This window comes from Fuscovulum sp., from assembly GCA_035192965.1.
GTDB lineage: Bacteria > Pseudomonadota > Alphaproteobacteria > Rhodobacterales > Rhodobacteraceae > Paragemmobacter.
Genome location: CP136571.1, coordinates 3,271,476 through 3,328,076, shown reverse-complemented (window position 1 = coordinate 3,328,076; position 56,601 = coordinate 3,271,476). Strand labels below are relative to the sequence as shown.

52 protein-coding genes and 2 tRNA genes (2 of these 54 running past the window's edge) are annotated in these 56,601 nt (G+C 63.9%); 27 read left to right on the top strand and 27 right to left on the bottom strand.

Annotated elements, in window-relative coordinates:
* The 6 genes from glyS to glmM all read left to right on the top strand — a co-directional run.
* A protein-coding gene (glyS, locus tag RSE12_16205) for a glycine--tRNA ligase subunit beta (protein ID WRH61895.1) crosses the window boundary here: on the top strand, positions 1–1,832 show its 3' portion. 385 nt of this gene lie to the left of the window's left edge; 1,832 of the gene's 2,217 nt are visible here — the last part of the coding sequence; its start codon lies beyond the left edge, outside the window; it ends in the stop codon at positions 1,830–1,832.
* Between the two features lie 168 nt (positions 1,833–2,000).
* Complete coding sequence (locus tag RSE12_16200; protein ID WRH61894.1) at positions 2,001–4,553, top strand: putative PEP-binding protein; 2,553 nt, start codon at positions 2,001–2,003, stop codon at positions 4,551–4,553.
* 209 nt (positions 4,554–4,762) lie between these two features.
* Positions 4,763–5,455 carry a cell wall hydrolase gene (locus RSE12_16195; GenBank protein WRH61893.1) on the top strand — a complete coding sequence of 231 codons (693 nt, stop codon included), beginning with the start codon at positions 4,763–4,765 and terminating at the stop codon, positions 5,453–5,455.
* Positions 5,456–5,580: 125 nt separating this feature from the next.
* Positions 5,581–6,489 carry a dihydroneopterin aldolase gene (locus RSE12_16190; GenBank protein ID WRH61892.1) on the top strand — a complete coding sequence of 303 codons (909 nt, stop codon included), beginning with the start codon at positions 5,581–5,583 and terminating at the stop codon, positions 6,487–6,489.
* A gap of 47 nt (positions 6,490–6,536) precedes the next feature.
* Positions 6,537–7,544, top strand: coding sequence for a dihydropteroate synthase (folP, locus tag RSE12_16185; GenBank protein ID WRH61891.1), 1,008 nt, complete (start codon positions 6,537–6,539; stop codon positions 7,542–7,544).
* Positions 7,541–8,887 (top strand): phosphoglucosamine mutase, encoded by a 1,347-nt coding sequence (glmM, locus tag RSE12_16180; protein WRH61890.1) that lies wholly within the window; start codon positions 7,541–7,543, stop codon positions 8,885–8,887. Before folP ends, glmM begins: the two co-directional genes overlap by 4 nt.
* 158 nt (positions 8,888–9,045) lie before the next feature.
* Here glmM and RSE12_16175 read toward each other — a convergent pair whose 3' ends face one another.
* Positions 9,046–9,207, bottom strand: coding sequence for a hypothetical protein (locus tag RSE12_16175; GenBank protein ID WRH61889.1), 162 nt, complete (start codon positions 9,205–9,207; stop codon positions 9,046–9,048).
* Between the two features lie 330 nt (positions 9,208–9,537).
* On the opposite strand from RSE12_16175, the gene RSE12_16170 reads away from it, so the two are divergent.
* Complete coding sequence (locus RSE12_16170; protein ID WRH61888.1) at positions 9,538–10,308, top strand: hypothetical protein; 771 nt, start codon at positions 9,538–9,540, stop codon at positions 10,306–10,308.
* Positions 10,277–11,428 (top strand): pentapeptide repeat-containing protein, encoded by a 1,152-nt coding sequence (locus RSE12_16165; GenBank protein WRH61887.1) that lies wholly within the window; start codon positions 10,277–10,279, stop codon positions 11,426–11,428. The genes RSE12_16170 and RSE12_16165 overlap by 32 nt, the downstream gene beginning before the upstream one ends.
* Before the next feature lie 58 nt (positions 11,429–11,486).
* Here the strand turns inward: RSE12_16165 and ilvC are convergent, their stop codons facing one another.
* Positions 11,487–12,509, bottom strand: a complete 1,023-nt coding sequence (ilvC, locus tag RSE12_16160; protein ID WRH61886.1) for a ketol-acid reductoisomerase — start codon at positions 12,507–12,509, stop codon at positions 11,487–11,489.
* 128 nt (positions 12,510–12,637) lie between these two features.
* On the opposite strand from ilvC, the gene RSE12_16155 reads away from it, so the two are divergent.
* From RSE12_16155 to RSE12_16140, 4 genes are all read left to right on the top strand, one after another.
* Positions 12,638–13,093, top strand: coding sequence for an Lrp/AsnC family transcriptional regulator (locus RSE12_16155; protein WRH61885.1), 456 nt, complete (start codon positions 12,638–12,640; stop codon positions 13,091–13,093).
* The gene (locus RSE12_16150) at positions 13,090–13,548 is read left to right on the top strand and encodes an Lrp/AsnC family transcriptional regulator (GenBank protein WRH61884.1); all 459 of its coding nucleotides are present in this window, start codon (positions 13,090–13,092) and stop codon (positions 13,546–13,548) included. Before RSE12_16155 ends, RSE12_16150 begins: the two co-directional genes overlap by 4 nt.
* A gap of 241 nt (positions 13,549–13,789) precedes the next feature.
* The gene (locus RSE12_16145) at positions 13,790–14,896 is read left to right on the top strand and encodes a mandelate racemase/muconate lactonizing enzyme family protein (protein ID WRH61883.1); all 1,107 of its coding nucleotides are present in this window, start codon (positions 13,790–13,792) and stop codon (positions 14,894–14,896) included.
* Positions 14,897–14,898: 2 nt separating this feature from the next.
* A complete protein-coding gene (locus tag RSE12_16140; protein ID WRH61882.1) occupies positions 14,899–16,023 on the top strand; it encodes an aminotransferase class V-fold PLP-dependent enzyme in 1,125 nt (374 codons plus the stop codon).
* 106 nt (positions 16,024–16,129) lie between these two features.
* On the opposite strand, the gene RSE12_16135 is transcribed toward RSE12_16140, so the two are convergent.
* The 3 genes from RSE12_16135 to RSE12_16125 form a co-directional block, all read right to left on the bottom strand.
* Positions 16,130–17,329, bottom strand: coding sequence for a UbiH/UbiF family hydroxylase (locus tag RSE12_16135; GenBank protein WRH61881.1), 1,200 nt, complete (start codon positions 17,327–17,329; stop codon positions 16,130–16,132).
* Between the two features lie 84 nt (positions 17,330–17,413).
* Positions 17,414–17,650, bottom strand: a complete 237-nt coding sequence (locus RSE12_16130) for a hypothetical protein (GenBank protein ID WRH61880.1) — start codon at positions 17,648–17,650, stop codon at positions 17,414–17,416.
* Between the two features lie 98 nt (positions 17,651–17,748).
* Positions 17,749–18,399 carry a pyrimidine 5'-nucleotidase gene (locus RSE12_16125; protein WRH61879.1) on the bottom strand — a complete coding sequence of 217 codons (651 nt, stop codon included), beginning with the start codon at positions 18,397–18,399 and terminating at the stop codon, positions 17,749–17,751.
* A 121-nt stretch (positions 18,400–18,520) separates the two neighbouring features.
* Here RSE12_16125 and RSE12_16120 point away from each other — a divergent pair, with 121 nt between their 5' ends.
* On the top strand, positions 18,521–19,156 hold the full coding sequence (locus tag RSE12_16120; GenBank protein ID WRH61878.1) for a GntR family transcriptional regulator: 636 nt from the start codon (positions 18,521–18,523) through the stop codon (positions 19,154–19,156).
* A gap of 6 nt (positions 19,157–19,162) precedes the next feature.
* Here RSE12_16120 and RSE12_16115 read toward each other — a convergent pair whose 3' ends face one another.
* A complete protein-coding gene (locus RSE12_16115; protein ID WRH61877.1) occupies positions 19,163–21,118 on the bottom strand; it encodes a glycosyltransferase family 2 protein in 1,956 nt (651 codons plus the stop codon).
* A gap of 85 nt (positions 21,119–21,203) precedes the next feature.
* Positions 21,204–22,364: a glutamine-hydrolyzing carbamoyl-phosphate synthase small subunit gene (gene carA / locus RSE12_16110; protein ID WRH61876.1), complete on the bottom strand. Its 1,161-nt coding sequence runs from the start codon at positions 22,362–22,364 to the stop codon at positions 21,204–21,206.
* Between the two features lie 182 nt (positions 22,365–22,546).
* Here carA and RSE12_16105 point away from each other — a divergent pair, with 182 nt between their 5' ends.
* Positions 22,547–23,005: a GatB/YqeY domain-containing protein gene (locus RSE12_16105; protein ID WRH61875.1), complete on the top strand. Its 459-nt coding sequence runs from the start codon at positions 22,547–22,549 to the stop codon at positions 23,003–23,005.
* Positions 23,006–23,067: 62 nt separating this feature from the next.
* Here the strand turns inward: RSE12_16105 and RSE12_16100 are convergent, their stop codons facing one another.
* The 7 genes from RSE12_16100 to lipB all read right to left on the bottom strand — a co-directional run bounded on the left by RSE12_16100 (position 23,068) and on the right by lipB (position 30,770).
* Positions 23,068–23,949, bottom strand: coding sequence for a bile acid:sodium symporter (locus RSE12_16100; protein WRH61874.1), 882 nt, complete (start codon positions 23,947–23,949; stop codon positions 23,068–23,070).
* A 2-nt stretch (positions 23,950–23,951) separates the two neighbouring features.
* The gene (locus tag RSE12_16095; protein ID WRH61873.1) at positions 23,952–25,667 is read right to left on the bottom strand and encodes an AMP-binding protein; all 1,716 of its coding nucleotides are present in this window, start codon (positions 25,665–25,667) and stop codon (positions 23,952–23,954) included.
* A 110-nt stretch (positions 25,668–25,777) separates the two neighbouring features.
* Positions 25,778–26,287: a DUF2244 domain-containing protein gene (locus tag RSE12_16090; GenBank protein ID WRH61872.1), complete on the bottom strand. Its 510-nt coding sequence runs from the start codon at positions 26,285–26,287 to the stop codon at positions 25,778–25,780.
* Positions 26,288–26,572: 285 nt separating this feature from the next.
* The gene (gene ctaD / locus RSE12_16085) at positions 26,573–28,252 is read right to left on the bottom strand and encodes a cytochrome c oxidase subunit I (protein WRH61871.1); all 1,680 of its coding nucleotides are present in this window, start codon (positions 28,250–28,252) and stop codon (positions 26,573–26,575) included.
* 182 nt (positions 28,253–28,434) lie between these two features.
* Positions 28,435–29,232 (bottom strand): LytTR family transcriptional regulator DNA-binding domain-containing protein, encoded by a 798-nt coding sequence (locus RSE12_16080; protein WRH61870.1) that lies wholly within the window; start codon positions 29,230–29,232, stop codon positions 28,435–28,437.
* A gap of 36 nt (positions 29,233–29,268) precedes the next feature.
* Positions 29,269–30,066, bottom strand: coding sequence for a LytTR family DNA-binding domain-containing protein (locus RSE12_16075; GenBank protein WRH61869.1), 798 nt, complete (start codon positions 30,064–30,066; stop codon positions 29,269–29,271).
* A 5-nt stretch (positions 30,067–30,071) separates the two neighbouring features.
* Positions 30,072–30,770 (bottom strand): lipoyl(octanoyl) transferase LipB, encoded by a 699-nt coding sequence (gene lipB, locus RSE12_16070; protein ID WRH61868.1) that lies wholly within the window; start codon positions 30,768–30,770, stop codon positions 30,072–30,074.
* A 249-nt stretch (positions 30,771–31,019) separates the two neighbouring features.
* Here lipB and RSE12_16065 point away from each other — a divergent pair, with 249 nt between their 5' ends.
* From RSE12_16065 to RSE12_16035, 7 genes are all read left to right on the top strand, one after another.
* The gene (locus RSE12_16065) at positions 31,020–31,955 is read left to right on the top strand and encodes a class I SAM-dependent methyltransferase (protein WRH61867.1); all 936 of its coding nucleotides are present in this window, start codon (positions 31,020–31,022) and stop codon (positions 31,953–31,955) included.
* Positions 31,956–32,057: 102 nt separating this feature from the next.
* Positions 32,058–32,144, top strand: a tRNA-Leu gene (locus RSE12_16060).
* 282 nt (positions 32,145–32,426) lie between these two features.
* On the top strand, positions 32,427–36,761 hold the full coding sequence (locus RSE12_16055) for a Hint domain-containing protein (GenBank protein WRH61866.1): 4,335 nt from the start codon (positions 32,427–32,429) through the stop codon (positions 36,759–36,761).
* A 263-nt stretch (positions 36,762–37,024) separates the two neighbouring features.
* Complete coding sequence (locus RSE12_16050; protein WRH64844.1) at positions 37,025–38,128, top strand: ABC transporter ATP-binding protein; 1,104 nt, start codon at positions 37,025–37,027, stop codon at positions 38,126–38,128.
* A 73-nt stretch (positions 38,129–38,201) separates the two neighbouring features.
* Complete coding sequence (locus RSE12_16045) at positions 38,202–39,275, top strand: ABC transporter substrate-binding protein (GenBank protein WRH61865.1); 1,074 nt, start codon at positions 38,202–38,204, stop codon at positions 39,273–39,275.
* 62 nt (positions 39,276–39,337) lie between these two features.
* On the top strand, positions 39,338–40,588 hold the full coding sequence (locus tag RSE12_16040) for an ABC transporter permease (protein WRH61864.1): 1,251 nt from the start codon (positions 39,338–39,340) through the stop codon (positions 40,586–40,588).
* 10 nt (positions 40,589–40,598) lie between these two features.
* Positions 40,599–41,537 carry an ABC transporter permease gene (locus tag RSE12_16035; GenBank protein WRH61863.1) on the top strand — a complete coding sequence of 313 codons (939 nt, stop codon included), beginning with the start codon at positions 40,599–40,601 and terminating at the stop codon, positions 41,535–41,537.
* A 50-nt stretch (positions 41,538–41,587) separates the two neighbouring features.
* Here RSE12_16035 and RSE12_16030 read toward each other — a convergent pair whose 3' ends face one another.
* Genes RSE12_16030 through RSE12_16000 form a run of 7 tightly spaced genes read right to left on the bottom strand, consistent with a single transcriptional unit; the run spans position 41,588 to position 48,059 of the window.
* Positions 41,588–42,526 (bottom strand): AEC family transporter, encoded by a 939-nt coding sequence (locus tag RSE12_16030; protein ID WRH61862.1) that lies wholly within the window; start codon positions 42,524–42,526, stop codon positions 41,588–41,590.
* A 6-nt stretch (positions 42,527–42,532) separates the two neighbouring features.
* Positions 42,533–43,345, bottom strand: coding sequence for an MBL fold metallo-hydrolase (locus RSE12_16025; GenBank protein ID WRH61861.1), 813 nt, complete (start codon positions 43,343–43,345; stop codon positions 42,533–42,535).
* Positions 43,345–44,166, bottom strand: coding sequence for a TatD family hydrolase (locus tag RSE12_16020; protein WRH61860.1), 822 nt, complete (start codon positions 44,164–44,166; stop codon positions 43,345–43,347). Before RSE12_16020 ends, RSE12_16025 begins: the two co-directional genes overlap by 1 nt.
* Positions 44,167–44,172: 6 nt before the next feature.
* A complete protein-coding gene (locus tag RSE12_16015; GenBank protein WRH61859.1) occupies positions 44,173–45,312 on the bottom strand; it encodes a DNA polymerase III subunit delta' in 1,140 nt (379 codons plus the stop codon).
* Positions 45,313–45,314: 2 nt separating this feature from the next.
* A complete protein-coding gene (tmk, locus tag RSE12_16010; protein WRH61858.1) occupies positions 45,315–45,932 on the bottom strand; it encodes a dTMP kinase in 618 nt (205 codons plus the stop codon).
* On the bottom strand, positions 45,932–47,116 hold the full coding sequence (locus tag RSE12_16005) for a D-alanyl-D-alanine carboxypeptidase family protein (GenBank protein WRH61857.1): 1,185 nt from the start codon (positions 47,114–47,116) through the stop codon (positions 45,932–45,934). The genes tmk and RSE12_16005 overlap by 1 nt, the downstream gene beginning before the upstream one ends.
* Positions 47,117–47,168: 52 nt before the next feature.
* Positions 47,169–48,059 carry an SPOR domain-containing protein gene (locus RSE12_16000; GenBank protein ID WRH61856.1) on the bottom strand — a complete coding sequence of 297 codons (891 nt, stop codon included), beginning with the start codon at positions 48,057–48,059 and terminating at the stop codon, positions 47,169–47,171.
* A gap of 387 nt (positions 48,060–48,446) precedes the next feature.
* On the opposite strand from RSE12_16000, the gene RSE12_15995 reads away from it, so the two are divergent.
* Positions 48,447–48,536 (top strand) — tRNA-Ser (locus RSE12_15995).
* 371 nt (positions 48,537–48,907) lie between these two features.
* Here RSE12_15995 and RSE12_15990 read toward each other — a convergent pair.
* From RSE12_15990 to RSE12_15970, 5 genes are all read right to left on the bottom strand, one after another.
* The gene (locus RSE12_15990) at positions 48,908–50,569 is read right to left on the bottom strand and encodes a recombinase family protein (GenBank protein WRH61855.1); all 1,662 of its coding nucleotides are present in this window, start codon (positions 50,567–50,569) and stop codon (positions 48,908–48,910) included.
* Positions 50,566–51,054, bottom strand: a complete 489-nt coding sequence (locus RSE12_15985; protein WRH61854.1) for a DUF2924 domain-containing protein — start codon at positions 51,052–51,054, stop codon at positions 50,566–50,568. Before RSE12_15985 ends, RSE12_15990 begins: the two co-directional genes overlap by 4 nt.
* Entirely contained in the window at positions 51,051–51,383 is a 333-nt protein-coding gene (locus RSE12_15980) for a DUF3489 domain-containing protein (protein WRH61853.1), read from the bottom strand. Before RSE12_15980 ends, RSE12_15985 begins: the two co-directional genes overlap by 4 nt.
* Positions 51,384–51,530: 147 nt before the next feature.
* On the bottom strand, positions 51,531–52,286 hold the full coding sequence (locus RSE12_15975; GenBank protein WRH61852.1) for an ImmA/IrrE family metallo-endopeptidase: 756 nt from the start codon (positions 52,284–52,286) through the stop codon (positions 51,531–51,533).
* A 65-nt stretch (positions 52,287–52,351) separates the two neighbouring features.
* Positions 52,352–52,696, bottom strand: coding sequence for a helix-turn-helix transcriptional regulator (locus tag RSE12_15970; protein WRH61851.1), 345 nt, complete (start codon positions 52,694–52,696; stop codon positions 52,352–52,354).
* A gap of 131 nt (positions 52,697–52,827) precedes the next feature.
* On the opposite strand from RSE12_15970, the gene RSE12_15965 reads away from it, so the two are divergent.
* From RSE12_15965 to RSE12_15945, 5 genes are all read left to right on the top strand, one after another.
* Positions 52,828–54,144, top strand: coding sequence for a DNA methyltransferase (locus RSE12_15965; protein ID WRH61850.1), 1,317 nt, complete (start codon positions 52,828–52,830; stop codon positions 54,142–54,144).
* Positions 54,141–54,860, top strand: coding sequence for a DUF5681 domain-containing protein (locus RSE12_15960; GenBank protein ID WRH61849.1), 720 nt, complete (start codon positions 54,141–54,143; stop codon positions 54,858–54,860). Before RSE12_15965 ends, RSE12_15960 begins: the two co-directional genes overlap by 4 nt.
* Positions 54,861–55,043: 183 nt before the next feature.
* A complete protein-coding gene (locus RSE12_15955; GenBank protein WRH61848.1) occupies positions 55,044–55,388 on the top strand; it encodes a metalloregulator ArsR/SmtB family transcription factor in 345 nt (114 codons plus the stop codon).
* Positions 55,372–55,827 carry an SRPBCC domain-containing protein gene (locus tag RSE12_15950; protein ID WRH61847.1) on the top strand — a complete coding sequence of 152 codons (456 nt, stop codon included), beginning with the start codon at positions 55,372–55,374 and terminating at the stop codon, positions 55,825–55,827. The genes RSE12_15955 and RSE12_15950 overlap by 17 nt, the downstream gene beginning before the upstream one ends.
* Positions 55,824–56,210 (top strand): GFA family protein, encoded by a 387-nt coding sequence (locus tag RSE12_15945; GenBank protein WRH61846.1) that lies wholly within the window; start codon positions 55,824–55,826, stop codon positions 56,208–56,210. Before RSE12_15950 ends, RSE12_15945 begins: the two co-directional genes overlap by 4 nt.
* A gap of 288 nt (positions 56,211–56,498) precedes the next feature.
* Here the strand turns inward: RSE12_15945 and betI are convergent, their stop codons facing one another.
* Positions 56,499–56,601, bottom strand: the 3' end of a protein-coding gene (gene betI / locus RSE12_15940; GenBank protein ID WRH61845.1) for a transcriptional regulator BetI. Its footprint extends 464 nt past the window's final position; 103 of the gene's 567 nt are visible here — the last part of the coding sequence; its start codon lies beyond the right edge, outside the window; it ends in the stop codon at positions 56,499–56,501.

Genomic DNA, 56,601 nt, shown 5'->3' with positions numbered 1-56,601 from the left:
CGATCCGCAATTTCCCATGGCCCAAATCCATGCGCTGGGGTTCGGGGTCGCTTCGCTGGGTGCGGCCTTTGCAATCCATCCTGTGCCTGCTGGTGGATGAGGCGGGGGCACGGGTGGTGCCGCTGGACGTGGACGGGATCACGGCAGGCAACACGACCGAAGGGCATCGTTTCATGGGGGCGGGGCGGTTTGCCGTGACCTCATTTGACGATTACCGAGTGAAGCTGGGCCGCGCCAAGGTGATGCTGGATGCGGCCGAGCGTGAGGCGCAGATCTGGCATGACGCCACCAACATGGCCTTTGCGGCCGGGCTTGAAGTGGTGGAGGATCGCGGTCTGCTGGCCGAGGTGGCGGGGCTGGTGGAATGGCCGTCGGTCCTGATGGGGCAGATCGGCGAGGAATTCATGGGCCTGCCGGCGGAGGTTCTGCAAACCTCGATGAAAGAGCATCAGAAGTTCTTTTCCGTAAAGAACCCCAAGACGGGGCGGATTGAGCGATTCATCACGGTGGCGAATATCGAGGCGGCGGATGGCGGGGCTGCGATCCTGCGCGGCAACCAAAAGGTGCTGCGCGCCCGCCTGTCGGATGCGCGGTTCTTCTGGGAAAATGACCTGCGGGTGGCCAAGGGCGGCATGGGCGAGTGGGCCGAGGGGCTGAAATCCGTGACCTTCCACAACAAACTGGGCTCACAGGCGGAGCGGATCGACCGGATCGCCGCCTTGGCGCGCGAGATTGCGCCCATGGTGGGGGCGGATGCCGCGCTGGCCGAGCAGGCGGCAAGGGTGGCCAAGCTGGACCTGCGGTCGGGTATGGTGGGCGAGTTCGCCGAATTGCAGGGCGTGATGGGCCGCTATTACGCGCTGGAGGCGGGGATGCCTGCAGCGGTGGCGGATGCCTGCCGGGATCACTATTCGCCGCTGGGTCCATCGGATGCGGTGCCGACGGAGCCTGTCTCGGTCGCCGTTGCGCTGGCCGACAAGATCGACACGTTGACCGGGTTCTGGGCGATTGATGAAAAGCCGACAGGGAGCAAGGACCCGTTTGCACTGCGTCGGGCGGCACTGGGGGTTATTCGGTTGGTGTTGGTGAATGGGGTGCGGGTGTCGTTGGACCGTCTCACCGATGTGCAGGTGTTGCGCCACCAGATCGGAGCCGACCCGCAGGAGGCAAAGCGTTTGGCTGCGATCCTTGACGGGGCTGTGGCAAACGGAATGTTCGGCAAAGTGACCCGCGCCTTGGTGGCAGAAGCTGAACCGACGGGCGCCGATTGGGTGTCGCGGGTGCGTGACCACGATCCTTCGATCAGCGACGATCTGCGTGACTTCGTCCATGATCGGCTGAAGGTCTTCTTGCGCGATCAGGGTATCCGGCATGACGTGATTGACGCCTGTCTTGGCATGGAAGGAAACTGCGATCTGACCCTGCTGGTCAAGCGCGCGCAGGCGTTGCAGTCCTTTCTGTCCTCCGACGATGGCACCAACCTGTTGCAGGGGTTCAAGCGGGCCAACAACATCCTGTCTCAGGCCGAGGCGAAGGATGGGGTGGAATACTCTTTCGGGGCCGATCCGAAATTCGCAGAAACGGATGCCGAACGCGCCTTGTTCAACGCGCTGGATGTGGCGGAACAGGCGATTGGCCCGGCAATGAAGGGCGAGGATTTCTCCGCCGCGATGGGGGCCATGGCCCAGTTGCGCGCGCCGATTGATGCGTTTTTCAACGCCGTGCAGATCAATGCCGAGAATGAGATTCTGCGCCGCAACCGGTTGAACCTGCTGCATCGCATCCGCGCGATTTGTTCGGGCGTGGCGGATTTGACAAAGGTCGACGGGTAATCCGGCCCCCCTCTGTCAACTCTTCTCTGTGAAAATATCCCACGGGGGTCCGGGGGTGTGAAACCCCCGGCGCCCTCCGTCAGTGTGACGTAGCCGTTACACCGAATGTCAGGCTTGATTGACACTGTTTTCGGCGTATCCTGCGGCTGCAAAGGAAAGGTCGCTGCAGTGCAGAAGATGGATATGCTTCCCGATTTCGCCGAGATCACGCCCACGGCGCGCATCCAGACGGCGGCGCATGGCTGGCGGGCAAAGTGCCTGCAACGGCTGGTGCGGCTGGATTTGCCGGTGCCGGAGACGGTGGCGCTGCCTGCGGGCACGGTCCGGGCGATTGCGGCGGGGCATCCGGTGGATGTAGAGGCGATTCTGGCGCATTTCGGCGCGGACGCGTTGATTTCCGTGCGGCCCAGCCCGGAGAACCCCGATTGGGGCGGGCCGGGAACGATTCTGAACATCGGCATGAACGCAGAACGGCATTTGGGGCTGGTGGAACGGCACGGGCAGGCGGCTGCGGATGCGCTGTACCTGCGGTTTGTGCAATCCTATGCTACCCATGTGGCGCGGCTGGACCCCGACATGTTCGATGCCGCCGCCCCGTCGGCCGAGGCGCTGCGCGATGCGCTGCGGGTCTATGAGCTGGAAATGGATGAGGAATTTCCGCAAGACCCTGCCCGCCAATTGGCCGAGGTGCTCCGCTCTATGGCGCGGGCCTGGGAGGGGACAACGGCGCGACTGTTGCGGCAGGCCAAGGGGGCGCCGGATGCGGCGGCGCTGGGCCTTGTGGTGCAGGAAATGGCGCAGGGCATCGGCAAGGGGGTTTCCGGGTCTGGGGTGATCCAGTTCGTCGATCCCGTGACGGGGCTGCCGCAGGTGACAGGGCGCTATCTGGGCCAGTCGCAGGGGCGGGATGCGTTGAAGCGGACAGAGGCGATCTATCTGACGCGCGATCCGCGCGGGCCGTCGCTGGAGGAGCTTGCGCCGGGGCTGTTTGGCGATCTGCTGCGGTTTGGCGCGGCCTGCCGGGTGAAGCTGCGCGAAGAGATGCAGATCGAATTCACCATCGAGGACGGGCATCTGTCGGTGCTGGATGCGGTGAAGGTGGCCCGTTCGGCGCGGGCGGGGTTGAAAATCGCCGTGGCGCTGGCCGAGGATGGCGTGATTTCCGAGGCCGAGGCGGTGCTGCGGGTGGAGCCGCGCGCGCTGCCGGAATTGCTGCACACGCAGGTGGATCCGCGCGGGCCGCGCGATGTGTTCGTGCGGGGGATCGCGGCCAGCCCGGGGGCGGCGACGGGACGGATCGTCTTTTCATCCGCCGCCGCGCAGGCGAGTGCGGCGCGGGGCGAGCCTTGCATTCTGGTGCGGCGCGAGACGGCGCCCGAGGATATTCGCGGGATGCATTCCGCCGTGGGGGTGCTGACGGAACGGGGCGGGATGACCAGCCACGCGGCGGTGATCGGGCGCGGGCTGGGCCTGCCTTGCATCGTCGGGGCGTCGGACCTGAAGCTCGATTCCAAGGACAAGAAGCTGGTGGCCCCTGATGGGCGGGTGTTCCGTGAGGGGGACATCATCACCGTCGATGGCGCCACGGGCGAGGCGCTGGTGGGTGCGGCGGATATGCTGGCCCCGGCGCTGGACGACAGTTTCCGCAAGCTCTTGGGTTGGGCGGATCAGTACCGCGATATTGGCATTCGGGCCAATGCCGATACGCCTGCAGATGCCGCCACGGCGCGGCAGTTCGAGGCGCAGGGAATCGGGCTGTGCCGGACGGAACACATGTTCTTTGAAGATGATCGTCTGGTGGTGATGCGCGAGATGATCTTTGCCGACAGTTCCAAGGATCGTGCGGCGGCGCTGGCGCGGCTGTTGCCGATGCAGCGCGAGGATTTCGTGCAGCTGTTCGATATCATGCAGGGCCTGCCCGTCTGCATCCGCCTGTTCGACCCGCCCTTGCATGAGTTTTTGCCGCATAGCCGCGAGGGCCTGCGCGAATTGGCCGAGGCGTTGGACAAGCCGCTGTCAGAGGTGACGCGGCGGGCTGAGGCCTTGGCCGAGTTCAACCCGATGCTGGGGATGCGGGGCGTGCGGCTGGGCGTGGTGCTGCCCGAAATCTATGACATGCAGGCGCAGGCCATTTTCGAGGCGACGGTGGAGGTCGGGCGGCGGGGCGCGGCAGTCGTGCCGGAAATCATGATCCCGCTGGTATCGGCCCGGCGCGAGGTGGAGCTGGTGCAGACCCGGATCGAGGCTGTGGCGGCCAAGGTGCGTACCAAGGCGGGGGCGGATTTCGCCTATAAGCTGGGGGTCATGGTAGAAACGCCACGCGCCGCGTTGCGGGCGGGCGAGATTGCGCAGCACGCGGCCTTTTTGTCATTCGGCACGAATGACCTGACGCAGATGACGTATGGCCTGTCGCGCGATGATGCGGGGCGGTTCATGAACACCTATGTGCAGCAAGGCGTGTTTCCCGAAGACCCGTTCCATATTCTGGATGTGGACGGGGTGGGCGAGTTGCTGCTGATCGGCACGGAACGCGGGCGCAGGACGCGCGGTGATCTGGTCGTGTCCCTGTGCGGCGAGCATGGAGGGAACCCCGAATCCATCGGATTTTGCCGCAAGGCGGGATTCGATTACGTTTCCTGCTCCCCTTATCGTGTGCCGCTGGCCCGGTTGGCGGCGGCGCATCTTGCTTTGAAGGAGCAAATGCCGATTCCGAAAAAGTGACACAAGATCATGTGTTTGTCTGATCTTGTTGCGCTAGCGTGTTAAGAAATTTCGGCGGATATCCGCCGAAAAGGACCGAATTTCGGTTGCAATTCTGCCACATTGGTAGACTCGGGCCTGATGATTCGTCTACGCCCGCCCCTCGTTATCAATGGGGAAAGGTTTTTCCCCGCTGATGGCGGGTTGAAACAACCGGGATACACGAGACCATGCGCTTGCAGACAGGCTGGATTACGGGGGCGATTGCTGCCGTCATCCTGAATGGAGCGGCCTTCGCCGACGTGACGGTGAGCCAATCGAATGATCCGACAGCCGCCATGGGCGGCACCCTTGGCACTTTGCTGGGGACGGAAAGACAGGCGTTGAACGCCATTCCGGAGGGACGGCTGACGGAATTGGCCGTGGGTCCGAAGATCGAAACCCGCACGACCACCGGCAAGGCGCAGGGCAAACCCGCCGCGCCTTCGGTGATCCGCTATGATGATGCCTGGCTTGCGGCGCTGCCGGAACCCACGGGCGGTGCGCAGTGGGAATGCCTGAGCAAGGCGATCTATTTCGAAGCGCGCGGCGAAACCCTGCGCGGGCAGTTCGCGGTGGCAGAGGTGATTCTGAATCGCGTCGACAGCCAGGATTACCCGTCAACGATCTGCGGTGTGGTGCAGCAGCGTGGCGGCGGCGGATGCCAGTTCAGCTATGTCTGCGACGGCCGCGCCGACCGGATGCGCGACCCCGAAGCGATGTGGCGGGCAGAACGGATTGCGGCGGCGATGATGAACGGTGCGCCGCGCGCCCTGACGATGGGGGCCACGCATTTCCACACGCGCCAAGTGCGGCCCGGCTGGGCGCGGCGCTTTCCGCAGACGGCGGCCATCGGGGCGCATCTTTTTTACAAGCAGCCCTGAGACGGGGCCGGGAAGGCGACACGAGAGTCGCCTTGCTTGCGTCTTGTGACGGGTTCGGACATGGAAGTGTCGGGGGTGGGGGATAACCTGCCCCCGTATTCCTTTGTGCGCCGGGAGGCGAGACCATGACCACCGACACCCGCCTTGCCTTTGCCCATCCCGAAGAACGGGCCGTGGCATCGGCCAGCGCCGACCCGCGTGACCGGATCAGTCTGCGCGATCATGTGGTCGAGGTGGAGATCGGGGCATTTCAGCAGGAACGCGGCACGCGGCAGCGCATCCAGTTCAATGTGGTGGTCGAAGTGCGCCCGCAGCCGCAACCGCTGGACGACGATGTGGACAAGATCCTGAGCTATGACCGCATCACCGAAGCGATTGCAGCGGAGCTTGCGGCAGAGCGGCTGAACCTGCTGGAGACGCTGGCGGAACGGGTGGCAGAGCGGATTCTGGCCGAACCGCAGGCGATGCGCGCCTTTGTGCGGGTTGAAAAGCTGGACCGTGGCCCCGGCAAGCTGGGGGTAGAGATTGCCCGCAGCCGGGCAGAGGCCCCGTTGAAGGCCGTGGGCAGCGACGGGGTAGAGGCGGCGCTGCATCCGTTGGTGGTGTTTCTGGACAATGCCGCAATTCATGCAACCGATCTGGCCGCGCGGCTGGACGGGTTGGAGGCACGGGGCGTGCCTGTGATCCTGACTGTGGGCTTGCCCGATCTGCCGCGGGCCGAAACGGGACATAAGCCCACGCAGCGGCGGATTGACCTGCTGGCCATCGAGCAGAACGCCTGGACGCTGGCGGCGCGCGATCCACGCTGTGTGGTGGTGGCCACGCGGACGGAAATCGACTGGGCCATCAAGCACGGGCAGATGATCGTTTGGGCGCCATCCAAGCTGGTGCTGGACGCGGTGGACGGGCCGCAGAGCCGTGATCCGGTAGCGCTGGCGCTGTGGCTGGCCGAGATGATGGCGGCAAGCGGGTTCCTGCTTCACGGGGATGTTGCAGTCCCGGCAGGAAGCCGCGTGCCGGTGGAGCGGGCCTGAACCGCGCGGGGCTTGCGCGGGTGACGTGCTGCGCCTAGGCAATGCTTATGGAATATTACCGCCCCATTGCGATGACCGATGCCGCCCGCCCTGCCGGGGCGCTGCCCCTTGCCGGGGGGTGGTGCTGGTTCGCGCAGGTGGAGGTGTTGCGCCGGGATGGGCCGTCACGCGTGGTGGCGGTGGGCGATCTGCCAGCCGAGGTGCGGGACCGGCTGAGCGCGCCACGCCCGGATTTCGGCGGCATGGCGATGGATCGGCCCCGGATCATGGGCATCCTGAACGTGACGCCGGACAGTTTTTCCGATGGCGGGCGGTTTCTGGCACCCGATGCGGCCCTGACGCAGGCGCAGGCCATGGCGCGGGGCGCGGATGTGCTGGACATTGGGGGGGAAAGCACCCGGCCGGGTGCCGCCGAGGTGGAGTTGGCCGAGGAAGTGGCGCGCACCGCCCCGGTGATCGCCGCACTGCGGGCGGGCGGGTTGGAGGTGCCAATCTCTATCGACACGCGCAAAGCAGCGGTCGCCAAGGCGGCGTTGGCGGCGGGGTCGGGGATTGTCAACGATGTGGCGGCGATGGGGTTTGACCCTGCGATGGCGGGGGTTGTGGCGGCTGCGGGCGCGCCGATCATCCTGATGCATGCGGTCAAGACCCCGGCCACGATGCAGGATGATCCGCGCTATGACGACGTGCTGTTGGACGTCTACGATTTCCTGAAGGACCGGATCGCCGTGGCCGAGGCGGCGGGCATCCCCCGTGCGCGGATCATGGTGGACCCGGGGATCGGGTTCGGCAAGACGGCGGCGCATAACCTGACGCTGATCCGGGGGCTGAGCCTGTTTCACGATCTGGGGGTGCCGGTGCTGTTGGGCGCGTCGCGCAAGCGGTTCATCGGTACGATCGGGGGCGAGGATCAGGCCGACCGGCGGATGCCGGGATCGGTGGCGGTGGCTTTGGCGGGTGTGGCACAGGGCGCGCAGGTTCTGCGCGTGCATGACGTGGCTGAGACGCGGCAGGCCTTGCGCCTGTGGCAGGCCGTGAATGGAGTGGATGGATGACGCGGAAACTGTTCGGAACCGATGGTGTGCGGGGGCGGGCGAACACCTACCCGATGACGGCCGAGATGGCGCTGCGCCTTGGCGCGGCGGCGGGGCGCTATTTCCGGCGCGATGGTGGGGCGGCACATCGTGTGGTCATCGGCAAGGATACGCGGCTTTCCGGCTATATGTTGGAGAACGCGCTGACCGCAGGTCTGACCAGCACAGGTATGAACGTGCTGCTGCTGGGCCCGGTGCCGACGCCGGCGGTGGGGTTTTTGACGCGGTCGATGCGGGCGGATGTGGGGGTGATGATTTCGGCTTCGCACAATCCTCATTTCGATAATGGGATCAAGTTCTTTGGGCCGGATGGGTTCAAGCTTTCCGATGAGGCGGAGGCGGAGATTGAGGCTTTGCTGGAGGGCGAGGTTCATTTGGCCCAGCCCGAGAATATCGGGCGCGCGAAGCGGATCGAGGATGGGCGCGGGCGCTATCAGGAATTCGTCAAGACGACGCTGCCTGCGGGCGTGCGGCTGGACGGGTTGAAGGTGGTGATCGATTGCGCCAATGGCGCGGCCTATAGAGCGGCGCCAGAGGTGCTGTGGGAGCTGGGGGCAGAGGTCATCCCGGTTGGCGTTTCCCCTAACGGCAAGAATATCAACGAAAATTGCGGATCGACCCATGTGCAGACGGCGGCCGAGGCGGTGGTGGCCCATGGCGCGGATGTGGGGATCGCGCTGGATGGCGATGCGGACCGGGTGATGATCCTGGATGCCAAGGGGCGCGTTGCGGATGGCGATCAGATCATGGCGCTGATGGCCACGCGCTGGGCCGAGGATGGGCGGCTGCGCGGCGGGGCGCTGGTGGCGACGGTGATGTCGAACCTTGGCCTTGAGCGGCACCTTGAGGGGCGCGGGCTGCGGCTGGAACGCACGGCAGTGGGTGACCGCTATGTCGTTGAAAGAATGCGCGAAGGTGGGTTCAATCTGGGCGGCGAACAATCCGGCCATATCGTGATGACCGACTATGCCACGACCGGCGACGGGCTGGTGGCGGGGCTGCAATTCCTGGCGGAAATGGCGCGGACGGGGGAGACGGCGGCAACGCTTGCGCGGCAGTTCGAGACCGTGCCGCAGATGTTGAAGAATGTGCGCTACGGGGCCGACAAGCGGCCGCTGGAAGATGCCGCCGTGCAGGCCGTGATCGCCGAAATGGAGCGGCGGGTGGTGGGCAAGGGGCGCATCCTGATCCGCAAATCGGGGACAGAGCCGCTGGTACGGGTGATGGCAGAATGTGAGGATGCGGCGCTGCTGGAAGAGGTGGTGGGTACCATTGTGAGAGCGGTGGAGCAGGCCGTGGCCTGATTTTGGGCGTGCAGCGCCCGGTGCAGATGGCGGTGCAGATGGCCGTGCATACCGGCGTATGCGCGCAGCGGACGGTGGATTAGGCAAAAGCAAAGGGCGCGCGGGGGAACCGCGCGCCCTTTTGGGTTGGTTTGGGGCGGGGTTACCCCCGCGCGCCGTTATTCCTTGGGCGTGTCGGCGGGGGCGGCCTCGGTGGGCTCTTCAACCTCGGCGGTGGGCATCTGGCGTTTCCACATCGGCTTGCGCCGCGATTTGGCCGGGGCCTTTTCGCTCAGGAAGGCGGCAAGGTCGAAACGCGGCTTGGGGGTAGAAATACCCATGGGTCATGTCCTTTCGGGAAACGGGATCAGGTCAGGATGGCGCTGGCACAACATCGGCCGGGAGGAGGGGCCCTTGCGCGCCACACCCTGACGATCTGCCCTTCGGGATCGAGGGGCTGAAGGCCACTATGCGCCTTTCGGGGGGGGAAAGATAGGGGGGTGGCGAGTTACGTCCCCGGCCCGATACAGGAGGTCACGGATGTTGGAGCGATGTGCAGGCGCGTGAGGCGCTTCCTTACCGCCATTTGAGTTAGTGCCGCAGGTGTGCTTGCATGGTCTTCGACAATATTGCAAGCTGAGTTTGTATAATGTTCACGTATGGGTAGAAGAATGTCTGATTGGGAAGACCTGCGGGACTTGTGCGATTTCAATTTAAGACTTTCTCGATCTAACCAAGAAAACGAAGTTTCGTGTCATGCAGACTTACGAATTTCTGCAGCTAATCTGCAACTCGGCGACAATGATTGTACTGTTGCAATATCTCAAGCAAAGTTAAAGATGCAGGTTGAGGGATTTTCCGAAGTCTTCGGTACTCGATTTGGCGAACCGAAGCGTAACAATGAGGTTATTCTGAAGTATGAGGGTAAATCAATCCGAGAGCAGGCGCTTTCAGGAAAGGCTGGGCTGAGTTTCGAAATTTCTGAATTGAAGGCAAAACTTGGAATTGGGGCGGGGGTAAACATCTCATCAGATAAGCTCTCGCGTTTTGAGCTTGTATCGACTGATCAGATCGAATTTCTGAGAGTGTGCGCAAAGCCAAACTTTTCATGGATAGTCTCAGAGTTGAGGGATGATCAAAGCCTCGAAGCGACGTATTTAAGTAATGATTGCTTGATCAGGTTACAATTGCGAAAGAATGCAAATAGACGCATAATCAAGGGGGAGATTCTGGTTGCTCAGCGAGATATAAGAATAGAGGCGTATTCTGGGTCACTCAGCAAGAGCACCGATACGAATAAGAGACGGCTGATGGACATCCTCATCGCAAAATCTCTCAGTGAAACAATAAATTATGGATCCGTTTATCTTGGGGTGGTGAAGATCGCTGAGGTCTCGGTTGAGTTTGAGGATGACGAGCGCGATGATTCTGAAAAATTCTGAAGTGACGATGATTGAAAGGGCGCTTGATGGAAGTTCAGACTTCACATCTCTCGTTCAGATCCTTGGATTAGTGCCCGGTCGTGACTTCCGCCATGCAAACTTGTCCGGGGTAGATTTTTCATTCTCTGATTTGCGCGGCTTTGATTTTACTGGCGCAGACTTGAGCGGTTGTATTGGCGTTTCGGTTCTGTTTGACGATTCGACTATCTTTACTGACGCAGACGTTGCTGGTTCTTGCTTCCAAAACTACTTGATTGAACGCGAGCATATTGCGCGGAAGCCACAGATTAAGAAAGCAATTAGCGTTCTGCAGGAGGCGGAGGCGCTTTTGGCTTCTGACTGGATTCATAGCTTCTTTAGAAATAGGGGGTCATTGCCATCGGCACTGCGTGGTTTTGACAAGAGTGATACAAGAGTAATATTTCGAAAATTGATGCTGTCAAAGCTAGATTTGACTAAAAGGGTTGATATTTTTTTCTACCTTGAGACTATTTGTGAAAGTCGAGAAGAGTTTCGATCTTTAATTTTAGACATACTTGCGCGTTGCTTTAACGAAGATGAGGTAGTTCTGAAATTTGTTTCAATCGCTGCCGCAAAATTCTCTAATGACCGGGCTATCTTTGATACAATATTCAAGATGTGTTCGGATCCTCGTGAGAAAGTGAGAGGAAAAGCCTTTTTGGCACTACTGCGATCAAAATTTGCGCGAGAGCAAATCGCTGAGATATCGGATATATTCTTTTTGCCAGTCAACAGTAAAATCCGGAAAGTTTATCTTTTCACGCGCGCTATTGAACTTGGAAGGAAGTTTGTTGGATCAATTAATCTTGAGGGGGAACTGGATAACCTCGATTCAGACTCCATTCTTGAGGACGCCCAGATTTTCGATCGAAGGATTGCTCAAAAGATAGCTGAGGCTCAATTGTCGCGCTTGATCATTAACGTACCAAAAGGCGCGAAATGGGCGGTTGAGGTGGAGCGGCGAGTTGCAGAAATTGTTGAGCAACAGGAAGAAATTGTGTTTTCCACGCCTTTTTACGAAGGTGTAATGCGGGCGAGACACCCTAAGCACTACGAAGTTTATCGATCACGACGCGAAAGAAAGAAGCGTGGTTCCTGAATCAAAGAGGGGCACAGTCAGCTAAGACTGCACCCCTTTTCCAACCGACCCGTAAAGATCAGTTCCGCGCGCGGTCGACCATCTTGCCTTTGGAGATCCAGGGCATCATGGCGCGGAGCTTTTCGCCCACTTTCTCGATCTGGTGTTCGTCGTTGATGCGGCGGGTGGCCTTGAAGAAGGGTTGGCCGACGGCGTTTTCCTGCATGAAGTCGCGCACGAATTTGCCGGTCTGGATGTCGGTCAGCACGGCTTTCATGCGGGCCTTGGTTTCGTCGTACGGCAGGATGCGCGGGCCCGAGACGTATTCGCCGTATTCGGCGGTGTTCGAGATCGAGTAGTTCATGTTGGCGATGCCGCCTTCGTAGATCAGGTCGACGATCAGCTTCACCTCGTGCAGGCATTCGAAATAGGCCATTTCGGGCTCATACCCGGCTTCGACCAGGGTTTCGAAGCCCATGCGGATCAGCTCGACCAGACCGCCGCAGAGGACCGCCTGTTCGCCGAAGAGATCGGTCTCGCATTCCTGACGGAAGTTGGTTTCGATGATCCCCGAGCGGCCGCCGCCGATGGCGGAGCAGTAGGAGAGACCGATTTCCATGGCGCGGCCGGTGGCATCCTGATGGACGGCCACGAGGCAGGGGACGCCGCCGCCCTTGACGTATTCGCCGCGGACGGTGTGGCCGGGGCCCTTGGGGGCCATCATGATGACGTCGACGCCCTTTTTCGGCTCGATCAGGCCGAAGTGGACGTTCAGGCCGTGGGCGAAGGCGATGGCGGCGCCCTCTTTCAGGTTGTCATGGACGTATTTGCGGTAGGTTTCGGCCTGAAGCTCGTCGGGCATGGTGAACATGATCAGGTCGGCCCAAGCGGCGGCTTCGGCGATGCCCATGACTTTGAGGCCTTCGGCCTCGGCCTTCTTGGCGGAGGGGGAGCCCTCGCGGAGGGCGACGACGAGGTTCTTGGCGCCCGAGTCGCGCAGGTTGAGGGCGTGGGCGTGGCCCTGGGAGCCGTAGCCGAGGATGGCGACCTTCTTGTCCTTGATCAGGTTGATGTCGCAGTCACGATCATAATAGACGCGCATTGGGGCGTTCCTTTTGCTGATGATGGCGGCAGAATACGGATTTTCGCGCGGGAGGCCGTGCATTGTTTGACGATTATCGTCGTTTGTGGGAGGGATCATGCAGGGAATGGCGGTTTAGCGGATAGATCATGCTTGACGAGACGGACCGGCGCATCCTGCGGCATCATCTGGCGGAACCGGCCTTGCCGCGCGCGGAGCTGGCGGCGCGGGCGGGGGTGACGGTGGCGACGCTGTGGCGGCGGCTGGAGCGGATGCAGGCCGCGGGGGTGATCCGGGCGGAGCAGGCGGTGATCGATTGGCGCGCGATGGGCTATGGGGTGGAGGTTTCGTTGCGCTTTACGCTGGACAAGACCGACCCGCGGGCCTTTGACGCGTTCATCGCGGCGGCGCGGGAGGTGCCTGAGGTGGTGGCAATCGAGACGTTTCTGGGCCGGGTGGATGTGCGGCTGAACGTGATCGCGCGGGACATGGGGCATTATCAGGAGGTCTATCGCACGCGCATCCTGACCCTGCCGCATATCGCGGAGCTGGAGGCCTTGATGCTGATTTCCACCATCAAGGACGGGGAGGCGTTGCCGCTGTGATCGACCTGGATGATCTGGACCGGGCGATCTGCCGCGCCTTGGTGGCGGATGGCACCCTGTCGGCGGGGGAATTGGGGCGGCGGCTGGGGTTGAGCCAGCCCGGCGCCTGGCGGCGGGTGCGGCGGCTGGAGGAGGCGGGGGTGATTGCGGGGCGGCGGGTGGATGTGGACCGTGCGGCGCTGGGGTTTGGGGTGACGGTGTTTCTGGGGGTGAAGCTGGCGACGCGGGGGCGGGTGCCGCTGGAGGATTTCGAGCGGGCTGTGACGGCCATCCCCGAAGTGCAGGTGGTGCAGCATGTGCTGGGGCTGTTCGACTACCGCCTGCGCGTGGTGGCGCGGGATATCGTGGATTTCGAGCGGGTGTTGCGGCGGCGGATCATGACGCTGCCGGGGGTGGGGAATGTGGAGGCCAATGTGCTTTTGACCGAGGAGCGGCGGCCGGGGCCTTTGGGGTGATCGGGTTCTGATCGGAGCGGCGTGCCGCCGCAGGGCTTTTCTGTCGGCTGCGCGCCTTCGCGCTTTGCCTCCGGTTCAGGGGGCCAACCCCTCTGGCCGCAAGCGGCCATTCACCCCCGGGATATTTGGGAACAGATGAAGGGACAGAGCGCGGGAAGCGGCGTGGCGCGTGTCGGGAATGGCGCTGTGTAGGCGGAAGCTGGGCGCTAGGGTGACGGGGTCGGCGATCGGTGGGGGTGCGATGCGGATCACGCGGCTGGAGACCTTTGGCAATGAGTATGTCTGCTTCGTACGGGCGACGGCGGAGGGTGGGGCTGTCGGCTGGGGGCAGGTGTCGACCTATTACGCGGACCTGACGGCAGAGGTGTTTCATCGTCAGGTGGCGCCGCACGCGCTGGGGACGGATGCGCTGGATTTCGAGGATACGCTGCGGCGGGTTTATGAGCGGGAGCACAAATATCCCGGCAGCTATCTGCGCCGTGCCATGGCGGGGCTGGATACGGCGCTGTGGGATCTGCGGGGAAAGGTGGAGGGCAAGCCTGTCGTCGCGTTGCTGGGTGGGGAGCCGGGGCAGCTGCGCGCCTATGCGTCGAGTATGAAGCGCGATATTTCGCCCGAGGATGAGGCGGCGCGGTTGTGCCGGCTTAGGGATGAGAAGGGGTTTACCGCCTTCAAATGGCGCGTGGGGGCGGAATGCGGGCGCGACGCGGATGAATGGCCGGGGAGAACGGAGGCGGTGATCCCGGTCGTGGCGAAGGCGTTGGGGGATGGCATCGAAAAGCTGGTGGACGGCAATTCCGGCTTTTCACCCCGCCGGGCGATCGAGGTGGGGCGGATGCTGGAGGACAACGGCATCGGGCATTTTGAAGAGCCTTGCCCCTATTGGGAGGTGGATCAGACGGCAGAGGTGCGGGCGGCGCTGTCCATCGACGTGGCGGGCGGTGAGCAGGATTGCGAGTTTTCCAGCTGGCGGCTGATGATCGAGCACGGGGCGGTCGATATTCTGCAACCGGATGTGATGTATATGGGCGGCATCCATCGCACGCTGGAGGTGTGCCGGATGGGTGCAGCGGCGGGGTTGCCGATCACGCCGCATGCGGCCAACCTGTCGCTGGTGACGATGTGCACGATGCATCTGTTGAAGGCGATCCCCAATGCGGGGAAATATCTGGAATTGTCGATCGAGGGGCCGGACTACTATCCGTGGCAGGAGGGACTTTTCCTTGGGTCGCCCTATGATGTGAAAGAGGGGTGCGTGACCGTGCCCGATGCCCCCGGCTGGGGGGTGGAGATCAACCCTGATTGGCTTGCGCAGGCAGGCCATCGCGTTTCGGAATGGAGAGGCTGACGATGCCCGGACTGCATGCACATATCGACCCGGAGGGGCTTGAGGAGTTTTCCGTGGTCTTCACCGACCGCAGCCTGAACCACATGTCAGCGCGGTTTCAGGGCGTGATGCGGGATGTGTCGGCGCTGCTGAAAGAGGTCTATCACGGCTCGGCTGTGGCTTTGGTTCCCGGTGGCGGGACCTTTGCGATGGAGGCTGTGGCGCGGCAGTTCGGCAAGGGATCGGTGCTGGTGGTGCGCAATGGGTGGTTTTCCTTCCGCTGGTCGCAGATCTTTGACGCGGGCGCTTTTGCGGGCGAGACGACGGTGGTGATGGCGCGCCAGACCGGGAATGATCCGCGTGCGCCTTATGCGCCGCCGCCGGTGGAGGAGGTGGTTGCCAAGATCCGCGAGATGAAGCCCGAAGCCGTGTTCGCCCCGCATGTGGAGACGAGCGCGGGGATCATCCTGCCGGATGCGTATATCGCCCAGATCGCCGCTGCGGCGCATGAGGTGGGGGCGATCATGGTGCTGGATTGCATCGCGAGCGGTTGCATCTGGGTGGATATGGAAGCGACCGGGGTGGATGTGCTGATCAGTGCGCCGCAGAAGGGCTGGTCCGCCGCGCCCTCAGCCGGGGTGGTGGTGATGAGCCCGCGCGCCGAGGCGCGGCTGGCCGAGACGGACAGCAATTCCTTTGCGATGGACCTGAAGAAATGGCGGGCCATCATGGCCGCCTATGAGGGTGGCGGGCATGCCTATCATGCCACGATGCCCACGGATGCGATTGTGGGCTTCCGGGACGCGATGCTGGAGACCAAGGCGATGGGTTTTGCCGAGGCCAAGGCCGCACAATGGGAGCTGGGCCAGGCCGTGCGCGGGCTGCTGGCCGGAAAGGGCGTGCCGTCTGTCGCGGCGGAAGGCTATCAGGCCCCCGGCGTGGTGGTGAGCTATACCGACCAGCCCGATGTGCAGAATGGCGCGAAGTTCCGCGCGCAGGGGTTGCAGATCGCGGCGGGTGTGCCGTTGCAGGTGGGCGAGGGGCCGGAGTTCAAGACATTCCGGCTGGGCCTGTTCGGGTTGGACAAGCTGAAGGATGTGCCGGCCACCGTGGCGCGGCTGGAGCGGGCTGTTGAGGCTGTGCTGTAAGCCCGGAAAATCTTTATAAAGATTTTCCGGAGCGTGGGCCCAAAACTTTCCAGTGGGAAAGTTTTGGGCGGGGGTGCCCGAGAATTTTCGGGAAAATTCTCGGGCCCTAGCGCAGGCCGAGGCCCGCGCGCATGAGTGTTTTGCGGACGGGGGCCACGGAATAGAGCGCGTTCAGCGCGGTGGCGCGCAGATCGCGCAGGCCTTGCGCGCCCATCATTGAGGCGCGGTTGAGCGCGTCGATCCCGGTGACGCGGACCTGAACCTCGGTGTGGCGTTGGCGGTGATAGGTGTCGAGCATCTTTGCGCTGCCCAGACCGGCGCGATCTGCCTCGGCCAAATCCAGCAGGGCCTTGAGGTCGGCCAGCGACATGTTCAGCCCCTGCGCGCCGATGGGCGGGACGACATGCGCGGCTTCGGCCAACAGGGCGGTGCGTTCGCCGGACATGCGGTCAGCAATCTGGCTGATTATGGGCCAGACGGTGCGGCGGCTGATCAGGGTCAGCGGGCCGAGGATATGGCAGGAGCGGGTGTTCATCTCTGCCTCGAACTCCGGGATGGGCAGGGCAGCGAGGCGCTGGATGTTGGGGCCGGTTTCCATCCAGACGATGGCCGAGCAGGGCAGACCGTTGCGATCGGGCAGGGGGACGAGGGTGAAGGGGCCGCCCGAGCGGTGAATCTCGGTCGAGACGTTGCGGTGCGGGATCGGGTGCGAGACGGCGAAGGCGAGCGCCTTCTGGCCATAGCGCATGGTTCGCACGGGGATTTCCAGCGCCTCGCGCATCGCGGAGGCGCGGCCATCGGCGGCGATGACCATGCGGGCGGCGATGCGGGTGCCATCGGACAGGGTGACGAGTGCCTCGCTGTCGCGGGTGAGCAGGTTCGTGGCTGATATGCCCGGGCGGAACGAGACATTGGGCAGTTCGGCCAAGCGTTCCACCATTTCGCGGCGCAGGAGCCAGTTGGGGAGGTTCCAGCCGAAGGGATCCGCCGAGATATCGGCGGCATCAAATTCCTTGACGATGCGGGGTTCGGGAAGTTCGCCCCCGGCATCGACAATGCGCATGATCTGAAGCGCGGCGGCGTGGGGGGCGAGGCGGGTCCACAGGCCTGCGGCTTCGAGGACGGGGATCGAGGGTTGCAGGAAGGCGGTGGTGCGCAGGTCGGCGCCATCTGCCTCCATACTCGTGACGGGGGGGGTGGGATCGACGCAGATCACCGAGAAACCCGCTGATCCAAAGGCGGCGGCGGCGGTCAGGCCTGCCACACCCCCGCCAGCGATGAGGATTTCGGTTGTTTCGCGGGTCATGTCAGCCTCCGGCGTTCTTCTGTGCCCAGAGATACGCCTCTGTCACAAGAAGGGTAAGCGACATGTTGACCCGCCGCCTTGGGATCAGGGCAGGGTGATCCAGATCAGCAGGGCGAACATCACCGGCACGAAGGCGACCGCGGTCAGAACAAGGGCGGCAAGGCCCCAGGTTTTGACCGACAGGACGATCAGGGTGAGGACAATCATCAGGACGTAATAGATCGTCGAGATGTCGCGCGCGATATGGCCAAGGATCGGGGTCGCGTGAAGAATGCGGCTGGCGAGGCTGGGCCGGGCGGGGACAGTTGCGGAAAGCGACATGCGGGACTCCTGATATCAACCCGTAAATGGGGTGGATCGGGCCTTTGTCAAAGATCGGATGCTGCGGCGCAGCGTCGCGTTCGCGCCGGTGCGTGCGACTATGCGGCCGTGAGCTTTGCCAGGAAGGCGGTCAGGTCCTGCGCGTGGTGGTGGATATGCGGCGCAGGTTCGGCCTCGGGCGCGATATGCACGGTGCGCATGCCCATGGCATGGGGCGCGGCAAGGTTGCGGGCATCATCTTCGAACATCGCGGCGCGGGTGGGATCGAGCCCGTCTTTGGCAAAGACGGTCTGGAAGGCGGCGTGTTCTGGTTTCGGACGGTACTCGGCATGTTCCACGCCATAGACCGCATCAAAAAGCCCAGTCAGGCCGCGGGCGGCCAACACGCGATGGGCATAGGGGGCATCGGCATTGGTGTAGACGATGCGGCGGCCGGGCAAGGCGGCGATGTGCGCGGCGAGCGCGGGATCGGGGGAAAGGACGGAGAAGTCGATGTCATGGACATCGGCGAGATAGGCCTCGGGGTCGATCCGGTGTTCGGCCATGAGGCCGGCCAGCGTGGTGCCGTAAAGTTTCCAGTAGCTGGCGCGCAGGTGATCGGCATGGGCGCGGTCGACATTCAGCGCCTGCATGACCCAGTTGGTCATCCGGACCTCGATCTGGTCGAACAGGCGCATCTGCGGCGGGTAGAGCGTGTTGTCGAGGTCAAAGACCCAGGTGCGGACGTGGAGGAAATCTTGCTTTGGCATGGCGGCAAGGTAGTCCGCCGATAGGGTGGCGGCAATGGGGGCGTTGCATGGGCGCGGGGTGGGGATTAGGGTCTGTTACGGTATGCCGATGTATTCATTCGGCGCGCGGAGGGGGCGACAGGTGCAGAAGGATGCGTATACGCTGATCCTGGAGGCGATTGATGCGGGGCTGTACAAGCCCGGTGATCGGCTGGTGGAATCGGAATTGGCCGAACGGTTGGGGGTATCGCGCACGCCAGTGCGCGAGGCGTTGCAGCGGTTGGAGACGCAGGCGATGCTAACGCGCGACGGGCGAAGCCTGATCGTGGCGTCGCTGGACCACAACCAGTTGGCCGAGCTTTACGCGGTGCGGACCGAGTTGGAGGGGCTGGCGGCACGGCTGGCGGCGCGACATGCGACGGATGAAGAGATCCGGGTGCTGCGCGGGATGGTCGATGACGATCTGGCCTTGCTTGGGGCGGACCCCAAGCTGCTGAGCCGTGCGAACAAGCGGTTTCACAAGCAAATCCATCTGGCCAGCCACAACCGGTTTCTGGTGCAGCAATTGGACCTTGTGCATCGGTCGATGGCCTTGATGGCCAATACCTCTTTTGCGGCCGAAGGGCGGGATGAGGTGGCGCTGGCCGAGCATGACCAGATTGTCCGGGCAATCGAGGCGCGGGATGGAGAGGCCGCCTATCAGGCGCTGCGCCAGCACATCAGCAAGGCTTTCGAGACGCGGTTGCGGGTGGATGCGGGCGAGATTCGCACGCGCTGAGGGCGGTTATGGTTTGTCTTCGGTGTCGCCGTCGAAGTGGCCATGCTTGGTCTTGTCCCAGTGGAAGGGGCGGGTGACAGCCTCGACCAGCGCTTTGGCGGCGGCGAAGGATGTGAGCAGCGCATAGGGTTTCAGAAGGGGCAGCCATGGCCATGGCACCGCGTGACCGGCGCGGCGCATGGCAATTGCGGCCAGAGCGAAATCCAGAAGATTGACGCCGAGGAGGAGCGGGGCGAGGCGGAGCAGGGTTTCGCGATCGATCAGGTCCAGCACCGGATGCGGCAGGCCAAAGGCCACCAGCCAGAGCGACCACAGGACCGGGGTGGCGATGCCCTGCATCAAGGAGCCGAGGATCAGCACCTGCACGGCGACAAATCGGCGGGGGCCGAGGTCGCGCAGAAGGGCGCGCGGTGCGCGCATGTGGACGAGCCATGTCATCAGATAGCCCTTGGTCCAGCGCGAGCGCTGCTTGACCCAGGGCACCGGGCGACAGTTCGCCTCTTCCATCGTGACAGAGGGGAGCATCCCGGTCTGCCAGCCGCGGCGGGCGAGGCGGAGGCCGAGATCGGCATCTTCGGTGACGTTATGGGCATCCCATGCGCCCACATCCAGTACAGCATTGCGGCGCAGGAAGAGCGTGGTGCCGCCCAGCGGGATGGGCAGGCCAAGGCGGATGAGACCGGGCAGGAACAGCCGGAACCATGCGGCATATTCCAGCGTAAAACAGCGCGCGATCCAGTTGGTGGCAGGGTTGTAGAAATCGAGCATCCCTTGCAGGCAGCCCAGCCGTGGCGGGGCATTGGCGAAAATGGCGGCCACCTTGAGCAGTTGATCGGGGGCGGGGGCGTCTTCGGCATCGTAGATGCCGATGATGCTGCCGCGCGTGAAATCGAGGCCGAAGTTCAGGGCGCGCGGTTTGGTTCGGATGCGGCCATCGGGCACGGCGATCACGCGCATCCAAGGGGGCAGGTCAACCTTGGCGATGGCGGTGCGGGTGGGGGTGTCGGACGATTCCAGCAGGACGATCACATCTAGCCGGTCGCGCGGGTAATCGAGGGCCGAGAGGCGGCGGATCAGGCGGGGGGCAATCTCAGCCTCGCCATACAGCGCGACGAGGACGGAGATGATGGGCAGATCGGCGCGGTCGAGCGGGGGGGCGTGTTCCTGACGGTCACGCAGGGCGGCGGCGGCGGTGGCGAATTTCAGGATGGTGAGGCTGAGGAAGGTGAGCGCGGTCAGCCCCAGCAAAAGGCCGAAGGCCAGATCGGGGCGCAGGGTGGCGAGGGCGAGCATGGCCAATGCAATCGCCCCGGCCCAAAGGGTGAGGGTGACGCGGTCGAGGCTGCGGCAACTGTCGATGGCGGGGGGGCGCTGTTCGGCGGCCTGAACAAGGCCGGGGCCGGCATGGGCAAGCAAGGCCGCCTCGATCAGCGGGCGGGGGCAGGGGAGGGGGCGGATGCGCGGGCCGAAGAGGGCGGCGAGAAAGGCGCTGTGCCGGTCGAATCCCGCGGGGGTGGCGGTGAGGATGACGATATCGCCGTTGCGCTGCCGCCAGGGCAGGAGCGCGTGGCGCAGGGCGAAGGCAGGCCCGAGGCGGTGCAGGAGCAGCAGATCGGGCGGTTCGCGCAGCGGATCGACGGGAAGGGGCAGGTCAAGCTGGCGCGGCAGGTCGGCCCATGGAGGGGGATCGACCAATCGGGGCAGGTCTGGTTTGGGCGGGGTGGGGCGCGGGGGTGGTGCCGGCAGGATTTGTGCGCGGGCGAGATTGCGGAAGGCCGGATCGGGTGCTGCGAGGAAGGTTATCTGCGCATCGGAAAAGCCTGCGGCGGGTGCGGTGGCCCCGAGGTGCGGCGGGCGGTCGGCTGCGGCGGTGCCGCGCGTCATGGGTTGGGTGCTGGGGGCCATGCCGAAAGGGGCGAGGCTGGGCAGGCTGGTGCCGGGGCGGCGGGTCGGTACAGGCATGAGGGATGACTCCGATGCGCGGAGTCAACCATGCGTTGCATTCGGTTAAGGCGGGGTTAACGCCTTGACCGTGTTCGGGCGGCGATCAGGCGGCGCGGCGGGCGCGCATCGCCTGGGCGAAGCGTTCGAAGAGGTAATAGCTGTCTTGCGGACCGGGCGAGGCTTCGGGGTGGTATTGGACCGAGAAGATCGGCTTGCCATCCACGGCAATGCCGCAGTTGGAACCATCAAAGAGCGAGACATGCGTTTCGCTGACGCCGGCGGGCAGAGTCTGGCTGTCCACGGTGAAGCCGTGGTTCATCGATGTGATTTCCACCTTGCCTGTAGTCAGATCCTTGACCGGGTGGTTCGCGCCGTGATGGCCGTGGTTCATCTTGACCGTGCGCGCGCCGAGGGCGAGGGCCAGCATCTGGTGGCCGAGGCAGATGCCGAAAAGCGGCAGGTCCTTGGCCAGAACGCCCTGAATCATCGGCACGGCATAGGCGCCCGTGGCGGCCGGGTCGCCGGGGCCGTTGGAGAGGAAGACGCCTTCAGGGTTGAGGGCCAGCACATCCTCGGCCGTGGCGGAGGCGGGCAGGACGGTGACTTCGCAGCCCGACGAGGCGAGGCAGCGCAGGATGTTGCGTTTCGCGCCGTAGTCGATGGCCACGACGCGCAGGCCATCGCCGGTGCGCTGCGTATAGCCTTCGGGCCAAGCCCAACGTTTTTCATCCCAGCGATAGGATTGGGTGCAGGAGACATCCTTGGCCAGATCAAGGCCGACAAGGCCCTTCCAGGCGCGGGCTTTGGCAACAAGGGCGGCGATGTCGAAATTGCCTTCGGGATCATGGGCGAGCGCGACATGGGGCGCGCCCTGCTGACGGATGGCGCGGGTCAGGCGGCGGGTGTCAATGCCGCCGATGCCGATGCGGCCCTTGCGGGCAAGCCATTGGGTGAGTTCACCCTGCGCGCGCCAGTTGGAGGGTTCGGTCGGATCCCATTTCACCACCATGCCTGCGGCAACGGGGGTGGTGGTTTCGTCATCTTCATCCGTGACGCCGGTATTGCCGATATGGGGGAAGGTGAAGGTGACGACCTGGCCCGCATAGGATGGGTCGGTCATAATCTCTTGATAGCCGGTCATCGCGGTGTTGAAGACCAGTTCCGCCACGGTTTCGCCTGTGGCCCCGAAGCCCATGCCATAGAACACCGTTCCATCGGAAAGCGCGAGGCAGGCGGTCGGTTTGGGCTGGGCGGAGGTGGGCATGGCGGCGACTCCCCTTGGGCAAATTTCGGGGACACTAGTGGTGTGAGGGGGCGGGGTCAAGGCTTTGAGTCAAAAGGAATATCGTTCTATTTCAATGGCTTGAAGTTTCAGAGGGTGGTTGTGGCCCAAGCCGGGACAGGGTATGTTGGCGGCTGGTGCCAACCTTTGGGGAAAGGTGACAAATGTCATTGCGGGAACGCCTGCAGATTGCGTTGAAAGATGCGATGAAGGCCAAGGCGGCCGAGCGGCTTTCGACGTTGCGGCTGATCAATGCCGCGATCAAGGATCGCGAGATCGCCGGGCGCGGCGAGGCCGGGGAGCAGGAGGTTGGCGATCCGGAAATTCTGGCCATCATGGGAAAGATGGTCAAGCAGCGTCAGGAAAGCGCGCGCGCCTATGAAGAGGGCGGGCGGCTGGAGCTGGCGGCTAAGGAAATCAACGAGATCGGCGTGATTGAGGAGTTCTTGCCGCGCCAGCTTTCGTCGGATGAGGTGGAGGTCGCGGTCAAGGCGGCGATTGCCGAGGCGGGGGCGACAAGCATCCGCGACATGGGCCGGGTTATGGCGGTGCTGAAGGGCAAGCATACCGGGCAGATGGATTTCGGCGCGGTGGGGCCGAAGGTGAAGGACCTGCTGGCCTGAGATTTCTCTGCCTTTGGGTAGGAACGGGGCCCCCGTGCGGGGGCCCCTTTTTCATGGCGGCGTCAGAGCAGGGCGTTGGGCAGGGCCTGCTGCGAGCGTGCGTCGATCCGGCGGAACCAGAACGTGAGCAGGCTGGACGAGATCACGATGAATAGCGAATAGAGCACCGGCACGGCGAGGATTTCCTGCTGCTCTGCGCTGGCGAAGGTCAGCACAACCAGGGCCACTGCAAGGGGTCCGTTCTGGATGCCGGTTTCCAGTGCCACGGTGCGGGCATTGCGCGGCGTTTGGCGCAGCAGGACCGACAGGCCGTAACCACAGGCAAAGCCTACCACCCCCAGCGCAATGGCCCCCAGAAAGACCGATGCGGGTGTGGTGAGGAGGAAGGCCCAGTTGCGCGGTACCCATGACACCAGCAGGAAGACGATGAAGAAGATCCCCAGCGCGGAGCCGCCCAGTTCCACCAGCGCGCCGACATTGGCGTTCCAGCGGCGGATCGCCATGCCGATGGCCACGGGAACCAGCAAGAGGATCAGCGTGACCACGATGTTGGAGGCCGGAATGTCGATATCCAGCCCTGCGGCATAGACCAGCAGCAGGATCGGGATCAGCACCACACCAAAAAGGGTGGAGGTCACCGTCATCAGCACCGAGAGGGCAAGATTGCCTTTGGAGAAATAGGTGAAGATGTTCGAGGTTGTGCCGCCGGGCATGCAGCCCATGATCAGGAGGCCGATCTTCACCGGGTCACTGACCGGCAGCACCATGGCGAGGGTGAAGGCGATCAGTGGCATGAAGCCGTATTGTGATACCACGCCGATGAACAGGCCCTGCGGCCGTTTCAGCGCCGAGGTGAAATCGCGCGGGGTGAGCGAGGCACCCATGCCCAGCATGATGACGGCGATCATCAGGGCGAGGATCGCCTGTTCGAGAGGTCCGACCATGATCAGGCGCCTTTCATGCTGGAGAGAGCCTCGGTCCGCAATTCGCGGCGCAAGATCTTGCCCACGTTGGATTTGGGCAGGTCATCGCGGAATTCGATCTGGCGCGGCACCTTGTAGGCGGTGAGGTGCGCCTTGCAATGGGCGCGGATGTCGACATCCGCCAGCGTGGGATCGCGGCGGACGATATAGGCGCGGACGGCTTCGCCTGCAGCCCCGTCGGGGATCCCGATCACGGCGCTTTCGGCAATGCCGGGGTGGCGGGCGAGAACATCTTCCACCTCATTCGGGTAGACGTTGAAGCCCGAGACGAGGATCATGTCCTTCTTGCGGTCGATGATGCGGAAATAGCCGTCCGGGTCCATGACGGCGATGTCGCCGGTGCGCAGGAAGCCCTCAGCGCAGATCGCGGCGGCGGTGTCTTCGGGGCGCTGCCAGTAGCCTGCCATGACCTGCGGTCCGCGCAGGGTAAATTCGCCGGGAGTGCCGGGGGGGACTTCGGCGCCGGTGTCATCGACGAGGCGAACCTCCGTCGAGGGCATGGGGATGCCGATGGAGCCTTCGCGCGCGCGGCCGATGGGATTGCCGGTGGCGACGGGGGAGGTTTCGGTCAGGCCATAGCCTTCGACGATTTCCGTTCCGGTCATGTCGCGCCACCGCTGGGCCACGGCGGCGTGCAGGGCCATGCCGCCCGCGAAGGAGGCCTTGAGCGCGCGGGGTGGGGCGTCGCGGAACCAGAATTCGTTCATCAGCCCGTTGAACAGCGTGTTCACCCCGACGATCCAGGTGATCGGGTAGTTTTCAAACGCGCGTTTGAGGTTCGACAGGGGGCGCGGGTTCGGTATCAGAAGATTGCGACCGCCAAGGTGGAAAAAGCCCAGAAGGTTCAGGGTGAAGGCAAGGATGTGATAGGTGGGGATGGCGGTGAGCACCACCTCTTTGCCGGGGGCGACGTGCGGATTGATGAAGGTCATGGCCTGGGCCATGTTCATCAACAGGTTGCGGTGGGTGAGGATCGCGCCCTTGGCCACGCCCGTGGTGCCGCCCGTGTATTGCAGGGCGGCGATGGCATCGGGGGGAAGATCGGCATCGTGGCGGCCGGCGGGGCGGGCCGCGCCCTTGGCCAGTGCGTCGGGCAAGCGGATATGGGGAAGGTCATGCGCGGGGATGGTCCGGTCCCAGTATTTCTGGACCAGCCCGATCACGCCGCGCACGGCGCGGGGCATGAGTTCGGCGACGCGGGTGACCACGATCTGTGGCAGGGGGGTGAGCTTTCCCGCCTCGGTCAGTTTGTCCATGAACATGTCGGTGATGACGATCAGCCGGGGGCTGGCGTCGCGCAATTGATGCGCCATCTCGGAGGGGGTGTAGAGCGGGTTGATGTTGACCAGCACGCAGCCCGCCTTGAACACGCCGAAGGCCACGACCGGGACGGTCAGCGAGTTCGGGGTTTGCAGCGCCACCCGGTCGCCGGGGTTGAGGCCTGCAACATCGCGCAGATAGCTGGCGAAGGCGTCGGAGAGGCGGTCCACCTCGGCAAAGGTCAGATCGCCATACATGCCGTTGGGCATGACCACGGTATAGGCGATGCGGTTGCCTTCGCGCGCGGCGGTGTCGCGGACCAGTTGGCCCAGCGTGGGGGCAAGGGGTGCTGTCACCTCGGCGGGAACGCCGGGTGGGTAAGCGGCGGCCCAGGGACGGGCCGTGGCTTTCGATGTCATTCTGTTGTTCCTCCCCGGAAACACGTCTGATCACGGGTCTTGCGCCCGTGCTGCCGTCTAATGTGGGAGGTGATCACCTTCCTGTGAAGGGGCGTGGTGCCGATCCGCCGCTACGTCACTGCGCCGGGGCTGCTGTTCAGCCGGGCGAGGCGGGCCTGCAACTCATCCCGTAGGGCGATGCGTTCTTCTTCCGAGAGGAAAGCGCCCAATTCCACCTCGCGCCCGCTGCCGCGCAGGGTGAGGTAATGGGGCACGGGGCCGCCGGTCGGGTGCAGGTGGACCGAGACCCAGAACGGGTTGGCCTGCCAGTCCTGCCGCCGCCCGCGGGGGCCGTGGCGGGTGAGCGAGAGACTGTCCGGGGTAAGGGTGAGGTCTTCGACAATCTCGCCGTCGCGGTAGGAGCGGGAGAGTGCGGCCCACATGCCCCAGATCGCCAGCGCGACAAAGGGCAGGATGCCCCAGAGGACAGGCGAGCCGAGCACGGAGACCATGGGGAACAGCACCATGGCCGAGGTGCCGCCGATAAACAGGACAAAGCCTTTGCGCGGCAGGGATCGGTAGGGCCAGAGGTGCAGGCGGGCCTGTGCGTCTTCGGAAGGGGGCAACCATTGGTAGGGCATGGCGCGAAGTTAACCCGACGGATCAGGAAGGGAAGGGGGTGCGACGGCTTGTTCCGGCGTCTTTTGGGCAGCGACGTTTGAGGCACATGCCGGAGCGGTTTCTGGCGCGAGACAGGCGGGGTGGCGCGTGTGGGGCTGGCAAGGCGGTTGGTTCGGCTTGGGGTGTGGGGACGCATAAACTGTCGCAAGTTCCGGCGCGGTAGCTGCGCCAGAAACCGTTTGGCGGTGGGCCAAAAGCAAAAGGCCCCGGGGGTTCCGGGGCCTTTCGTTTCAAGTGGCGTGGCCTTAGTGGGCGTGGCCCTTATCCCAATCCGACTGCTTGGGGAGCTGTTCGAAAGTGTGCTCCGGCGGCGGCGAGGACAGGGTCCATTCCAGCGTGTCGGCGTATTCGTTCCAGTAGTTGTTCTCGGTGACGCGCTTGCCGAAGAACAGGGTGTAGAACACGATGCCGATGAAGAACACGAAGGAGGCAAAGGCGATCATCGCGCCGATGGACGACCACCAGTTCCAGTAGGCAAACGCCTCGGGGTAGTCGATGTAGCGGCGGGGCATGCCCTGACGGCCCAGGAAGTGCTGGGGGAAGAAGGTCAGGTTGGAGCCGATGAACATCGCCCAGAAGTGCAGCTTGCCTGCCCATTCGGGGTACTGGCGGCCCGACATCTTGCCCATCCAGTAGTAGATGCCTGCGAAGATGCCGAATACCGCGCCGAGCGACATCACATAGTGGAAGTGCGCCACGACATAGTAGGTGTCGTGATAGGCGCGGTCGACGCCGGCCTGCGACAGAACGATCCCGGTCACGCCACCGACGGTGAAGAGGAACAGGAAGCCGAAGGCCCAGAGCATCGGGGTCTTCATTTCGATGGAGCCGCCCCACATGGTGGCGATCCAAGAGAAGATCTTGATGCCGGTGGGCACCGCGATCACCATGGTCGCCAGCATGAAGTAGGACTGCTGGGTCAGCGACATGCCGACGGTGTACATGTGGTGCGCCCAGACGACGAAGCCCAGAACCCCGATTGCCACCATCGCATAAACCATCGGCAGGTAGCCAAAGATCGGCTTGCGCGAGAAGGTTGCGATGACCTGCGAGATGATCCCGAAGGCGGGCAGGATGATGATGTAGACCTCGGGGTGGCCGAAGAACCACAGGATGTGCTGGTACAGGACCGGGTCACCGCCGCCCGAGGGCGTGAAGAAGGTGGTGCCGAAGTTACGGTCGGTCAGCAGCATGGTGATGGCACCGGCCAGAACCGGCAGGGCCAGCAGGATGAGCCAGGACGTCACGAAGATCGACCAGGCGAACAGCGGGACCTTGTGCATGGTCATGCCCGGGGCGCGCATGTTCAGGAAGGTGGTGATCATGTTGATCGCGCCGAGGATCGAGGAGGCGCCCGAGAGGTGCACAGCGAAGATCGCGAGGTCCATGGCATAGCCGCCTTCGGCGGTGGTCGACAGCGGCGGGTAGAGCACCCAGCCCACGCCTGCGCCCGAACCCAGTTCGCCACCGCCACCGGGGGCGAAGAGCGAGGCCACGGCGAGCGAGGTGCCTGCGACGTAGAGCCAGTAGGACAGGTTGTTCATCCGCGGGAAAGCCATGTCCGGCGCGCCGATCTGCAGCGGCATGAAGTAGTTGCCGAAGCCGCCGAACAGCGCGGGGATCACCACGAAGAACATCATCAGGATGCCGTGCGCAGTGATGGTGACGTTCCAGATGTGGCCGTTGGGCGTGCAGGTCGCTGCCGCATCGGCAACGAAGCGCAGGCCTTCCTGACACATGTACTGAACCCCGGGGTTCATCAGCTCCATCCGCATGTAGACGGTGAAGATGACCGAGATCAGACCGACGAGACCGCCGGTGAAGAGGTAGAGGATCCCGATGTCCTTGTGGTTTGTGGACATGAACCAGCGGGTGAAGAACCCCCGCTCGTCATGATCATGGCCATGAATGGCTGCGTCGGCCATTGGCGTCTCCCGTTCTTGCGTGTTCCGCGGGTATTCCCGTCGGACGGTTCCCTTGAGCCAGGCCCGCTTGCGCGGAATCCGGGCGGCTGTGTTTGGTAATAGCCCGCAGGCCGGAAAGGGGCAACGGGGGAGTTTGATACAGATCAAGTACAAACGTCGCAGGGGGGGTGGTTTACAGGTGGTCAGCGCGGCGGCAGGAGGCCGGTCTGTTCCAGCGCGGCAAGGTGGCTGCGGCTGACCGGCAGGTCGGTGCCGGTGGTGAGCGTGATGTTGGCGCGGGGCCCGTCGCGGCGGGCGGCGGTGATCTGGTCAAGCGCGATCCAGTGGGAGCGGTGGATGCGCAGGCCGGGGGTGGGGGCGGCCTCGGCTATGGCGTCGGACAGGCGGATCAGCACGAGGGCACTGCCTGCGGTGGTCGTCACTTCGGTGTAGTGATCGGTGGCGGTCAGGGCGACGAGGGGGGCGCGGATGTCCTTGGGCAGGCGGTTGAGCAGCCGCGGCGCGGGCGTGTAGGGGCGCAGGACCGGCGCGGCGGGAGGTTCGGCGAAGAAGATTTGCGAGACGGCGACAGAGATGAAGGCGCTGATGGCAAAGAGGGATGCGGTCAGCGCCTCTGGCCCGAGTGCCACGTCGCCGGGGCGCAGAAGCAGCGCGTTCAGGCCATGGACGAGCAGGGAGATCGGCCCGCCCGCGACCATACCCGCCAGCAGGGCGACCCACAGGCGCGGCAGGCCGCTCCGCGCGAGCATGGTTGACAGGGAGCGGCACAGGATCAGGCCCATGGCCCCCGTCACCACCACCATGAACACCCAATAGGCAAGGCGCGGCAGGACGGGCAACGCGGTCATGGTTCCGAAGGGGCCGGTGATGCCGATGACCAGGCCAAGCGCGACAAGGCTGATCCAGAAGCGCGGATTGCGCAGGATGGGGCGCAGTTGCGCCCAGGCAAGATCGATATCGGAGGGAAAGGTCAGTGCCATGGTTCGCAGCGATGTTTAAGCCTCTGCGCGGCCGCGTCAACGTGGCGGCAGGAGGCCGGTCTGTTCCAGCGCCTTGAGGTGGCTGCGGCTGACCGGGTAATCCCGGCCATCGGCAAGGGTGACGATCGCGCGCGGGCCATCGCGACGCGCGGCGGTTATCTGATCGGTTGCCACCCAGTGCGAGCGGTGGATGCGCAATCCGGGGGTGGGCGCGGATTCGGCGATGGCGTCCGACAGGCGCAGGAGCAGGCGGGTGGTGCCTGCGGTTGTTGTCACCTCGGTGTAGTGATTGGTGGCCGTGAGGGCGACGAGGGGCGCGCAGATTTCGGCGGGGAGCCGGTCCAGAAGGCGCGGCGGCGCGTTGTAGGGTGGCAGGGTGGCAGGTTTGGAGGGGGCGGCGAAAAAGGCGATGTAGGTGGCCAGCGACATCACGGCGGAAATGGCCACGATCGACAGCACCAGCGGCATGTCGTTGATCGCCAGATCCCCGGGTTGGAGCAGCACGCCGTTCACGGTGAAGACGATGGCGCTGACGGGCAGGCCTGTAAGCGCGCCGGAGACAAGGGCGGCGAGCCATTTCGGCAGGCCGAGCGCATGGAAGATGTCGCAGCCGACAAAGCCCAGCACAAAGCCCAAGGTGCCGGTGGTGACGACGATCACGCACCAGTAGATCATGCGGTGCAGAAGTGGCACGGTTTCGGCGGTGCCGTAGGGGCCTGCCACGCCCAGCACCACGGCAAGGCCAAGGAGGCCCGCCCAAAAGCCCTTGCTGCGCAGGATGGGGGACAACTCGTCCAGCGCCGTGTCGATCAGGGGGGCTGGGATCAGGGCCATGGCTGTCAGGCGGCGCAGGTGGCAGGGTGCAGCCCGTTGGGATGCAGGCCGCCCTGCGGGGGGAAGAAACGGGGGAAGGTGGCGATCAGCGCGGCGTCAAGATCGGCCATGGTGACGGGAAGGCCGAGATCGACAAGGCTGGTGACGCCATGGTCGCGGATGCCGCAGGGGACGATGCCCGCGAAATGCCCCAGATCGGGTTCGACATTGATCGAGATGCCGTGAAAGCTGATCCAGCGGCGCAATTTGACGCCGATGGCGGCGATCTTGGCCTCGTTCGGGGTGCCGTCGGGGTTGGGCGCGCGGTCGGGGCAGGTGACCCAGACGCCCACACGGCCGGGGCGCACCTCACCCGTGACGTTGAATTCGGCAAGGGTGGCGATGACCCAGTTTTCCAGTGCGCGGACGAAGCAGCGCACATCGCGGCCACGGGCACCGACGTCGAGCATGGTGTAGATCACGCGCTGGCCGGGGCCGTGATAGGTGTATTGCCCGCCGCGCCCGACATCGAAGACGGGGAAAAGGTCGGGCTGCACAAGATCGGCGGGATTGGCGGAGGTGCCGGCGGTGTAGAGCGGCGGGTGTTCCAGCAGCCAGACCGATTCTGGCGCGCGGCCTTCGGACATAGCGGCGACATGGGATTCCATCTCTGCCAGCGTGGGCAGGTAGGGGCTGAGGCCCGGAAGATGCTTCCAATCGACCATGGCGCGTGTTCGGGAAGGTGTCCCGCCTCCTTGACCGTGGAGATAAGGCCTTGGCGTGACGTTGTCACGCCCCGCAGACCGGAACGCATGCAACGCAGGCGATATTTTTGATGCGCCATCTTGGCAAAAGCGCCGAAGTTTTCCACATGCGCAATTGGGACAGGGTGCCGACCAGAAGGATCGGCAGTAGAGGGATCAGTGAGCGTGGCCGAAACATGTGGGTTCTGTGCGGGCACAGAAGTTGAAGTCGTGTCTAACCGGGATCGGCACGGTGCGCCGCTGGTGACGGTTCTGTGTTCGGGGTGCGGGATGTTGCGAAATGATCCCGTGCCGACCGAGGCAGAGCTGACGCAGTTCTATCGCAGCGCTTATCGCGAAAGCTATAAAGGGGCGGCTGCGCCGCGCCGGAGGCAGGTCTGGCGCAATCTGAAGCGGCTGGACGGGCATTTCCGGGCGTTTCGCGATGTCTATGCGCGGGGCGGGGCCTGGCTTGACCTTGGGTCGGGAAGCGGGGAGTTCACCTTTTTGGCCACGCGGTTGGGCGCGCAGGTGACGGCTGTCGAGCCGCATCTGGGTTATGCGGCCTATTGCGGGGAACAGTTGGGTTTGCAGATCGAAGGCAAGCGGCTGGAGGATTGCGACTTCGAGGGCCCGCGCTTTGATCTGATCCGCTTGAGCCATGTGCTGGAGCATATGCGCGATCCGGTGGCATCGTTGCAGCGGCTGGCCGGGTGGCTGCGGCCTGGCGGGGTGATTTATATCGAGGTGCCTGACATCGAGCGGGATGCGCAGAACAAGTTGCAGGGGCGGCTGTTTCATTTCGGGCATATCCACAACTTCAACCCGGTGCTGCTGCGCCACACGGCCGGGATGGCCGGATTGGTGGAAGTGGCGGCGACGGCGGATCGCTGCGCTGGGCGCTGCGGCGCGTTCTTCACGGTCGGTGAGGGCGGGGTGCTGGATGAGGCGGCGCTGGCGGCCAATGCACGGCAGATGCGGGCGGTGATGGCGGCGCATAATGCGCGGCGGTTGCCGCAACCGACCGAGGGCACGGCCACGGGGCAGTTGTTCGCACGGCTTGGGGCACGGCTGAAAGAGAGCCTTGCCGCCGCCGCAGCCGGCACGCATCGCGCGATGGCCGAGGCGACCGCGCGGCGGTTGCAGCGGGACTTTTCGCAGCCCTGAGGGGCGGGGAACTGGCGCGAAAGTGGCGGTGATCGGGGGGCGATTTTTCCTCTTTCCTTCGCTGATGCGCTTCGCTACACAACCGCCACCAAACCAAAGCGTGCGGATGTGGCGGAATTGGTAGACGCGCAGCGTTGAGGTCGCTGTGGGGTAACTCCCGTGAAGGTTCGAGTCCTTTCATCCGCACCATTTCTTTCCAAAGCGGGGCCGAAGCGGCCCGGGCGAGGTGGAAAGACCCCTGACCCAGCCAGACGGTGACGTGGAAACGGGCGCGATTGCGCGGCGTCTGACAGTGAGTCCCCTTGGCAACACGGGGATGAATTAGGCTGGATTATGACGCATTTTCAGCGGGATGGCGGGTTTGCCACAATTTCGCCACAATTGCCATCCTTAAGGATGGACTAATCCCGGCGTAAGACCGGGTTCTTCCCGAACCGGCGCAAGACCGGGCGGCGTGGCGCGAGCGGTGTTATGCCAACATATGTGATCGACGGCTATGCCGTCGGCAGTGTCGTTGTTACCGGGGGCGGGACGCCCACGACCGGATCCACCTTTCGGCTGGATCCGGGCTGGTCTTCATCGACTGCCGCGCTGACCATCACGGTCACGGATGACGACACGGGATTTTCGGGATCGGCGGCGACGGTTCTGGACGGCAGCCAGACCGGGGTGGTGATCACGGCGGCCGGTGCCACGGTGGGATCGGGGACGATCCGGCTGGGCAATGGATTTACCGTCACCGATCCGGTGGCGGGGTCCGTCACGATCTATCAGGTGATGATCGGGTCGACGGTGGTGGGATACACCACGACCGCGCCCTTGCAGCCCGGCGTGCTGTATACCGTGGGGAGCACGGTCACCAGCACGGCGACGGGGGTTCCCTATACCTCGCTTGCGATGCTGGATTACGAGCAGGCGGCGGATAATTCCGTGGTCGGAGGGGCCGGCAATGACCAGATCCTGGCCGGAGAGGGTGCCGATACGGTGCAGTCAGGCGCCGGGAATGACACCGTCTTCGGTGGCGCCGGCAATGACCAGATTGATGGCGGCGCGCTGAACGACCAGTTGGATGGCGGGCTGGGCAGCGACACGGTTCTGGGCGGGACCGGCGACGATGTCCTGATGGGCTGGGATGGCGATGACCAGTTGCAGGGCGGCGACGGGAACGACGTCCTGACCGGTGACGGGCCCGCGGCGGCGAATTTGATCACCAACGGGACTTTCGCCAGCGGTCTGAGCGGCTGGACGGTGAACAACCCGACGGGCGGTGCCGCGCCCATCACCTATACCGCCGGAACCCCGGCAAGCCCGGGGGTCGGGTTCAACAACAACGACGAAGCCGCGATCGGCGATTCGATCCAGCAGACGATCACAACGCAGCCGGGCGAGACCTATGACCTGTCGCTGCGGCTTTATGAGAACGGCAGCGGGGTCGGCACGCATACCGTTGTGGTCACAGTGCTGGACGCGTCTGGCAACGTGGTGTCGAGCCAGACCTATGTCGTTCTGAACGGGACGATTCAGAACCCGACCTTTGCCTTTACGGCAACAACGTCGACGATGACGATCCGCATCACCAACACGGCATCGACCACGTCGTTGAATTCGGATCTGATGGTGGATGACGTGTCGGTGGTCGGGCGCAACAGCCCCGCCGGCAATGACAGCCTGGATGGCGGGTCGGGCAACGACACGATCTATGGCGGGGTCGGCAATGACACGCTGCAGGGCGGGGCCGGGACCGACAGTGTGTTCGGGGATGCGGGCGACGATACCTTTATCGTCAACAACGCATCGCAGACCGACCTGATCTTTGGCGGCGATGGCAATGACACCATCAGCTTTTCCACCGCCACGGTTGCGGCCAACGTGGTGTTCAGCGGGACGGGGACAGGGACGCAGAACCTTGTCGGGGTGCCGGCGGCTGCCTTTTCCGGGATCGAGGGGATCACCGGGACGGAATTGAACGACACGCTGAACGCCGCGCTGCATGGCACGGGCGTGGCGCTGTCGGGCCTTGGTGGGGCGGATAGCATCACCGGCGGCGGCGGGGCGGATCAGCTGTACGGAGGCCTGGGCAACGACACGCTAACTGGGAACGCCGGCAATGACTTGCTGGATGGCGGTTCGGAAGCGGACCAGCTGTTCGGTGGGACGGGCGACAACACGCTGTTTGGTGGCACCGGAAATGACCGGCTGGAGGCCACAACCGGCAATGACCTGCTTTATGGCGGGGCGGGTGTTGATTCCCTTTTTGGCGGCGATGGCGCGGACCTGCTGGACGGGGGCGACGACGCCGACAGCCTGTCGGGCGGCACGGGCAATGACAGCTTGTATGGTGGCGACGGTGCCGACACGCTGGATGGCGGGACGGGCAATGACCTGCTGTCCGGCGGGCTGGGCAATGACAGCCTGACCGACACGTCGGGCAACAACACGCTTTATGGCGATGATGGCGATGATCGGCTGACGACCGGATCGGGGGCCGATCTGCTTTATGGCGGGGCGGGGCTGGATTCGCTTTATGCCGGGACGGGCAATGACCTGCTGTCGGGCGAAGATGGCAATGACCTGCTGGATGCGGGCGGCGGCAACGACACGCTGATCGGCGGGGCGGGCAATGATTCCATGCTGGGTCAGGCGGGGGACGATACCTTTGTCCTGAACGGCAATGACGGCACGGATAACATTGTCGGCGGAACCACGACCAACACGCTGGGCGATCTGATCGACGCGACGGGGATGACCGGCCCGACGACGGTGACGTTCACAGGCAGCCAGACGGGATCGCTTTCGGCCTCTGGCACAGCGGCGGCGTTCAGCAATATCCTGCGGGTCAATCTTGGGTCTGGCAATGACACGGTCTTTGGCGGATCGGGGGCGGAGTCCGTTGACGGCGGTTTGGGCGATGACAGCCTGCTGGGCGCTGCTGGCAGCGATACGCTGTCCGGGGGTGATGGCAACGACACGCTGGTCGGCGGGACCGGCAGCGACACGCTGTTCGGCGGGGCCGGGGATGACCGTTTCGTCATCGGGGCCAGCGACGGATCGGACAGCATCGTCGGCGGGACCGGGAATGACACGCTCGATTTCGGTGGCCTGACGGCGGCCGTGACGGCCACCTTTACCGGGGACGGCACGGGTGTCATTTCCAGCAGCGCGGGAACGACGACGTTTTCGCAGATGGAGGTGCTGCAAACCGGATCGGGCAATGACACGATCACCGGCGCGGGCGGGAATGATACGATCGTTGCCGGGGCGGGCAATGACCGCGTGTTTGGCGGCGCGGGCACGGATGTGCTGTTCGGCGGTGACGGGCGGGATTCGCTGGAAGGCGGGGATGCCAATGACACGCTGATCGGCGGCGCGGGCAGCGACACGCTCTATGGCGGCACCGGGCTGGACGTGGTGGACTATTCCGCCAGCGACGCGGCGGTGAACGTCAACCTGCGGACCATGAGCGGGCAGGGTGGCCATGCCGAAGGCGATGTCATGGCTGGCATCGACGGTGTGGTCGGGTCTGCGTTCAATGACACGATCATCGGCTTTGACGGCGAAAGCAGCGACGCTGCGGACTTTTTCTACAACAGGTTCGAAGGCGGCGCGGGCAATGACATCCTGGAAGGCCGCGGCGGCACCGATGCGCTGTTCGGTGGTGCCGATGATGACACGGTGCTGGGCGGCGACGGCAATGACACCGTAGATGGCGGCGACGGCAACGATGTTCTGACCGGTGATGCCGGGAATGACACGATGTCGGGCGGGTCGGGCAATGACCAGATGTCGGGGGGGGCCGACAACGATTCCATGGAAGGCGGCGACGGGGCCGACGCCATGGATGGCGGAACCGGCAATGACAGCATGGCCGGGGGCGCGGGGAACGACACGATCCTTGGCGGGTCCGGCAATGACACGATGTCGGGCGGGAGCGGGCGCGATACCTATGTGTTCACGCCGGGCAGCGGGCGCGATGTCATTACCGATCTGGACCTGACGCTGGTCGATGGGCAGTTCACCGACCGGTTGGATGTATCGGGGCTGGTTGATGCGTCGGGCAATCCGGTCAACTGGGCGGATGCGGTTGTCACCCCGGATGGGGCTGGGGGGGCGCTGGTCACCTTTCCGGGGGGCGAGGTCATCCGGCTGGTCGGGGTTGACCCGGCGCTGCTGTCCACCAAGGAGGCGCTGGTCCAGCTTGGGGTGCCGTGTTTCACGACGGGCACGCTGATCCTGACGGATCGCGGTGAGGTTCCGGTCGAGGCGATCCGGGCCGGGGATCGGGTGATGACGCTGGATCACGGGTTGCAGCCGGTGATCTGGGCGGGCGGGCGGCATCTGGACCGCGCCGCGCTGGAGGCGGAGCCGCTGATGCGACCGGTGCTGATCCGGGATGGGGCAATGGGCAACCGGGGCGATGTGCTGGTATCGCCCAACCATGCGGTGCTGGCCGAAGTGGACGGGGTAGAGATGCTGGTGCGGGCCAAGCATCTGGCCGAGATGGGGGATGCGCGGTTCCGGATTGCAAAGGGCAAGAAGGAAGTGGGCTATCACCATCTGCTGCTGGAGCGGCACGGGATCGTCTATGCGCAAGGCATGGCGACCGAGACGCTGTATCCCGGCCCCATGGCGGTGGCGGCGCTGGGGCCTGTGGTCGCGGCAGAGCTTGCAGCGGCGTTTCCGCTGCTGGCGCCCGTGCTGGCCGGGGTGGCCGAGGCGGCAGAGTTGTACGGGCCCACGGCGCGGCCCGTGGCCAAGCGGCGGCAGTTGTTGACCGGGCCGAACCCGATGCGGCGCGCGGCGGCCTGAGAAGGCGTGCCCCCTAGAGTGCTGCACTGCAGCAAGAGTCGGGTGGTGTTTCCCCTAGGGAAGGCTGTTTTCCTGCCAGCAAGCCAAGACCTGCCGCTTTGATTGGCGAAGTGGTCGCAAACTGGCCTATTTTCCCGCAATCACGGATGTTACCCGCTTAGTCAGACAAGCAGGTTGCATTGCAGCATGGCTTTGGCTTTAGTCAGACCAAGACGAGCGGGGAACCCGCCGAGAAGACCGGGGAGACGAATTTGGCTGCTTCGATGGCTGCTGCGGGCCAGAACGACGCGTTTGTCGTTTTTGATCATGTTCAAAAGAGCTACGACGGCGTTTCGCTTGTCGTGAAGGACCTGAACCTGAGCATCGGCAAGGGCGAGTTTCTGACGATGTTGGGACCGTCCGGATCGGGCAAGACCACCTGTCTGATGATGCTGGCCGGGTTTGAGACGGCCACCAACGGGGAAATCCTGCTGGATGGCCGCCCGATCAACCAGGTGCCGCCGCACAAGCGGGGCATCGGCATGGTGTTCCAGAATTACGCGCTGTTCCCGCATATGACGGTGGGAGAGAATCTGGCCTTTCCGCTGGAAGTGCGGGGGATGGGCAAATCCGAGCGCGAGGCCAAGATCAAGCGCGCGCTGGACATGGTGCAGATGGGGGCCTTTGCCAACCGTCGCCCGGCGCAACTGTCCGGCGGGCAGCAGCAGCGGATCGCCTTGGCGCGGGCCTTGGTGTTCGATCCCAAGCTGGTGCTGATGGATGAACCGCTGGGCGCGCTGGACAAGCAATTGCGCGAGCATATGCAGTTCGAGATCAAGCATCTGCATGACAGTCTTGGCATCACGGTGGTCTATGTGACCCATGACCAGGGCGAGGCCCTGACGATGAGCGACCGGATCGCCGTGTTCAACGATGGGCGCATCCAGCAACTGGCATCGCCGTCGGACCTGTACGAGCGGCCGAACAACAGTTTCGTGGCGCAGTTCATCGGCGAGAACAACCGGCTGGAAGGCACGGTCGAGGAAATCCGCGACGGGCGCGCGTTGGTGCGGCTGGGAACGGGCGAGTTGATCGACGCGACCCCGGTGAACGTGTCGGAGAAGGGGCAGAAGACCCTAGTGTCGATCCGGCCGGAACGGGTGGAATTCAAGGCCGACCTGCTGCCTGCGGATGCGCATATGATCGAGGCCGAGGTGGTTGAGGTCATTTATATGGGTGACCTGTTCCGCACCGTGCTGAAGGTGGCGGGGCATGATGATTTCGTCATCAAGAGCCGAAATACGCTGGGCCAGCGGGTGCTGACCCCCGGCGAGACGATCAGGATCGGCTGGGCGCCGCAGGATGCGCGCGCGCTCGACCCGATCTGAACCGATGCCGTGCCCGGGAACGGGTGCGGCCAATGACAACAGAGCAGTTCTGTTCAACATGGGAGCTATAAGCATGAAAAGAATCCTGATCCTGTCCACCGCCCTGACCGGCCTTGCCTTTTCGGCAGCCGCGCAGGAACTGACGGTGATGTCGTGGGGCGGCGCCTATGGCGAAGCCCAGACCGAAGCCCACGTGAAGCCCTTTACTGCCGCGACCGGCACCGCTGCCAAGATGGTCGACAGCGACAACCCGGCCACGCCGATCAAGGCCATGGTCGAAGCGGGCAACGTCACCATCGACGTGGCGTCGCTGGAATATGCCGACGCGATCCGGCTGTGCGATGAAGGCATGCTGGAGCCGATCGACATCAGCATGCTGCCCGCCGGTGCCGATGGCACCCCGGCCGCCGATGACTTCCTGCCCGGCGCTGTGACCGAATGCGCCGTGTCGACCGACATCTGGTCGAACGTGTTCGCCTATGACAGCAGCAAGCTGACCGGGACGGTGCCGACGACGGCAGCCGACTTCTTTGACCTTGAGAAGTTCCCGGGCAAGCGCGGCCTGAAGAAGGGCGCGAAAGCCGTTCTGGAATTCGCACTGATCGCCGATGGCGTGCCGGTTGGCGAAGTCTATGACGTGCTGTCGACCCCGGAAGGCGTGGACCGTGCCTTTGCCAAGCTGGACACCATCAAATCGGACGTCGTCTGGTGGGAAGCCGGTTCGCAAGCGCCGCAGCTTCTGGCCGATGGCGAAGTGGTGATGACGACGGCCTATAACGGCCGGATCTTCAACGCCGCCATCGCCGAGAACAAGCCGTTCGAAATCGTCTGGGATGGCCAGATCTATGAGAACGAAATGTATGCAATTCCGAAAGGCGCACCGAACAAGGACGCCGCGATGGAGTTCATCAAGCTGTCGACCTCGACCGAAGGTCTGCGCGCGCAGGCGACCTACATCTCTTATGGCCCGGCTCGCAAGTCGGCGCTGGCGGAAGAGCTGATCTACAAGGACGGCAAGACCGTCATGGGTCCGCACCTGCCGACCGCGCCCGAGAACATGGGCAATGCGCTGGAAACCTCGGCCGATTTCTGGGTGGACCGGAATGCGGAACTGAACGAGCGCTTCAACGCCTGGCTGGCGCAGTGATCTGAAACCGGGCGCGGGGGGAAATCCCCGCGCCTTTTCCTTTGCCTGAGTGAGACCGACCGATGGCCGATGTGACCGCTGCCCTTCTGACTACGGCGGACGGACGCCCGCTGAAGACAGCGCTGGCCGAGGCGCAGGTGCGCGCCAAGCGGCGGGCCTTTCTTCTGGTGGCGCCGCTGCTGGTTTTTGTGGTGCTGACCTTCATCATCCCGATCGGGCAGATGCTGGACCGATCGTTTCACCATGACGGATTTTCTGCCAATGCCCCGGCAGTGGCGGCGTGGTTCGAGGCCAACCCGGCCGGGACCGAACCGGACGAGGCGGCCTTTGCCGCTTTGGCCGAAGATTTCAAGGCGATGAAGGCCAACAAGACGGCCGGCGAGGCCGGGACGCGGGTGAACTATACCCTGCCCGAGACGCGGTCGCTGATCACCAAGACGGCGCGGAATGCCGATGATCTGGCCCCGCCCTTCCGCGAGGCCTTTCTGGCGATTGACGAGAAATGGGCCGATCCGGCGGTCTGGCAGGCGATGCGATCTTCGGCCAGCCCCTACACGGCGGATTTCTACCTGTCGGCGATGGATTTTGAACGGGCGGAGGATGGCACTGTTCAGCGCGTGGATGAGAACAAGCGCATCTATCTGTATCTGTTTGCCAAGACCTTCCTGATTTCCGGGCTGATTACCTTTATCTGCCTGCTGCTGGCTTTCCCCGTGGCGCATCTTCTGGCGACGCTGCCGATGGCCAAGGCGAACCTCTTGATGATCCTGGTGCTGTTGCCGTTCTGGACGTCGCTTCTGGTGCGGACGACAAGCTGGATTGTGCTGTTGCAGGGGCAGGGGGTGCTGAACGAGATGTTCGTGTCGCTTGGCCTTGTCGGCGATGATGGGCGGCTGGAAATGATCTATAACCAGACCGGCACGATCATCGTGATGACGCATGTGCTGCTGCCGTTCATGATCCTGCCGCTTTATTCAGTGATGCGGGTGATCCCGCCCAGCTATGCGCGCGCGGCGCGGTCATTGGGGGCGACAAGCTGGACGACGTTCCGGCGCATCTATCTGCCGCAGACGTTGCCGGGGATCGGGGCAGGGGCGCTTTTGGTGTTCATCCTTGCCGTTGGCTATTTCATCACGCCCGCGCTGGTGGGCGGGGCGGATGGGCAGCTGATTTCCAACCTGATCGACTTCCACATGAAGAATTCGAACTGGTCCATGGCGGCGGCGCTGTCGGCGATGCTGCTGGCGGGGGTGCTGGTTCTGTACTGGCTCTATGACCGGCTGATCGGCATCGATAACCTGAAACTCGGCTGAGGATACGCGCATGGCCCTGCCCATCTATGCAAGCCCGCTGGAGCGCATCTGGCATTACACCTATCTGGTGCTGTGCACGCTGATCTTTATCTTCCTGATTTCCCCGATCCTTGTGGTCATCCCGCTGTCGTTCAACGTGGAGCCCTATTTCACCTTTACCGAGGCGATGTTGCGGTTCGATCCGGCGGGCTATTCGATGCGGTGGTATGACCTGCTGCTGACCGGCGGGATGCAGGCGCCCGAGGCGCTGCGCGATGGGGCGTGGTGGTCGGATATGTGGGCCAATTCCACATGGGTTCGGGCGGCGAAAAATTCGGTCATTATCGGGTTCTGGGCCACGATCTTTGCCACTGTGCTGGGCACGCTGGCCGCGCTGGGCCTGTCGCGGCCGGAAATGCCCTATCGGCGGACGATCATGGCGATCCTGATCAGCCCGATGATCGTGCCGATCATCATCATCGCGACGGGGCTGTTCTTTTTCTATTCCAACCCCTGTTCGATCATCGGCACGGAATGCGGGCGGCTGACCAGCACTTATCTGGGCGTGATTTTGGCGCATACGACGCTGGGGATTCCCTTTGTCATCATCACGGTGACGGCGACGTTGTCGGGGTTTGACCAATCGCTGATCCGTGCTTCGGCCAGCCTTGGCGCGTCGCCATCACGGACGTTCTTCAAGGTGGTGATGCCGCTTATTCTGCCGGGGGTGGTGTCGGGGGCGCTGTTTGCCTTTGTGACATCGTTTGATGAGGTGGTTGCGGTGCTGTTCATCGCGGGCCCCGATCAGCAGACGATCCCGCGCCAGATGTGGAACGGCATCCGTGAGGCGATTTCCCCGGCCATTCTGGCGGTGGCGACGATCCTTGTGATCATCTCCATCTGCCTGCTGGCGACGGTGGAATTGCTGCGGCGGCGGTCAGAGCGGTTGCGGGGCGTGTCGCCGCACTGAGGTTTGGCCGGGCGGATAGTCTGCGAGCAATCGGAGTCGCTGATGCGCGTTCAGGGCAGGATCTGGAGCCAGACCCAGATGGAGCCGATCGATAGCGCCGTGCCGATCAGCACGGTCGAGGCGGCGACGCGTTTGGCCACGCCATAGAGATTGGCAAAGAGGAAGGCGTTCACGCCGGGGGCCATGGCGGCGGTCATCACGGCCGAGCGCAGGCCTGCGGTATCGAGGTCCAGCGCGAAGCGGCCCAGCAGGTATGTCAGCGCCGGGTGCAGGATCAACGAGCAGGCGCAAAGCATGGCGATGATGCGGAAATCGCCATCCGGGCGATAGCGCAGGAGCACGCCGCCAAGACCGAAAAGCGCGGTGGGGATGGCGGTGGCGGCGACAAGGCCGACGGCGGACCATGCCACCTGTGGCAGGGGCAGGCCTGACAGGTTGACGATGAAGCCTGCCGTGATGCCAAGGACAAGCGGTTGCGAGAAGATCGCCTTGACGATCTGGCGCAGAAGGGCGGGTCCAGAGAGGCCCTGCCCACGCGTGCGCGCCCATTCCATCAGCGCGATGCCGAAGCCGTAGAACAGGGGGGAATGGATCGAGATGATGGCGAAGTTGCCCGCCAGCGCATCTGTCCCGTAGGCGCGTTCGGTGATGGGAACGCCAAGGAGAAGGGAGTTGGAGAACAGCGCCACGAAGCCGATGGCGGTGGCATCTGTTACCGGGCGGCGGAAGAGCCAGATGGCGGCGGTGAAGGCCAAAGCAAAACTGGCAAAGGCCGCGATGTAGAAGGACAGGAACAGTGCGGGCTGAAAGGTGGCGGCGAGGTCGAGCCGCGCGATAGAAGAAAACAGCAGTGTGGGGGCGGCGAAGTTCTGCGCGTACCGCATGAGGCCGTCAACGGCGGCGTCCTCGAACAGCTTTGCGCGGGCGGCGGCGTACCCGAAGCCGATCACGAGGAAGACCGGCAGGATGACATCCAGAAGCGCGTTCATCGGCGGTTACGATTGATTGTCGTAGGTGATCACCATGCCGTCATGGGCGGGGCGGATATGGGAGGGCAGTTCGGCGGTAAGTTCCGCGAAATCGAGATCGTGATGCATGTTGGTGATCACCGCGCGTGCAGGCCGGGCGCGGGCGATCCAGCCAAGCGTCATGTCCAGATGGGCATGGGTGGGGTGCGGTTTGCGGCGCAGGGCATCGACGATCCAGCAGTCGAGGCCTGCAAGGTGGGGCCAGCTTTCCTCGGGGATTGCCACGGCGTCGGGCAGATAGGCGAGGGGGCCGATGCGAAAGCCAAGGGCATCCATGCTGCCATGATTGGCGTAGAAAGGCGTGAAGTGCAGCGTGCCGCCCGCGCCGTGGATGTGAACATCGCCATCGATGGCGTTGAGGTCGAGGATGGGCGGGTAGGGGCTGCCTGCCGGTTGCACGAAGGCATAGCCGAAACGAGCGATCAGCGCATCCTGTGTGGGGCCGTCGGCCCAGACGGGCAGGCGGCGGCGGATGTTGAACACGATCTGGCGCAGGTCATCCAGGCCGTGGACATGATCGGCATGGGAATGGGTATAGACCACGGCATCCAGCGTGCCGATGCCCGCATCCAGCAGTTGTTCGCGCATGTCGGGCGTGGTGTCGATCAGCACGCGGGTGATGCCGTCGCTGGTTTCGCGTTCCACGAGGAGGGAGCAGCGGCGGCGGCGGTTCTTGGGGTTCGTGGGGTCGCATTGGCCCCAGTCGCCACCCGGGGGCCCGAGGCGGGGAACACCGCCCGAGGAGCCGCAACCTAGGATGGTGAAGCGGAGCGTGGCCATCAGGCGGCCTGCGCTTTCGCGCGTGCGCGGGTGAAGAGCCGGTCGAAATTCGCGGTGGTGGCGGCGGCGAAGGCGGCGTCGGACAGGCCGAAAAGCTGCGCGCCGGTTTTGGCGGTGAAGGCGGTGTAGGCGGGTTCGTTGCGTTTGCCGCGGAAGGGGATCGGGGCGAGATAGGGGCTGTCGGTTTCCAGCAGGATGCGTTCGAGCGGGGCAGCGGCGAAGATGTCGCGCAGTTCCTGCGATTTCGGGAAGGTCGCGATACCGGTCATGGACAGGTAGAAGCCCAGATCGAGCGCGGCCTTGGCCAAGGCGGGGCCGGATGAGAAGCAGTGCATGACGCAGGTGTATGGTTTGGCGCGGAAGCCTTCGGTCAGAATCTCGGCCATATCTTCATCCGCGGCGCGGGCGTGGATGATGAGGGGAAGGCCAGTTTCCTGTGCCGCAGTGATGTGAATACGGAGCGAGGTTTTCTGAACCTCGGCGCTGTCGGCGGTGTAGTGGTAATCAAGGCCCGTCTCGCCGATGCCCACGAATTTGGGGTGTTGGGACAGGGCGATCAGTTGATCGACGGTGACGAGGGGTTCTTCGGCCGCGCTCATCGGGTGGGTGCCTGCGGCGTAGAAGACGCCATCATGACCTTCGGCAATCGCACGAACGCGGGGTTCGTGTTTCAGGCGGGTGCAGATCGTGACCATGCGGCGGACGCCAGCGGCGCGGGCGCGGGCGATCACCTCGGGCAGTTCCTGTTCGAAATCGGGGAAATCGAGGTGGCAATGGCTGTCGACGAGTTCGGGCAGCGGTTCGTGTAGCGCGGTGGTCATCAATGCTCACCCATGGGCGAGCGTTCCCGCCGTCTCTTCCAGTTTCAGCACCATATCCATGAGAAGGGCGGCAGGGTCAAGGTTGACCGCTTTGCCGCGACGGGCGCGTTGGGCGAGGGTTTGGGCGATATCGGCCCAGCGGCGGGCGGCATCGGGCGCGCCGGACAGGCGGGTTATCAGCGCGGCTTCGCCCGGAGCGGCCTCAGCCGGCAAATGGCGGGTGGCGGCGGCGCGGGCGAGGCGCGTCAGGAACAGGTCGATGAGGGTAAGGATCAGGTCGAACTGCGCCTCGGCCCCGCGGCCCGCGCCGGTTTCGGCCAATGCAAGCAGGCGGGGCCGGTCGAGCCGGGGGAGGGTGGAGAAAAGGGCGATGAGGGCTGCGTAGAGCTTGAGCCCGTCGAGATTGGTCAGGCGGAAGGCTTCACCGACAGAACCGCCAGCGAGTTCGGCGAGGGGTTGGGTCTGATCCGGCGCAACCTCGCCCCCCGCAAGGGTGAGGGCTTGAGCCAGCGCGCCAGGGGCGAGTGGGGTGAGGCGCAGTTCGCGGCAGCGCGAGCGGATGGTGGGCAGAAGGCGATAGGGCTGATGCGCGATCAGGAAGAAGGTCGCCCCGGCGGGCGGTTCTTCGAGCAGTTTCAGAAGCGCGTTGGCGGCGCTGGGGTTCATGTCATCGGCGGCGTCGATGATGGCCGCGCGACGGCCCCCATCGGCGGCAGAGAGGGTGAAGAAGGATTTCATCCGGCGGACCTCATCCACCGTGATGTCCTGTTTCAGGCGCGATGCCTTGTCATCCCAAGGGCGGCGCAGCAGGAACAGGCGCGGTTCGGCCAGCGCGCGGATGCGGCGGGCGAGGGGGTCATCCTCGTACGTATCCAACGTTGTGGGCGGGGGGGGCGCGCCGAACAGGCCGCCGTCATCGGCGGGGGCCGCAAGCAAGAACCGGGCAAGACGCCAGGCAAGGGTGGCCTTGCCCACGCCGCGCGGGCCGGTGATGAGCCAGCCATGGTGCATCCGCCCGCCGTTGAAGGCCGAAAGGAAGGCGGCTTCGGCCCCGTCATGCCCGAACAGGCGCGGGGTTTCGCGCGGGTGCGGCGCGCCTTCGATGCGGTCGGGTTCGGGGATGTCTTCGGGGGCGGTGGTGGCCATGATCAGCCCAAGACTGCCTGAACGCTGCGCAGGATATCGGCGGCCACGGCAGTGGGCGTGCGCGCCCCGTCGATGATGCGGAAGCGCGGGTGTTGCGCGGCGAGCGCGAGGAAGCCCGCGCGCATCTGGATCTGGGTTTGCAGACCCATATCCTCGAACCGCAATTCGGTGCCTGCGCGGGCGCGGGCGCGGGACAGGCCAAGCGCGGGGTCGATGTCGACGAGGATTGTCAGATCGGGTTCGGTGGCGATCATCAGATCGTGCAGGCGGTCCACGGTTGCGACCAGATCGCCGCGCGTTATGCCCTGATAGATGCGGGTGCTGTCAGCGAAACGGTCGGTTATGACGATTTCGCCCCGTTCAAGGGCCGGGCGGATCGTGCGTTCCAGATGGTCACGGCGGGCGGCGGTGAAGAGGAGAATTTCGGTTTCCGGGGACCAGCGGTCGGGGTCGCCTTCCAGCACGAGGCGGCGGATTTCCTCGGCCCCCGGCGAGCCGCCGGGTTCGCGGGTAAGGGTGACCGTATGGCCCTGAGCGCGCAGGGCATCGGCCAACAGCCGGGCCTGCGTGGATTTGCCGGAACCGTCGATGCCTTCAAAGCTGAGGAAGCGGCCCGCCATCAGGAGGCGGGGGCGGCATCGTCTGCGCCCTGACCTGACAGGTATTGCTGCATCAGGCGCTGGGCCGCGGTCGAGAGCCGCTTGGTGAAGCCGCCTGCGGCGACATCGGTTTCGGCCACCAGCGGGATGCGGGCATCGGGCAGGTCGGGGACATGGACGATCAGTTCAGCCAGTTGTTGCCCGGCGGTGATCGGGGCCTGAACGGGGCCGGTATAGATCACCTCGGCGCTGACGCTGTCTTGCACCTGAGCGGGCACGAGCAGGCGCACATCTTCGGCGGGGACCAGACCCACGCTGTCGGCGGCACCCAGCCAGACCGGGGCCTCTGTCACGCGGGCGCCGGCCTTGACGATGGTCTTTTCGGTGAATTGGCGGAAGGCCCAGTTCACGATCGCCTCGGATTCCTCGGCGCGGGCCTTGTCGGAGTCGAGCCCGGTGATGACGAAGATCACCCGGCGGTCGCCCATGACGGCCGATCCGACAAGGCCATAGCCCGCCTCGGAGGTGTGGCCGGTCTTGAGCCCGTCAGCGCGCCAGTCAGAGGCCGCGATGCGCAGGAGCGGGTTGCGGTTGTTGGCATTGGCGGGGGCGCGGTCGAGATAGTTGAATTCGGTTTCGGCAAAGATCGGGTAATACTCGGGAAACTCCGAGATTAGCCGCTTGGCGAGAATGCCCAGATCGCGCATCGACTGGCGATGGCCCTCGGCCGGCCAGCCGGACGCGTTGATGAAGGTGGAGTTCATCATCCCCAGCGCCTTGGCGCGTTTCGTCATTTCTTCGGCGAATCTTTCTTCGGATCCGGCGAGACCTTCGGCCACGACGACACAAGCATCGTTGCCGGAGTTGATGATCATGCCGCGGATCAGGTCGATGACGGTGGGGCGGTCGGTTTCGTTGAGGAACATGGTCGAGCCCCCCATCGCCTTGGCCCGGGAGGAGACGGAGAAGGTGGTTTCCGGCGTTACGCGGCCATCGCGCAGCGCCTCGAACAGCATGTTGATCGTCATCAGCTTGGACATCGAAGCCGGGGGCAGGGCGACATCGGCGTTCTTGTCCAGAAGGACAGTCTGCGTTGTCATGTCGTAGACCCAGGCCGCGGTGGCGCGCGTTTCAAACGCGCGGGCGGGCAGGGCCGCCATGACCAACAGGGCGGCGAGGGCGAAGGTGCGGCGCAGGGTGATCATCCGGGTTCGTCCTTTCGACTGGGCTTTCGGCTAGGCTCTTGTTTGCCGGGGTCTAGCGCCCGGTGGCATAGGCATCGGCAAAGCCCAGCCCCTTGACCTTGGACAGCAGGGCGGCGCGGTCGCCGCTGCCGGTGGCCGTCACGCTCCACCAGGTCTTGCCCTGGGTGGTTTCCTTGCGGGACGTCGCGCTGACGCCGGCCTTTTGGAGCGTTTCGACGGCGCGGTTTGCATTCGCCTCGATCGAGAAGATGCCGATCTGGATGGTGATGTCGCCGGCCGCTGCCGGGGTGACCGCAGGGGCAGGTGCGGCTGCCGGGGCGGTCGCGGTGATGGATGGGGCGGGCGGGGTGGAGGGGGCTGTGCCTTCCACCTCATCCAGCGCGGTGGTTGCGACGGCGGCGATGTCGGTGGTGCCGGTGGCGGGCGCGTCTTCTGCCGTGGCTTCGGCGGTAACGGTTTCATTGGCGTCCAGCAGCGGTTTGGCCGCGTCTGTTTCCGGGGCGACCTCTTCGCGGCGCAGGGCGGTGACGCTGATCTCGGCCGGTTGACCTGCCAGCAGGCCAAGCGCTTCGGCCGCATCGGAGGAGATTTGCAGTTTGGGGCCGGGATTGAAGGCTTCGCGCTTGAACAGGGCGCCGATGACGAACTTGCCGTTTGCCGGATTGCGCAGGATCACCCGTTCGGGATCAACCGCGTCGGATGAGGCCACCCAGACGCCGCCCAGCGACGGCCGCCCGTCCCAAAGCGCCTGATCGGTGACCTGAAACACCTCGGGCGCTTCGACATCGCGGTCGACGAGTTTGACCGAGCGGGCGGGAGCGGCGGTTTCGCTGCCTTCCCCGGCAGATTTGCGCGCGAAAGGGTTCTGTCCGGGCTGGCATGCTGCCAGAACCATCAGTGCGGAAAGAAGAAGCGCCAGCCGCGCTTTCGGATGACCTGCCATGTTCAGCCCCATTGCCGCACGTTCACCGCGCGCGTTTCTGCCCGGATGCGGGCCTGTTGTTCGTTGTTCCTGCCCTGCCGGCGGATTTGAACCCACACGACGCGGCCAGCATACAGGTTGGGCTTCCGGGTGGAAAGGGCAGGGGTGGCAGATGGGCGGATTTCTCACGGCATCGTGGCCTTTGGGAATCGCTGCGATGCAGGATGGCGCGGGGTGCTGGGCCAGTGGCGGCTGGCCGGGGCGCCCGCGTGGCTGTGGGCGCGTCACGGATTGCGGCAAGTGCTGGACGAGGCAGGCGGAAAGTGATTAGAACAACGCGCCCGCCGCTGTGCCGGGCGGGACAGGGCGCGATGCCCCCGTCCCGCTACGGCGACGGATCGGCGGTCTGGAAGTGTGGCCGAGTGGTTTAAGGCTCTAGTCTTGAAAACTAGCGTGCGGGGAACCGTACCGTGGGTTCGAATCCCACCGCTTCCGCCACCAACCCCTTGAAATCCCTTCTCTTTCCGTTCCAACAGGGAATTCCCCCCTGTTTCCGCGCCTTAGGTGGGTTTTCTTTCCACGGAGACGCAACCAGGCCTCCTAGATCTCCCGTTTTGCTCCTCGCGTCTCCGCGCGCCACGCGCCCCGTTCGGTTTGCCCCCACGCCAAATACAGGGAATAAACAGGGAATATCCATTTCCTGGGGCCATTTTGGTGACTTTTCGCCCTGAATCCTCGCGCGTTTTCTGTGGGTTACGGCCGAATTCCCTGTTCTACAAGAACAGGGAAATTAAATCGGCCGATCAGGGAAATAAATCCCGCAGAACAGGGAAAAAATTTGGACGAACAGGGAAGGCCTGAATCTTGGATCAGGCGATGGCGAAGAGCCGGGCTTGCTCGTTCCAGTCCATCGGGATGCCGTCCCGAATGAGCTGTGCGACGGAAACATCGGCAGGCTGACGCCCGTCGAGGATGGCGGCCTGAACCTTCGGCGCCAAGAAGGCCAGCGGAATGCGGGTACGGATATAGGGCTCAGAATGCCCGGTCTCGCGCGCGATCTCGGTGAGGGACGTTCCTTTGCGCAAGGCGCCCGCCCAGAGATGGGCCTCCGCGAGAGTGCGCTGCAAAACCTCATCCGGTGCGGGGAGGATCTCGCCCGTGATGATACGGGTCTCCACGCCCCGGCGCCGCAGGGCGAAGGGGCAGCTGAACCGGAGAAGCCGGTCTGAGAGCGCAGCGACCGGCACCGAAAGCGCCGCAGCCATCACGCCAGGCGCGAGTTCAAGCTCCAGCTTACCCGGTGCCAGTCTTCCAGATGAGAGGATGCTGCTGAGGAGTACCGCATCACTTTCCACGCGATCCGCCAGCGCCGTTGCGCGACGACCGAGGTCAGCTGCACCGCTTGCCTCGGGTTGGGTCAGAAGGGCATAGCTAGCAGCGGCCTTGCGCAGATGCCCAGTGATGATCTGGCAGATGCAGGCCTCCAGCGCCTCTGCAGGCAGACGCCAACCCGCGGGATCTGTGCCGCTCGTGATCAGCCGGTTGGAGACATAATAGGCAAAGCGCCGTCCACGACGCTTGGTGTGTGTTGGCGTCAGATGATCGCCGGTCTCGTCGCATAGCTTGCCAATCAGGACCCTGGGTTCGATTGCCGTGGCGCTGCGTCCCCGCGGCCGCGCCGCGGCAGCGATTAGCTTGGCCTGCACCCGCTCCCAGAGACCCGCGTCGATGATCGCCGGATGCAGGCCGGGGTAGCTCTGATCCTTGTGCCGGATGCGTCCGATATAGACGGGGTTGGTGAGCAAGTAGTGTAACTGTCCGCGGGTGAAGGCAAACCCACCACTGCGGCGACTTGATGGAGATGCCAGCGCCTTCGACCGCAGACCGCGGCGCGCGGCCTCAAGTTCGACCAGCCGCAGATTGCCGAGCGTGTCGTAAAGGGTGAACAGCTGGAGGACCGCTTCGGCCTCGATAGAGTTCACAACCAGTTCCCGGCGCTGTGGATCAGGGTGGCTGTCATATCCTAGCGGCAAAGTGCCTCCCATCCAGAGACCCTTCTTCTTGGAGGCGGCGATCTTGTCGCGGATGCGCTCTGCGGTAACCTCGCGTTCGAACTGAGCGAAGGACAACAGCACGTTCAAGGTCAGGCGACCCATCGAGGTCGCGGTGTTGAAAGCTTGGGTGACCGAGACAAAAGAACAGCCTTTGGTGTCCAGCCGCTCGACCAGCCGCCCGAAGTCGGCAAGCGACCGGGTCAGGCGGTCGATCTTGTAGACCACGACCATTCCGATGCGCCCGGCGTCGATCTCGGCCAGAAGGCGTTGCAAGGCGGGCCGCTCCAGCGTGCCCCCGGACAGACCGCCATCATCAAAGCGGTCGGGGACCAGCTTCCAGCCTTCATGGCGTTGACTGGCGATGTAGGCAGCACAGGCTTCATGCTGGGCATCGAGGGAATTGAAGGATTGATCCAAACCCTCGTCGCTGGATTTGCGGGTGTAGATCGCGCAGCGGATGATGGGCTTGTGGGTCATGCCGCACGCGCCCTGCGCTGGCCCTCGATCCCCCGCACCTTCGTCGTGTTCACCTTGCCCTTCGCTGGCTTGCGATCATCCCCCTCTGCCCCACCGACGAGGCCAAAGAACCTCGGTCCCGACCAGCGGGCACCGGTGATGGCGCGGGCAATGGCAGAGAGCGAGCGATGCTGGCTGCCGTTCCAAAGAAACCCCTCAGGCAGGACATCGACGACATGGGTCGTGCCGTTCCACTCACGCAGCAGCCGGGCACCCGACTGCAGTGTGGGTGAGGCTTTGCGTTCTTCGCCTGCGGCGATGCGGTCAAGCCGTGCGCGGAGAACGGCGGGCAAACCACCCTCCGACTTGGCTTGCAGCTCAAACGCGAGGAAGCGGCGCTGCATGGGCTGGCTCATGCAGGCCGGGACCTCGCCGCCGATCAGCTCTGACCAAAGCTGGGCAAGTGCGGCCCGGTCCATCGCGTCAAGATCTGCGAGCGTGGTCATACGCCATCACCTTGGCTGGAAATGTCCGGTGTGCCCTGCCCAGAGGCATCAATCGCGTAGATGGCGTCGTCTCCCTCGCGGCGTCTGGCGATGTGCAGTCCCTTCTTGCGCAAGCCTGTGAGCGCGGCGCGGACGGTGTGGGCCTGCCAGCCAGTCTCCGCCATGATGTGGGTGAGGCTTGCACCGCCCGGCGCTTCCAACAGAGCGCGCAAAAGTGCCGCCTTTGTCTGGCGTGGCACAACGGTATTGGTTGATGCGGTCACGCTATCCTGCTGTGTGGCGTCCGGAATGCTGTCGTTCGCCGACTTCCGGTTCCGTGTCTTTGTCATCGGGGCTCTCCCTAGGCTACTGGGGGCGTCGCGTGATGCGTTCCCCCGTACCTGGCAGAGCCCGGGATCGACCGGGCTTGGGTCAGACCAACGCTCGTTCCCGCGCCGAAGTCCAGTCGCCTGTCGCATGAACGGGCGCGATCGAGCTCATTCTTCCTCACCCTCTGCATCGGACAGCGTCGCCCACAAGAAGGTCAGGCTGTGCCCTTCCTTGCCGATGCGCACCTGTTCGAAGAGTTCCGGAATGTTATCATGCGTCCAAGCCGCGGGGGCCACTTCACCCATCGCAGTGATCCCCAAGCGCCCGGCCGCCAGAAATCGCGGCGTTCGGCTCAGGGCTGGCAGGCGCTGCCCCGCCTTCCAGGTGATCCATGGAAACCGCGACCCCCGCACGACGTAGCGGATGACTCCATCCTTGGCCCAGATCGCCGCAACGGGTTCAGCGTGCCGCTCCACGAGGCAGCGCGTGGCCGCCTCCAGGCTGATGTGGAACCGCTTTTGCATCTGAATGGCAGCTTCGATCTCAGGATCGGCGTTGAGCGTCGGGGCTGCTGCATAGCTTGGGACCAGAAGACCAATGGCAAACTCGTTTGCCTCGACCTCCTGCTTGTTGTGCAGCCGCATCGTCCGGCTCTCCCGCAGATCGCTGACGCTGCAGACCATCCTGTCCTCGATGCCCAGCACATGGCGCTCCAGCAGGAAGTGCCCCAACTCATGGGCAATGCTGAACCGCGCGGCCTGCGCGCCACGCCGGTTGTTGACCAAGATGCTGCCAGTCTTCCTTCGGCGATCGGTCAACAGCACGCCCTCGCAGCCATCCAGCGGGCATTCGCGGACGTCTACAATATCGAGGGCCCGCGCCACCTCTGCGACCGGTACGGGTCCATCGATCTGGCCGATCAATCCATGCAGCGCCCGCACCAGAGCGTGAGGGGCGTGGATATCCGCAAGATCAACCCGGTCCAGCTTCAGCGCGGCTCCTCCTCCGACGCGGTGCCGGATTGACGTTGTAATGTCCGCACCATGCCTTCGATCAGTTCAAGGTCTCGCTCGCTCAGCGTCTTAAGATCGCGGTGGATGCGATTGGCCTTCTGCAGCTTCGGTGACGGGACCTCAACCTCACCGATCAACACCTCCGGCGTCACGCCGAAGTACTTGGCCAACTTCTGGACCAGTTCAAACGAGGGATTGGTCGAGTGACCCTTCTCCAACTCCCAGATATGCGCCTTCGATATGCCGATGGCATCGGCCACGTTCTGCAACGAGACCTTTGCATTCTGTCTGAGATCAAAAAGGCGTTCGCCAAAGCTCATGGTGGGGCACTCCGTCTGATCTGGCTGACGCCAGCATAAGGCAGGATTGACCAGAGCGCCAGCGTAAGGTATATCTTACGATACTGGACGCTTCGCCAACCCCATCCGCCTTCCTGCAAAGGACACCGCCCATGGCCCAGCATATCGAACAGATCCCGCCGACTGCGCTGCGGCCCTGGGAGCGCAATGCGCGAACCCATTCGAAAAAGCAGCTGCGCCAGATCGCGCAGTCGATCGAGACCTTCGGCTTCACGAACCCCGTCCTGATAGATCAGGCGAACACGATCCTCGCCGGTCATGGCCGGGTGGAGGCGGCGAAGATGTTGGGAATGGCCACGGTGCCTTGTCTGCGCATCGAGCACATGACCCAGGCCGAGAAGCGGGCCTATGTGATTGCCGACAACAAGCTGGCACTGAACGCGGGCTGGGATGATGGGATATTAGCGGAAGAGTTGAAGGGCCTTCTGGCGACCGAGGATCTGGGCTTCGATATCGGCGTCATCGGCTTTGAGGTGGCAGAGATCGACAGCCTGATCGAGGGAATTGCGCCGGAGGAAGCGGGTGACCCGGAGGATGACGTCGTGCCGGACATCGCGCCGCGTCGGGTGCATCCGGGCGATGTCTGGCAGCTTGGTCCGCATCGGCTTGTTTGCGGCGATGCGCTGGACGCGGAGGTCCTTGCCCTTCTGATGAAGGGGGATGTGGCCCGGATGGTGTTTTGTGATCCGCCCTACAATGTGAAGATCGACGGTCATGTCGGCGGGTCAGGCCGGACCAAGCACCGCGAGTTTGCCATGGCCTCGGGCGAGATGACGGAGAGTGAGTTCACCACCTTCCTGACTGACGCCTTCCGGAACCTGGCGGATCACAGCATGGACGGCTCGATCCACTTCCTCTGCATGGACTGGCGCCACATGCGCGAGGTGCTGGCGGCAGGACATGCGGTCTATGACGAGCTGAAGAACCTGATCGTCTGGGCCAAGGACAATGGTGGGATGGGCACTTTCTACCGCTCCCGTCATGAGTTGATCTTCGCCTTCAAGAAGGGCACCGCCCCGCATGTGAACAGCTTTGAGCTGGGCCAGCATGGGCGCTACCGCACCAATGTCTGGAACTACCGGGGTGTGAACACCATGCGGAAGGGCCGCATGGAAGAGTTGCAGCTGCATCCCACCGTGAAGCCGGTGCAGATGATTGCGGACGCCATCAAGGATGTCTCTGCGCGCGGCGAGATTGTGCTCGACACATTCGGCGGATCAGGGTCCACGCTCATTGCGGCCGAGAAGACGGGCCGCAAGGCACGCTTGGTGGAACTGGACCCGATCTACTGTGATCGCATTCTGACCCGCGGGGAAATCGTCACCAAGGATGATGCCGAGCAGATCGTCTGTGGTTGGCCGCGGGCGGCAGAAGTGGCGACAGCGGCGCCGGCGGCGGCGGCGGAATGACCAAGCGCGGTCCCGGCAAGAGCCTTGGCCCTTTGGCCGCCCGGCCGGGCTATGAGGTGGGCTATGCCAAGCCCCCTGAGGTCACACGCTTCCAGAAGGGCAAGTCCGGCAATCCGCGCGGCCGTCCCAAGGGGGCCAAGAACAAGCTGCCTGCCCTGAATGAAGAGCGGATGAAGTCGATCATTCTGGAGGAAGCCTATCGCACGATCACCGTCCGGGATGGCGAACGCAATGTCAGCGTGCCCATCGCGCGGGCGGTCCTGCGGTCGTTGGCTGTCAACGCCGTCAAGGGCCAGCACCGCTCACAGCGGCTGTTCGCGGAGCTCTTGTCCTCCGTGGAAACTGCGAACCGCGATCTGAATGATCGATGGCTGGATGCGGCCATGACCTACAAGATCGAATGGGACCGTGAGTTGGAACGTCGCCGTGTCCTGGGCATCACTCATCTGCCCGACCCGCTTCCCCATCCCGATCACATCCCCATCGACGTCCGTCGCGGCACGGCCCGCGTGATTGGACCCTCCACCAAGGAAGAGAAGGTCTTCTGGGACGACTGCATGGCCCGCAAGGCTGAGTTTGAGGCGGAGATCGAGGAACTACAGGACATGTTGGCAAATGAGACCGACCCCAAGATGCGCCGGATCCTTGAGGAGGACCTTGCGCAGGCGAAGACCATCGTGGGGTTCCTCAGTAGGGCGGAGCGGGGGGAGTTGTGAGGGGGCCGTGGGGCGGCTTTGGGCGGAAAGCGGTCATTCGCTGCAGGCGCGAAAGCCACTTGCTTTCGAGCGGTAAGACAGCCCGTCAACTAATCAAGTCGACCGTGAAAGCCCCCCTAGACACATCCAAGCCTGTTGAGCTTGTATATTTACTGCAATCTATATAGATGATATTCGATGCACATGGACAGTCTCACCTCATCCTTCTCTGCCCTTGCCGACCCAACGCGGCGGGCGATCCTCTCGCGCCTTTCAAGAGGGGAGGCCACAGTATCGCAACTGGTGGATCAATTCGATCTGTCCCAGCCGACGATTTCCTCACATCTGAAGATGCTGGAACGTGCGGGGCTGATCACACGAGGGCGGATCGGCACGACTCGACCCTGTCGGCTGGAGCCGAAGGGGTTGCGGTCCATGGCGGACTGGCTGGCGGAGTATGAGCGTTTCTGGACGGGCACGATCGACAGCTTTGTCGATTTCGCCGAAGCACTGCATGACATGGAAGCATCTGATGACCGTGACACTTGAGATCATCCGCAGCCTACGGCCAACGCCTGAGCAGTGTTTTGCTCTGTGGAAGGACCCCGTAACTATGAAGCAATGGTTCGGTCCGCGCTGCCGTGAAGGTCATGATTTCAAGGCGACCGAGGTGGCCTGGCCAATGCAGATCGGGGCCAATTGGCGCATTGCTTTGCGTTCCGTCCGCGACGTCGAGATTGTCATGGCCGGTGAGATGTTGGAGATCACCGAGCCATCACTCTTGCGGTTCAGTTTTCACTGGGTTTCGAGCGGAACGCGCGGGCCGCGCACGGAGATCACCATCCGTTTCGATCCCGAGGGAAGCGGCACACGGTTGAGCTTTACCCATGCAGGGCTGGCCGATGAGGAGCAAAAAGCCGATCATCTTAAGGGTTGGGCCACGTTCCTTGATCGGTTCGGAACAGCAGTTGAAGGGGCATTGGCATGAACATGGCAAAGCATGAGGGGGGCTGTCATTGCGGAGCGATCCGGTTCGAAGCGGACTTGGATCTGACGGCACCAAGTTATCGCTGCAATTGCTCGATCTGCACGAAGACGCGGACATGGCTGATGTTCACGCCTCGAGCCGGGTTCCATGTCCTGTCCGGTGAGGCGGTGATGTCGCGCTATCGCTTTGGGCAGGAGCGGATTGCGCATTGCTTCTGTGCGGTCTGTGGGGTCAAGACCCATGGCGAGACGCCCGACGGCGTTGCGGTGATGGTGGCCGCGCTGGACCTTTCGCCTGAGGTGTTCGCGGGATTGGAATTAATATGGTTCGACGGTGCGAATGACAAATTTGGTGAACCACCGGCGATTACATCTTACCTTTAGGCGGATTCACTTCCAAACGAATGATACCAAAACCCGGAAGACGTACTGTCCTAAGGCTGAGTTCCGAGAGGTGGCTTCGATCGCCGCATTGTGAAAGTGCAGGGTGGTGCCATGGCTATGGCCCGCGGATTACCCTCTTTCGTCACGATGAGAGGTCTGTAGACATTAATGCAGCACCGAAACGGTAAGGATCGCAGTGACAATCCGCTATTGCCGCTTTGACCTGCTCGCTTCGCATTCAGTAAACTGCGGACTCTGCAACCGGAAACGGCTATCTCGCCCAATCCTTCACGCAGGCAGCGCATCGCAGACAAGTCGGATCGCCTGAACCGGCGTGAGAGACAACGGATCCAGTCCTGACCTAAGCCACAGTCCGTCAATCAGCGCGCTG

Coding starts and splice junctions, on each gene's coding strand:
- RSE12_15960 (WRH61849.1), top strand. CDS start 54,141: ATGACCAAGCGCGGTCCCGGCAAGAGCCTTGGCCCTTTGGCCGCCCGG.
- RSE12_15955 (WRH61848.1), top strand. CDS start 55,044: ATGGACAGTCTCACCTCATCCTTCTCTGCCCTTGCCGACCCAACGCGG.
- tmk (WRH61858.1), bottom strand. CDS start 45,932: ATGGCGGGCCGCTTCCTCAGCTTTGAAGGCATCGACGGTTCCGGCAAA.
- ilvC (WRH61886.1), bottom strand. CDS start 12,509: ATGCGCGTCTATTATGATCGTGACTGCGACATCAACCTGATCAAGGAC.
- RSE12_16175 (WRH61889.1), bottom strand. CDS start 9,207: ATGGGTATTTCTACCCCCAAGCCGCGTTTCGACCTTGCCGCCTTCCTG.
- RSE12_16105 (WRH61875.1), top strand. CDS start 22,547: ATGTCATTGCGGGAACGCCTGCAGATTGCGTTGAAAGATGCGATGAAG.
- RSE12_16015 (WRH61859.1), bottom strand. CDS start 45,312: ATGGCCACCACCGCCCCCGAAGACATCCCCGAACCCGACCGCATCGAA.
- glmM (WRH61890.1), top strand. CDS start 7,541: ATGACGCGGAAACTGTTCGGAACCGATGGTGTGCGGGGGCGGGCGAAC.
- RSE12_16130 (WRH61880.1), bottom strand. CDS start 17,650: ATGTCGCTTTCCGCAACTGTCCCCGCCCGGCCCAGCCTCGCCAGCCGC.
- RSE12_16170 (WRH61888.1), top strand. CDS start 9,538: ATGTCTGATTGGGAAGACCTGCGGGACTTGTGCGATTTCAATTTAAGA.
- RSE12_16035 (WRH61863.1), top strand. CDS start 40,599: ATGGCCCTGCCCATCTATGCAAGCCCGCTGGAGCGCATCTGGCATTAC.
- RSE12_16030 (WRH61862.1), bottom strand. CDS start 42,526: ATGAACGCGCTTCTGGATGTCATCCTGCCGGTCTTCCTCGTGATCGGC.
- RSE12_16115 (WRH61877.1), bottom strand. CDS start 21,118: ATGCCTGTACCGACCCGCCGCCCCGGCACCAGCCTGCCCAGCCTCGCC.
- RSE12_16090 (WRH61872.1), bottom strand. CDS start 26,287: ATGCCCTACCAATGGTTGCCCCCTTCCGAAGACGCACAGGCCCGCCTG.
- RSE12_16095 (WRH61873.1), bottom strand. CDS start 25,667: ATGACATCGAAAGCCACGGCCCGTCCCTGGGCCGCCGCTTACCCACCC.
- RSE12_15970 (WRH61851.1), bottom strand. CDS start 52,696: ATGAGCTTTGGCGAACGCCTTTTTGATCTCAGACAGAATGCAAAGGTC.
- RSE12_16195 (WRH61893.1), top strand. CDS start 4,763: ATGCGCTTGCAGACAGGCTGGATTACGGGGGCGATTGCTGCCGTCATC.
- folP (WRH61891.1), top strand. CDS start 6,537: ATGGAATATTACCGCCCCATTGCGATGACCGATGCCGCCCGCCCTGCC.
- RSE12_15980 (WRH61853.1), bottom strand. CDS start 51,383: ATGACAAAGACACGGAACCGGAAGTCGGCGAACGACAGCATTCCGGAC.
- RSE12_16080 (WRH61870.1), bottom strand. CDS start 29,232: ATGGCACTGACCTTTCCCTCCGATATCGATCTTGCCTGGGCGCAACTG.
- RSE12_16125 (WRH61879.1), bottom strand. CDS start 18,399: ATGCCAAAGCAAGATTTCCTCCACGTCCGCACCTGGGTCTTTGACCTC.
- RSE12_16050 (WRH64844.1), top strand. CDS start 37,025: ATGGCTGCTGCGGGCCAGAACGACGCGTTTGTCGTTTTTGATCATGTT.
- RSE12_16140 (WRH61882.1), top strand. CDS start 14,899: ATGCCCGGACTGCATGCACATATCGACCCGGAGGGGCTTGAGGAGTTT.
- ctaD (WRH61871.1), bottom strand. CDS start 28,252: ATGGCCGACGCAGCCATTCATGGCCATGATCATGACGAGCGGGGGTTC.
- RSE12_15965 (WRH61850.1), top strand. CDS start 52,828: ATGGCCCAGCATATCGAACAGATCCCGCCGACTGCGCTGCGGCCCTGG.
- carA (WRH61876.1), bottom strand. CDS start 22,364: ATGCCCACCTCCGCCCAGCCCAAACCGACCGCCTGCCTCGCGCTTTCC.
- RSE12_16025 (WRH61861.1), bottom strand. CDS start 43,345: ATGGCCACGCTCCGCTTCACCATCCTAGGTTGCGGCTCCTCGGGCGGT.
- RSE12_15945 (WRH61846.1), top strand. CDS start 55,824: ATGAACATGGCAAAGCATGAGGGGGGCTGTCATTGCGGAGCGATCCGG.
- RSE12_16055 (WRH61866.1), top strand. CDS start 32,427: ATGCCAACATATGTGATCGACGGCTATGCCGTCGGCAGTGTCGTTGTT.
- RSE12_16100 (WRH61874.1), bottom strand. CDS start 23,949: ATGGTCGGACCTCTCGAACAGGCGATCCTCGCCCTGATGATCGCCGTC.
- RSE12_16020 (WRH61860.1), bottom strand. CDS start 44,166: ATGACCACCGCGCTACACGAACCGCTGCCCGAACTCGTCGACAGCCAT.
- RSE12_16000 (WRH61856.1), bottom strand. CDS start 48,059: ATGGCAGGTCATCCGAAAGCGCGGCTGGCGCTTCTTCTTTCCGCACTG.
- RSE12_15950 (WRH61847.1), top strand. CDS start 55,372: ATGACCGTGACACTTGAGATCATCCGCAGCCTACGGCCAACGCCTGAG.
- RSE12_16075 (WRH61869.1), bottom strand. CDS start 30,066: ATGGCCCTGATCCCAGCCCCCCTGATCGACACGGCGCTGGACGAGTTG.
- RSE12_16145 (WRH61883.1), top strand. CDS start 13,790: ATGCGGATCACGCGGCTGGAGACCTTTGGCAATGAGTATGTCTGCTTC.
- RSE12_15990 (WRH61855.1), bottom strand. CDS start 50,569: ATGACCCACAAGCCCATCATCCGCTGCGCGATCTACACCCGCAAATCC.
- RSE12_15985 (WRH61854.1), bottom strand. CDS start 51,054: ATGACCACGCTCGCAGATCTTGACGCGATGGACCGGGCCGCACTTGCC.
- RSE12_16040 (WRH61864.1), top strand. CDS start 39,338: ATGGCCGATGTGACCGCTGCCCTTCTGACTACGGCGGACGGACGCCCG.
- RSE12_16045 (WRH61865.1), top strand. CDS start 38,202: ATGAAAAGAATCCTGATCCTGTCCACCGCCCTGACCGGCCTTGCCTTT.
- RSE12_16190 (WRH61892.1), top strand. CDS start 5,581: ATGACCACCGACACCCGCCTTGCCTTTGCCCATCCCGAAGAACGGGCC.
- RSE12_16005 (WRH61857.1), bottom strand. CDS start 47,116: ATGATCACCCTGCGCCGCACCTTCGCCCTCGCCGCCCTGTTGGTCATG.
- RSE12_16155 (WRH61885.1), top strand. CDS start 12,638: ATGCTTGACGAGACGGACCGGCGCATCCTGCGGCATCATCTGGCGGAA.
- RSE12_16135 (WRH61881.1), bottom strand. CDS start 17,329: ATGACCCGCGAAACAACCGAAATCCTCATCGCTGGCGGGGGTGTGGCA.
- lipB (WRH61868.1), bottom strand. CDS start 30,770: ATGGTCGATTGGAAGCATCTTCCGGGCCTCAGCCCCTACCTGCCCACG.
- RSE12_16165 (WRH61887.1), top strand. CDS start 10,277: ATGACGAGCGCGATGATTCTGAAAAATTCTGAAGTGACGATGATTGAA.